At 66.7% G+C, this 53179-nt stretch carries 49 protein-coding genes, 1 tRNA gene and 1 rRNA gene (1 of these 51 running past the window's edge); 38 read left to right on the top strand and 13 right to left on the bottom strand.

The genetic code is table 11. The annotated features are described in order from the left end of the window. Window positions 1-3: 3 nt before the first annotated feature. The 11 genes from rrf (at window position 4) to LOC60_RS15755 (ending at window position 11578) form a co-directional block, all read left to right on the top strand. Window positions 4-120, top strand: a 5S ribosomal RNA gene (rrf, locus tag LOC60_RS15805). A gap of 355 nt (window positions 121-475) precedes the next feature. After that, a complete protein-coding gene (locus tag LOC60_RS15800) occupies window positions 476-2488 on the top strand; it encodes a hypothetical protein (RefSeq protein ID WP_230026639.1) in 2013 nt (670 codons plus the stop codon). Beyond that, window positions 2481-3479: an HAD-IIA family hydrolase gene (locus LOC60_RS15795; protein WP_230026638.1), complete on the top strand. Its 999-nt coding sequence runs from the start codon at window positions 2481-2483 to the stop codon at window positions 3477-3479. Before LOC60_RS15800 ends, LOC60_RS15795 begins: the two co-directional genes overlap by 8 nt. Before the next feature lie 63 nt (window positions 3480-3542). Continuing rightward, window positions 3543-3782 (top strand): hypothetical protein, encoded by a 240-nt coding sequence (locus tag LOC60_RS15790; protein ID WP_230026637.1) that lies wholly within the window; start codon window positions 3543-3545, stop codon window positions 3780-3782. A gap of 2 nt (window positions 3783-3784) precedes the next feature. Continuing rightward, the gene (locus LOC60_RS15785; protein WP_230026636.1) at window positions 3785-4633 is read left to right on the top strand and encodes a TlyA family RNA methyltransferase; all 849 of its coding nucleotides are present in this window, start codon (window positions 3785-3787) and stop codon (window positions 4631-4633) included. A 55-nt stretch (window positions 4634-4688) separates the two neighbouring features. Beyond that, window positions 4689-5762: an NAD kinase gene (locus LOC60_RS15780; RefSeq protein WP_230026635.1), complete on the top strand. Its 1074-nt coding sequence runs from the start codon at window positions 4689-4691 to the stop codon at window positions 5760-5762. Further along, window positions 5759-7480, top strand: coding sequence for a DNA repair protein RecN (gene recN, locus LOC60_RS15775; RefSeq protein ID WP_230026634.1), 1722 nt, complete (start codon window positions 5759-5761; stop codon window positions 7478-7480). The genes LOC60_RS15780 and recN overlap by 4 nt, the downstream gene beginning before the upstream one ends. 46 nt (window positions 7481-7526) lie before the next feature. Continuing rightward, window positions 7527-9221, top strand: coding sequence for a CTP synthase (locus LOC60_RS15770; RefSeq protein ID WP_331460845.1), 1695 nt, complete (start codon window positions 7527-7529; stop codon window positions 9219-9221). Between the two features lie 2 nt (window positions 9222-9223). Continuing rightward, window positions 9224-9886 carry an NUDIX domain-containing protein gene (locus LOC60_RS15765; RefSeq protein ID WP_230026631.1) on the top strand — a complete coding sequence of 221 codons (663 nt, stop codon included), beginning with the start codon at window positions 9224-9226 and terminating at the stop codon, window positions 9884-9886. 247 nt (window positions 9887-10133) lie between these two features. Then, window positions 10134-11096, top strand: coding sequence for a site-specific tyrosine recombinase XerD (gene xerD / locus LOC60_RS15760; RefSeq protein ID WP_230026648.1), 963 nt, complete (start codon window positions 10134-10136; stop codon window positions 11094-11096). Continuing rightward, the gene (locus LOC60_RS15755; RefSeq protein WP_230026630.1) at window positions 11096-11578 is read left to right on the top strand and encodes an 8-oxo-dGTP diphosphatase; all 483 of its coding nucleotides are present in this window, start codon (window positions 11096-11098) and stop codon (window positions 11576-11578) included. Before xerD ends, LOC60_RS15755 begins: the two co-directional genes overlap by 1 nt. 220 nt (window positions 11579-11798) lie before the next feature. On the opposite strand, the gene LOC60_RS15750 is transcribed toward LOC60_RS15755, so the two are convergent. The 4 genes from LOC60_RS15750 to LOC60_RS15735 are packed head-to-tail and all read right to left on the bottom strand — an operon-like array spanning window position 11799 to window position 16083. Next, complete coding sequence (locus LOC60_RS15750; RefSeq protein ID WP_230026629.1) at window positions 11799-12932, bottom strand: bifunctional 2-methylcitrate synthase/citrate synthase; 1134 nt, start codon at window positions 12930-12932, stop codon at window positions 11799-11801. A gap of 53 nt (window positions 12933-12985) precedes the next feature. Next, window positions 12986-13891 (bottom strand): methylisocitrate lyase, encoded by a 906-nt coding sequence (gene prpB, locus LOC60_RS15745; RefSeq protein WP_227933236.1) that lies wholly within the window; start codon window positions 13889-13891, stop codon window positions 12986-12988. Beyond that, window positions 13892-15409, bottom strand: a complete 1518-nt coding sequence (locus tag LOC60_RS15740; RefSeq protein WP_230026628.1) for an MmgE/PrpD family protein — start codon at window positions 15407-15409, stop codon at window positions 13892-13894. After that, the gene (locus LOC60_RS15735) at window positions 15406-16083 is read right to left on the bottom strand and encodes a GntR family transcriptional regulator (RefSeq protein ID WP_230026627.1); all 678 of its coding nucleotides are present in this window, start codon (window positions 16081-16083) and stop codon (window positions 15406-15408) included. The genes LOC60_RS15740 and LOC60_RS15735 overlap by 4 nt, the downstream gene beginning before the upstream one ends. A gap of 222 nt (window positions 16084-16305) precedes the next feature. Between LOC60_RS15735 and LOC60_RS15730 the strand changes: the two genes are divergently transcribed. Then, complete coding sequence (locus tag LOC60_RS15730) at window positions 16306-18159, top strand: hybrid sensor histidine kinase/response regulator transcription factor (RefSeq protein ID WP_230026625.1); 1854 nt, start codon at window positions 16306-16308, stop codon at window positions 18157-18159. Here the strand turns inward: LOC60_RS15730 and LOC60_RS15725 are convergent. Continuing rightward, window positions 18136-18555, bottom strand: coding sequence for a GlcG/HbpS family heme-binding protein (locus tag LOC60_RS15725; RefSeq protein WP_230026624.1), 420 nt, complete (start codon window positions 18553-18555; stop codon window positions 18136-18138). The genes LOC60_RS15730 and LOC60_RS15725 overlap by 24 nt on opposite strands. 182 nt (window positions 18556-18737) lie before the next feature. On the opposite strand from LOC60_RS15725, the gene LOC60_RS15720 reads away from it, so the two are divergent. The 5 genes from LOC60_RS15720 to LOC60_RS15700 all read left to right on the top strand — a co-directional run bounded on the left by LOC60_RS15720 (window position 18738) and on the right by LOC60_RS15700 (window position 24078). Next, the gene (locus LOC60_RS15720) at window positions 18738-19601 is read left to right on the top strand and encodes a class II fructose-bisphosphate aldolase (protein WP_230026623.1); all 864 of its coding nucleotides are present in this window, start codon (window positions 18738-18740) and stop codon (window positions 19599-19601) included. A gap of 2 nt (window positions 19602-19603) precedes the next feature. Continuing rightward, window positions 19604-20401: an HAD-IA family hydrolase gene (locus LOC60_RS15715; protein ID WP_230026622.1), complete on the top strand. Its 798-nt coding sequence runs from the start codon at window positions 19604-19606 to the stop codon at window positions 20399-20401. After that, window positions 20398-21030: a dihydroxyacetone kinase subunit DhaL gene (gene dhaL / locus LOC60_RS15710; protein ID WP_230026621.1), complete on the top strand. Its 633-nt coding sequence runs from the start codon at window positions 20398-20400 to the stop codon at window positions 21028-21030. The genes LOC60_RS15715 and dhaL overlap by 4 nt, the downstream gene beginning before the upstream one ends. A 56-nt stretch (window positions 21031-21086) precedes the next feature. Further along, the gene (gene dhaK / locus LOC60_RS15705) at window positions 21087-22082 is read left to right on the top strand and encodes a dihydroxyacetone kinase subunit DhaK (RefSeq protein WP_230026619.1); all 996 of its coding nucleotides are present in this window, start codon (window positions 21087-21089) and stop codon (window positions 22080-22082) included. Window positions 22083-22167: 85 nt separating this feature from the next. Then, window positions 22168-24078 (top strand): AMP-binding protein, encoded by a 1911-nt coding sequence (locus tag LOC60_RS15700; RefSeq protein ID WP_230026618.1) that lies wholly within the window; start codon window positions 22168-22170, stop codon window positions 24076-24078. A gap of 15 nt (window positions 24079-24093) precedes the next feature. Here the strand turns inward: LOC60_RS15700 and LOC60_RS15695 are convergent, their stop codons facing one another. Both LOC60_RS15695 and LOC60_RS15690 read right to left on the bottom strand, forming a co-directional pair. Next, window positions 24094-24819 (bottom strand): response regulator, encoded by a 726-nt coding sequence (locus LOC60_RS15695; RefSeq protein ID WP_230026617.1) that lies wholly within the window; start codon window positions 24817-24819, stop codon window positions 24094-24096. Continuing rightward, on the bottom strand, window positions 24816-26438 hold the full coding sequence (locus LOC60_RS15690; protein ID WP_230026616.1) for an ATP-binding protein: 1623 nt from the start codon (window positions 26436-26438) through the stop codon (window positions 24816-24818). The genes LOC60_RS15695 and LOC60_RS15690 overlap by 4 nt, the downstream gene beginning before the upstream one ends. 132 nt (window positions 26439-26570) lie before the next feature. Between LOC60_RS15690 and LOC60_RS15685 the strand changes: the two genes are divergently transcribed. The 9 genes from LOC60_RS15685 (at window position 26571) to LOC60_RS15645 (ending at window position 35773) form a co-directional block, all read left to right on the top strand. Continuing rightward, window positions 26571-27998, top strand: coding sequence for a cation:dicarboxylate symporter family transporter (locus LOC60_RS15685; protein ID WP_230026614.1), 1428 nt, complete (start codon window positions 26571-26573; stop codon window positions 27996-27998). A 291-nt stretch (window positions 27999-28289) separates the two neighbouring features. Continuing rightward, entirely contained in the window at window positions 28290-29177 is an 888-nt protein-coding gene (locus tag LOC60_RS15680) for a ParA family protein (RefSeq protein WP_230026613.1), read from the top strand. A 4-nt stretch (window positions 29178-29181) separates the two neighbouring features. After that, window positions 29182-30072, top strand: a complete 891-nt coding sequence (locus tag LOC60_RS15675; RefSeq protein ID WP_230026612.1) for a segregation and condensation protein A — start codon at window positions 29182-29184, stop codon at window positions 30070-30072. Then, window positions 30069-30704: an SMC-Scp complex subunit ScpB gene (gene scpB / locus LOC60_RS15670; protein ID WP_230026611.1), complete on the top strand. Its 636-nt coding sequence runs from the start codon at window positions 30069-30071 to the stop codon at window positions 30702-30704. The genes LOC60_RS15675 and scpB overlap by 4 nt, the downstream gene beginning before the upstream one ends. A 24-nt stretch (window positions 30705-30728) precedes the next feature. Next, window positions 30729-31967, top strand: a complete 1239-nt coding sequence (locus LOC60_RS15665; protein ID WP_230026610.1) for a pseudouridine synthase — start codon at window positions 30729-30731, stop codon at window positions 31965-31967. A 3-nt stretch (window positions 31968-31970) separates the two neighbouring features. Next, window positions 31971-33080: a prephenate dehydrogenase gene (locus LOC60_RS15660; RefSeq protein WP_230026609.1), complete on the top strand. Its 1110-nt coding sequence runs from the start codon at window positions 31971-31973 to the stop codon at window positions 33078-33080. Continuing rightward, on the top strand, window positions 33077-33778 hold the full coding sequence (gene cmk / locus LOC60_RS15655) for a (d)CMP kinase (protein ID WP_230026607.1): 702 nt from the start codon (window positions 33077-33079) through the stop codon (window positions 33776-33778). The genes LOC60_RS15660 and cmk overlap by 4 nt, the downstream gene beginning before the upstream one ends. Window positions 33779-33948: 170 nt before the next feature. Continuing rightward, window positions 33949-35508, top strand: a complete 1560-nt coding sequence (der, locus tag LOC60_RS15650; protein WP_230026606.1) for a ribosome biogenesis GTPase Der — start codon at window positions 33949-33951, stop codon at window positions 35506-35508. 191 nt (window positions 35509-35699) lie between these two features. Beyond that, a tRNA-Pro gene (locus tag LOC60_RS15645) sits at window positions 35700-35773 on the top strand. A gap of 106 nt (window positions 35774-35879) precedes the next feature. On the opposite strand, the gene LOC60_RS15640 is transcribed toward LOC60_RS15645, so the two are convergent. Both LOC60_RS15640 and LOC60_RS15635 read right to left on the bottom strand, forming a co-directional pair. Then, window positions 35880-36521 (bottom strand): hypothetical protein, encoded by a 642-nt coding sequence (locus tag LOC60_RS15640; RefSeq protein ID WP_230026605.1) that lies wholly within the window; start codon window positions 36519-36521, stop codon window positions 35880-35882. A 5-nt stretch (window positions 36522-36526) separates the two neighbouring features. Further along, window positions 36527-37111, bottom strand: a complete 585-nt coding sequence (locus tag LOC60_RS15635) for a small multidrug efflux protein (protein ID WP_230026604.1) — start codon at window positions 37109-37111, stop codon at window positions 36527-36529. A gap of 276 nt (window positions 37112-37387) precedes the next feature. Here LOC60_RS15635 and LOC60_RS15630 point away from each other — a divergent pair, with 276 nt between their 5' ends. Continuing rightward, the gene (locus LOC60_RS15630; protein WP_230026603.1) at window positions 37388-40117 is read left to right on the top strand and encodes an AAA family ATPase; all 2730 of its coding nucleotides are present in this window, start codon (window positions 37388-37390) and stop codon (window positions 40115-40117) included. Between the two features lie 86 nt (window positions 40118-40203). On the opposite strand, the gene LOC60_RS15625 is transcribed toward LOC60_RS15630, so the two are convergent. Beyond that, on the bottom strand, window positions 40204-40416 hold the full coding sequence (locus tag LOC60_RS15625) for a lipase family protein (RefSeq protein ID WP_230026601.1): 213 nt from the start codon (window positions 40414-40416) through the stop codon (window positions 40204-40206). A gap of 150 nt (window positions 40417-40566) precedes the next feature. Continuing rightward, window positions 40567-41253, bottom strand: a complete 687-nt coding sequence (locus tag LOC60_RS15620; protein WP_230026599.1) for an Ltp family lipoprotein — start codon at window positions 41251-41253, stop codon at window positions 40567-40569. Window positions 41254-41533: 280 nt separating this feature from the next. Between LOC60_RS15620 and LOC60_RS15615 the strand changes: the two genes are divergently transcribed. Further along, window positions 41534-42511: a PQQ-dependent sugar dehydrogenase gene (locus tag LOC60_RS15615; RefSeq protein WP_230026597.1), complete on the top strand. Its 978-nt coding sequence runs from the start codon at window positions 41534-41536 to the stop codon at window positions 42509-42511. On the opposite strand, the gene LOC60_RS15610 is transcribed toward LOC60_RS15615, so the two are convergent. Beyond that, window positions 42508-43086, bottom strand: a complete 579-nt coding sequence (locus LOC60_RS15610; protein ID WP_230026595.1) for a GNAT family N-acetyltransferase — start codon at window positions 43084-43086, stop codon at window positions 42508-42510. The two genes, LOC60_RS15615 and LOC60_RS15610, sit on opposite strands and share 4 nt — an antisense overlap. A 215-nt stretch (window positions 43087-43301) precedes the next feature. Here LOC60_RS15610 and LOC60_RS15605 point away from each other — a divergent pair, with 215 nt between their 5' ends. From LOC60_RS15605 to LOC60_RS15560, 9 genes are all read left to right on the top strand, one after another. Next, window positions 43302-43694 carry a VOC family protein gene (locus tag LOC60_RS15605; RefSeq protein ID WP_230026593.1) on the top strand — a complete coding sequence of 131 codons (393 nt, stop codon included), beginning with the start codon at window positions 43302-43304 and terminating at the stop codon, window positions 43692-43694. A 325-nt stretch (window positions 43695-44019) separates the two neighbouring features. Continuing rightward, entirely contained in the window at window positions 44020-44463 is a 444-nt protein-coding gene (locus tag LOC60_RS15600; RefSeq protein ID WP_230026591.1) for an MSCRAMM family adhesin SdrC, read from the top strand. A gap of 43 nt (window positions 44464-44506) precedes the next feature. After that, window positions 44507-44683 (top strand): LPXTG cell wall anchor domain-containing protein, encoded by a 177-nt coding sequence (locus LOC60_RS15595; RefSeq protein WP_230026589.1) that lies wholly within the window; start codon window positions 44507-44509, stop codon window positions 44681-44683. Window positions 44684-44805: 122 nt separating this feature from the next. Beyond that, window positions 44806-45168: an rRNA adenine N-6-methyltransferase family protein gene (locus tag LOC60_RS15590; RefSeq protein WP_230026588.1), complete on the top strand. Its 363-nt coding sequence runs from the start codon at window positions 44806-44808 to the stop codon at window positions 45166-45168. Between the two features lie 673 nt (window positions 45169-45841). Beyond that, on the top strand, window positions 45842-47110 hold the full coding sequence (locus LOC60_RS15580; RefSeq protein WP_230026586.1) for a collagen-binding domain-containing protein: 1269 nt from the start codon (window positions 45842-45844) through the stop codon (window positions 47108-47110). 249 nt (window positions 47111-47359) lie between these two features. Further along, entirely contained in the window at window positions 47360-47830 is a 471-nt protein-coding gene (locus LOC60_RS15575) for an FHA domain-containing protein (RefSeq protein WP_230026584.1), read from the top strand. Between the two features lie 37 nt (window positions 47831-47867). Next, the gene (gene ftsR / locus LOC60_RS15570) at window positions 47868-48617 is read left to right on the top strand and encodes a transcriptional regulator FtsR (protein ID WP_230026582.1); all 750 of its coding nucleotides are present in this window, start codon (window positions 47868-47870) and stop codon (window positions 48615-48617) included. A 1-nt stretch (window position 48618) separates the two neighbouring features. Beyond that, window positions 48619-49113 (top strand): bifunctional nuclease family protein, encoded by a 495-nt coding sequence (locus tag LOC60_RS15565; RefSeq protein ID WP_230026580.1) that lies wholly within the window; start codon window positions 48619-48621, stop codon window positions 49111-49113. 191 nt (window positions 49114-49304) lie between these two features. Beyond that, a complete protein-coding gene (locus LOC60_RS15560) occupies window positions 49305-49892 on the top strand; it encodes a MerR family transcriptional regulator (RefSeq protein ID WP_331460844.1) in 588 nt (195 codons plus the stop codon). A 79-nt stretch (window positions 49893-49971) separates the two neighbouring features. Here LOC60_RS15560 and LOC60_RS15555 read toward each other — a convergent pair whose 3' ends face one another. Further along, window positions 49972-50814, bottom strand: a complete 843-nt coding sequence (locus LOC60_RS15555; protein ID WP_230026578.1) for a ParA family protein — start codon at window positions 50812-50814, stop codon at window positions 49972-49974. Window positions 50815-51071: 257 nt separating this feature from the next. On the opposite strand from LOC60_RS15555, the gene LOC60_RS15550 reads away from it, so the two are divergent. After that, window positions 51072-53179, top strand: partial view of a pyruvate carboxylase gene (locus LOC60_RS15550; RefSeq protein ID WP_230026576.1) — the 5' portion only. 1291 nt of this gene lie beyond the right edge of the window; 2108 of the gene's 3399 nt are visible here — the first part of the coding sequence; the start codon lies at window positions 51072-51074; the stop codon falls past the right edge of the window.

Here is a 53179-nt window from a genome sequence, read left to right as displayed (position 1 = left end):
GGTTACGGCGGTCATAGCGTGGGGGAAACGCCCGGTCCCATTCCGAACCCGGAAGCTAAGACCCACAGCGCCGATGGTACTGCATCCGGGAGGATGTGGGAGAGTAGGTCACCGCCGGACAATATTTGAATAATCAGGGGGAGCCCGTACCAGTGTTGGTACGGGCTTCACTTGTTTAACGCCCGCAGCCGGACCTGTGTTTGCCCCGCCAACGGACGTCAAACACAGGTACCGGACACCGGCGTCGTGCTGTATGGCCTGCGGCCGGGACAATCCAGTTCTTCCTGGTGTCGAGGCTCACCCTCAATACAGGCAGGACAGGGCCTGTGGAATCGGCGCCAGGCGGGGCACTGCACTAGAATTACCCTGAGGCGTGACCGCCTCCCCTATCTTTTACATCTTCATTACAGGTACATAGTGACGAGCGACTGCAGTAATTCCGTTGGTCGGCTCACGACGAGAGGAACTCAGCAGCATGTCAGAGCAAAATAACAGGGATCAGCGAGGCAGCGACGCCCGCAGCAGTAGTTCGTCAGACCGCCGCGATGACCGCGGACGCCCCGCCACGAATGACCGCAACGCGCCCAAGCGCTTCGAAGACCGTAAGCCGTCCTTCGGCGGCCGGCCCGCCCGCGACGGCGAACGCAAGTCCTTTGGCGATCGTGGGGCATCTTCGGACCGCAAGCCGTATTCGAAGGACCGTAAGCCGTCCTTTGGTGACCGTCCCGCGCGCAGCGACGACGATCGCCGGCCCGCCCGCGATGGAGAGCGGAAGCCCTTCTCGGAGCGCAGCGGTGAGCGGAAGCCCTTCGGCGACCGCGGGGACCGTAAGCCGTCCTTCGGCGGGGATGACCGCCGTCCTGCACGCAATAGCGAAGGCAGGCCCCCCGCCAGCAGCCGTTCCGAACGGGATGACCGCGCCAGCCGGGGGAGCGATGATCGTCGTCCGCCGCGTGATGGTGAGCGTAAGCCTTTCTCGCGTGATTCCCGTCCGCCGCGCGACAACCGTCCGCCGCGTGACGGCGAGCGTAAGCCGTTTGGTGACCGTGGCGATCGTAAACCTTCGTTCGGTGGCGATGATCGTCGTCCCGCACGTGATGGTGAGCGTAAGCCTTTCTCGCGTGATTCCCGTCCGCCGCGCGACGGCGACCGGAAGCCGTCGTTCTCGCGTGATGATCGTCCGCAGCGTGACAGCCGTCCGCCGCGTGACGGTGAGCGTAAGTCCTTTGGTGACCGCGGCGATCGTAAACCTTCGTTCGGTGGCGATGATCGTCGTCCGCCGCGTGATGGTGAGCGTAAGCCTTTCTCGCGTGATTCCCGTCCGCCGCGTGACGGCGAGCGTAAGCCGTTCGGTGACCGTGGCGACCGCAAGCCGTCGTTCTCGCGTGATGACCGGCCGCAGCGCGACAGCCGCCCGCCCCGCGGCGACCGGCCCGCATACGGCTCGGACCGCCCGTCCTCACGCGGTGACGACGCCCCGGCCGCTGCTCGTCCCCGCAACGCCAAGGATCTGCGCAGCGCCAACCGCCCCGACCGCGAGCGTTCTCCTGAAATCGACGAGGACGTCACAGGTCAGGAGCTGGACAAGGTCACCCGCGCCCAGCTGCGCAACCTCGAGGAAGTCAACAGCGAGTGGGTTGCCAAGCACCTGGTGATGGCCGGACGCCTGATCGACGACGAGCCTGAGCTGGCATTCCAGCATGCCCTGGCTGCCAGCCGCCGCGGCGGACGCATGGCAGTGGTCCGCGAGGCTGTCGGCCTGACGGCTTACGCCGCCGAGCACTTCGGCGAAGCGCTGCGCGAGTTCCGCACCTACCGTCGGATCAGCGGCTCCAATGCCTACCTGCCGATGATGGCCGACTGCGAACGCGGTCTCGGACACCCGGAAAAGGCACTGGACATGGCCCGGTCCGAGGACGCCAAGGACCTGGACACCGCCGGCCAGGTGGATCTGGCTATCGTCGTCTCGGGTGCCCGAATGGACATGGGCCAGTTTGATGCCGCAGTTGCAGCACTGGAAATCCCGCAGCTGGACCGCAACCGGGCCTTCTCCTACAGCCCGCGCCTTTTCCGTGCCTACGCCGACGCGCTGGAAGTTGCCGGCCGCAGCGAGGAAGCGCAGAAGTGGCAGAAGCAGGCCCTGCGCGCTGACGAAGCCCTGGGCTTCGGCGACTTTGCAGAGCCGGAAATCTTCGACCTCGTGCCTGAGGAAGAAGAGCGTCCCAAGCGTCGCCCCGAGGCCCGTGAGGACCGCTCCGGCGCGTACTTCGCACCCGCCGAAGAGGCTCCGAAGGATAACCTCGACCCGGCGGACGACGTCGACGCGCTGCCCACGGACGAGCAGGAAGGCCTGCTCACCGAGGACAGCGACGTAAATGACGACGGCGAGGCCGTGGAGGTCGTAGTGTCTGACTTCAATTACGACGACGACGAGGAAACCCCTCGTGAAGACGCCGACGAGACGGAGCAGCAGCGCACTGATGGCTAATCCTTCACTGGTCTCCGGTTACGACGCGGTCTTTTCCGACCTGGACGGCGTCGTCTACGCCGGACCGCACGCTATTCCGGGGGCCGTGGAGGCCCTCGGCAGGCTTGCCGAAGTCTCGGTCCAGCTTGCCTACGTCACGAACAACGCATCGCGCTCTTCGGAAACCGTTGCCGCCCACCTGCGTGAACTCGGAGCCCCCGCAACGGCGGAAAATGTCTTCGGGTCCGCGCAGGCTGGTGCGGAGCTCCTGGCAACCAAAGTGGCACCGGGGGCCAAGGTCCTGGTGACCGGCAGTGCAACCCTGGCTGCCGCCGTCGACGCTGTGGGGCTGGTGCGCGTTGCCTCGGCCGATGACGCGCCCGACGCCGTCATCCAGGGCTTCGATCCTTCCCTGGGCTGGGCAGACCTGGCAGAGGCGGCCTTCGCCGTCGGGCGTGGAGCTGTGTGGGTGGCTACAAACACCGATCTGTCCATCCCGCAGGCCCGCGGCATCGCGCCCGGCAACGGAACGCTCGTGGCCGCCGTCGGCGCCGCTACGGGGCGGGTTCCCTTCGTTGCCGGCAAGCCCGAGGCGCCGCTGTTTACGACGGCGGCACGCCATCTGGACGCCACCCGTCCCCTCGTGGTGGGGGACCGGCTGGACACGGACATCCTGGGCGGCACCAATGCCGGCTTTGATACCGCGCTGGTGCTTACCGGCGTCGATACCCCGCTGACGGCACTTGCCGCACGGACTCCGGAGCGGCCGGTGTACCTCATCGAGAACCTCGAGGCACTTTTTGAGCCGTATCCACTGCCCGTGTTTGACGAAGGGCAGTACACCTGCGGTGCCGCCGTCGCACGGGTGGAGGACACCACCGTCCTGATTGCGGGCGATTCCTCCGACCTGAACAGCTGGCGCGCTGCCTGCGCCGCCTGGTGGGCCGCCCGGCCGGACGTCCAATCAGCCGAGGCTCCCGAGATTCGCTGGACTGTCACCGCCCACGGCTAGGCTTCCACCAGGAGCCCTACCCACCATCAATGCATCCAGCATGCAACCGCAGGAGGAAGACCGATGCCTGAATTCCAGCAGCCGGCACCATGGCCGCAGACACCGGTCGCGACCGACGACGCCGCCGTTGATTCGCTCCTCGACGCGCTCACCCCGCTGGCAACTGCGCCGGCGGCCGCACACGCGGCGGTCTACACCGAGCTGCATGACGCGCTGCTCACTGAACTGAACACGGAACCTGCTGCTGCACCTTCACCGGCGGCACCCCCGGTGCCCGGGAACCGTACCGGGACAGCGGGCTAGGCATGCCTCGACTCGACCAGGAACTGGTTACCCGGGGGCTCGCACGCTCACGCACCCAGGCCGCCAAGCTGATTGCCTCAGGGCGGGTGCTGCGTGCAGGGAAGCCGGCGGGCAAGCCGTCTGCACCGGTGGATGCCGGCGAAGTTCTTGAAGTGCTCGACGACGGACTGCCGGACTATGTCAGCCGCGCCGGACACAAGCTGGCCGGTGCCCTTGCTGCTTTCCCGGCCGTTCAGCCGCAGGGGCTGCGCTGCCTCGATGCAGGGGCCTCCACCGGCGGGTTCACCGATGTCCTGCTGCGCTCCGGCGCCGCCCACGTGGCCGCCGTCGATGTCGGCCACGGCCAGCTGGTGGAAGTGCTGCGGCAGGATCCGCGGGTGAGTGTCTACGAGGGCATGAACGTCCGCTATCTGGACCCGGAGGACATTGGGGGAACAGTCGACCTGACTGTCGCGGATCTATCCTTCATATCCCTGACAATGGTGGTGGCCCCGTTGGCGGCTGCCACCCGCCCCGGCGGAAGCCTGCTGCTGATGGTGAAACCCCAGTTCGAGGTGGGCCGTGAGAGGCTGGATCGAACGGGAGTAGTCACCGACCCGCTCCAGCACCGTTCGGCGGTCACTTCAGTGGCGGCCGCAGCCATCGGGGCAGGACTGACGGTCGGAGGCATTGCCCCGAGTCCGCTTCCCGGACAGAACGGCAACGTGGAGTTCTTTATGTGGCTGCAGGTGCCCGAAGCCGCTGCCGCCGCGGGCGGCACAGCGGCTGCTGCCGCCGCAGTCAAGCTCGTTGACGCGGCGTTTGACGGGTTTGCCGGGTTTGCGGCACCGAACCCGGCCGTAGAAGACTGACGGGTGGGCATGCCGCAGGCATTCCACCCGTAAGACGAAGAGGATGAAGACGCAGATGAGCAGACGGATACTGGTCCTGGCCCACACCGGACGGCGGGCCGCCATGACCGCTGCCCAGGAAGCCTGCACCCAGCTTCATTCATCCGGGCTGATTCCGGTGATGCGGCGGAGCGACCTCGAAGATATCCAGGCCGAATACGGAGTGCTCACGGCCCCCACCGAAATCCTCGACGAAGACGTTGCCCTGGACAACGTGGACCTGGGGATGGTGCTTGGCGGCGACGGAACCATCCTGCGGGCAGCGGAACTGGTGCGCGGAACCAACGTCCCGCTGCTTGGCGTCAATCTGGGGCACGTGGGCTTCCTGGCCGAAAGCGAACGCGCCGACCTCGCCCAGACGGTGCACTGGGTCGTCGAGCGTGCCTACACCGTTGAAGAACGCATGACCATTGACGTTAAGGTCTGGCACGGCGGCGAGCTCCTGGCCCGTACATGGGCCCTGAACGAGGCAGCCGTGGAAAAGGCCGACCGCCAGCGGATGCTCGAAGTGGTTATTGAAGTGGATGCCCGCCCGATCAGCTCCTTCGGATGCGACGGCGTTGTGCTGGCCACGCCCACCGGTTCGACCGCCTACGCGTTCTCGGCCGGCGGCCCGGTGGTCTGGCCCGAAGTTGAAGCACTGCTGCTGGCACCCATCAGCGCCCACGCCCTGTTTGCCAAGCCGTTGGTGGTTTCGCCGACGTCGGTTTTGGCAGTGGAGATCCTGACCCGCACGGATGCTTCCGGCGTGCTCTGGTGCGACGGCCGGCGCAGCATCGACCTTCCGCCGGGATCCCGCGTGGAGGTGACCCGGTCCAGGACACCGGTCCGGCTGGCACGCACGCATCTCACCCCGTTCTCCGAGCGGCTGGTCCGTAAGTTCCAGCTGCCCACCCACGGCTGGCGCGGCCCGGCGCCGGTTCCCGCCACCGGGACCCAGCTCAGCCCTGCATCGGACCCAGCGGCCCGGCGCGGAAACCCCGTGGGCAGCGGTGCGGAAAACGCCGGTGCAGGAAAAGACGGCGCAGCAAGTGACAGCCCGGATGCCAGGGACCCAGCAGTTTCGGACAGCGGAGGCTTTGTCGAATGATCGAGGAAATCCGGATCAGGGACCTCGGCGTTATTACCGACGCCACCCTGGACTTAGGCCCTGGCTTCACCGTGGTGACCGGTGAGACCGGCGCGGGCAAGACCATGGTGATCACCGCCCTGGGTCTGCTCCTGGGTGCGCGTTCCGACGCCGGTGCAGTCCGCATCGGCGCCAAATCCGCCGTCGCCGAGGCGCTCGTGCATGTGGATCCGCGGAGCGCTGCAGCGGTCCGTGCGGGTGAGGCCGGTGCCGAGCTTGAAGAGTACGACGGCGCCGCCGAACTGACGCTGGTCCGTACCGTCAACGCCGACGGCCGCAGCCGTGCACATGTGGGCGGCCGCTCGGCACCCGTGGGGGTATTGGCGGAAGTGGGCGAGCACCTGGTGGTCGTCCACGGACAGACCGACCAGCTGCGCCTGAAGAGCGCGGCCGCCCAGCGGGAGGCACTGGACAAGTACGCCGGTGCCCCGCTGGCGGCCGAACTCGGCACCTACCGCGAGGACTACACCCGCTGGCGTGCCGCGGCCAAGGAACTCGCCGAGCTGCGGGACCAGGCGCGGGACCGGCTGCGGGAAGCCGAGTACCTGACGGCAGCACTTGAGGAAATCGAAGCGGTGGATCCGCAGCCGGGGGAAGACGATTCCCTCAAGGCCGAGGCCATGCGGCTGAGCAACCTCGAGGAACTGCGCACCGCGGCCGTGAGCGCCCACTCCGCGCTGATCGCGGACGACTTTGCCGACGGCGGCGACGCCACCTCGCTGGTGGACGCCGCCAAGCGGCAGCTGGAATCGGCGGGGGAGCACGATCCGGCCCTCGCCGCCTCCGCCCAGCGCCTGGCCGAAGTGGGGTACATCCTCGCGGACATCGCCACCGAGCTCGCCAGCTATGGAGCGTCCCTGGACTCCGAGGGACCCGAACGGCTGGCCGAAGTGGAATCCCGCCGGGCGGAACTGGCCGGCCTGGTCCGCAAGTACGCCCCCTCGATCGACGGGGTCCTGGAGTGGAGCGGCGAAAGCGCCAAACGGCTTGCCGAGCTCAGCTCCGATGACTCCCGGATCGAAGCCCTGGAAGCGGAGATCGGTACCCTTGCCGAACGCCTGGCGGCCCGCGGAGCGGCCCTGACCAAGCTGCGGACGGAAGCAGCAGCCGAACTCGCGCAGCGGGTCAGTGACGAACTCACGGCGCTGGCCATGAAGGACGCCAACCTGGTCATCGAGGTGGAACCCACGGGGGAGCCGGGGCCGCACGGTGCCGACAGTATTTCCTTCCTGCTCGCACCGCACCCCGGCGCACCGGCCCGGCCGCTGGGCAAGGGCGCCTCCGGCGGTGAGCTGTCCCGCGTGATGCTGGCAATCGAAGTGGTCCTGGCCGCGGTGGACCCGGTCCCCACGTTCATCTTCGATGAAGTGGACGCCGGCGTCGGCGGTAAGGCCGCCGTCGAAATCGGCCGCCGGCTGGCCATGCTGGCGAAGCATGTGCAGGTGATCGTGGTGACCCACCTGCCCCAGGTGGCAGCGTTCGCCGATCACCACATCCGCGTGATCAAAACCTCCACGGCCGCCGACGACGGCTCGGGCGTCACCGCCAGCGACGTCCGGGTGCTGGGCCAGGAGGAGCGGATCAAGGAACTCGCCCGGATGCTTGCCGGGCAGGAGGACTCGGCGTCGGCCCGTGCCCACGCCGAGGAACTGTTGGATTCGGCGGGACATCTTCAGTGAAGTCCCGAAGGAACCCAGACACAGGTCAAACCCGAAACGACAAAAGGTGATAGGCTCGAACTCCGTGGTGCAGCGATCAAATTCCAGGTTTCCCAAGTCGTCTTCTACGACCAAACACATCTTCGTCACCGGTGGCGTGGCGTCCTCACTCGGTAAGGGACTGACAGCGTCAAGTCTCGGCCATTTGTTGAGGTCGCGCGGCATAGCGGTGACCATGCAGAAGCTCGATCCGTATTTGAATGTGGATCCGGGCACAATGAACCCCTTCCAGCACGGCGAAGTCTTCGTGACCGATGACGGCGCCGAGACGGACCTCGACATCGGCCACTACGAGCGGTTCCTTGACGAGAGCCTCGACGGCTCCGCCAACGTAACCACCGGCCAGGTGTACTCGACGGTTATCGCCAAGGAACGCCGCGGCGAGTACCTCGGTGACACGGTCCAGGTCATTCCGCACATCACCGACGAGATCAAGCGCCGGATGCGCCTGCCCTCCGAGGCGAAGAAGACCCCCGACGTCATCATCACCGAAATCGGCGGCACGGTAGGCGACATCGAGTCCCAGCCGTTCCTCGAAGCGGCCCGCCAGGTCCGCCAGGACATCGGCCGCAGCAATGTCTTCTTCCTGCATGTTTCCCTCGTGCCGTACATCGGCCCGTCCCAGGAACTGAAGACCAAGCCGACCCAGCACTCCGTGGCTGCCCTGCGGTCCATCGGCATCCAGCCGGACGCCATTGTCATCCGCTCGGACCGCCCGGTGCCCGATGCCATGCGCAACAAGATCGGCCGCATGTGCGACGTCGATGTTGATGCCGTCATCGGCTGCCCGGATGCCCCGAGCATCTATGACATCCCCAAGACGCTCCACTCCCAGGGCCTGGACGCGTACATCGTCCAGCACCTGGACCTGAAGTTCAAGGACGTCAACTGGACCAAGTGGGACCGCCTGCTTGAATCCGTGCACAACCCGAAGCACCACGTGGACATTGCCCTCGTCGGCAAGTACGTGGATCTGCCGGATGCATACCTGTCCGTCACGGAAGCACTGCGTGCCGGCGGCTTCGCCAACAAGGCCAAGGTCAACATCCGCTGGGTTCCTTCGGATGACTGTGACACCCCCGAGGGTGCGGCAAAGGCCCTGGCCGGCGCGGACGCGATCTGCGTTCCCGGCGGCTTCGGCATCCGCGGCCTTGAGGGCAAGCTGGGTGCCCTGACCTACGCCCGGGAGAACAAGCTTCCGACGCTGGGCCTGTGCCTTGGCCTGCAGTGCATGGTCATCGAATATGCCCGCAACGTGGTGGGCCTGGAAGGCGCTTCCTCCTCCGAGTTCGAACCGGATACCCAGTACCCGGTGATCGCCACCATGGCGGAGCAGAAGGACATTGTCGCCGGCGGCGGCGACATGGGCGGCACCATGCGCCTGGGCCTGTGGGACGCCAAGCTGGAGCCGGAATCCGTGGTTGCCAGGACCTACGGCAAGACGGAGGTGGCCGAGCGCCACCGCCACCGCTACGAGGTCAACAACCAGTACCGCGACCAGATTGCCGACGCCGGCCTGGTGTTCTCCGGAACCACCACCGACGGCGGCCTGGTGGAGTTCGTCGAGCTTCCCGCCGACGTCCACCCGTACTACGTCTCCACGCAGGCACACCCGGAGCTCAGCTCCCGTCCGACGCGGCCGCACCCGCTGTTCGCCGGACTCATCAAGGCTGCCCTGGCCCACCAGAGCGGCAGGGCCTAGCCATGGCACAGGGGTTCGCTGACGCACAAAGCCCGCGCCCGCTGCTGGAATCGGAAACGGTGTACAGCGGTCCGGTGTGGGACGTGGTCAAGGAGAAATTCCTCCTGACCGACGACGGCGAACCCCTGGTCCGTGACTACATTGCCCACCCCGGCGCCGTGGCCATTTTGGCGATGAACGACGCCGGGCAGGTGCTGCTGATCAACCAGTACCGGCATCCGGTCCGGATGACCCTGTGGGAAATCCCGGCCGGACTGCTGGACGTGGACGGCGAAGACTTCCAAGTCGGTGCTGCCCGCGAGCTGGCTGAGGAAGCGGACCTGCAGGCCGCCGAGTGGCAGGTCCTGACTGACCTGTTCCTCTCGCCGGGATCCTCCCGGGAAGCCCTGCGGATCTACCTTGCCCGCGGCATCTCCGAGGTTCCCGAGGACCAGCGGCACACCCGGACCCATGAGGAAGCCGAAATCACCACGGCCTGGGTGGACCTGGATGCGGCCGTGCAGGCGGCGCTGCAGGGACGCATGCACAGCCCCTCCGCGGTGGCCGCCGTCCTGGCCGCCGCCGTCGCCCGCGGCAACGGGTACCGCGACCTGCGGCCCGCCGATGCCCCGTGGCCGGAGCACCATTCCCAGCACCCCTCCTGGGCCAACGGCCCGGTTCGCTAGGAACCGAATGTCCGGCGCCGACGCTGATGCGAGTTTCCCGAACAACGACACCATTGCCATAAACCTGCACGGCTCCCTGAACCCCACCCTTAAGCTGGACCTGGAATCCGAAGAGGCCCGCCGGCTGCGCGACGCAGACCTGGCCGAGCTGGACCGGACCGGTTCGCTGCAGCCGCCGCAGGCCTCAACGCCTGCACCCAAAACGGCGTCCAAGCCCGCAGCCCCGGCGCGCTCCCGTGCCGCGACCATGGTCTCGGCGGCGGACGAACTGCGTTCCACCCCGGCCGGCCGGGCCATCGGCAGCTACCTGCAGCACATGGCAGTGGAACGCGGCCTGGCCGTCAACACCATGGATGCCTACCGCCGGGACCTGCTGCGCTATGCACGTTTCCTGGATGCCAGGGGAGTGGAGGACATTTCCCGCATCACCCGGCACGACGTGACGGCGTTTGCCCAGTCGATTTCCGAAGGGTCCGACGGTGCCTCGGCCCTGAGCGTGCGTTCGGCGGCGAGGACCATTGTCGCGGTTCGCGGACTGCACCGCTTCTGGGCGCTGGAAGGCATGACCGCCGCCGATCCGGCGTCGGACGTACACCCGCCCATGCCGGGCAAGCGCCTGCCCAAGGCCATCAGCGTCAATGAGGTCACCCGCATCCTCGAAGCGGTGTCCCTCGATACGCCTTCCGGGCTGCGGGACCGTGCGCTGCTCGAGTTCCTGTACTCCACCGGTGCGCGTATCAGCGAGGCCGTGGGCCTGGATGTGGATGACCTGTCCCTGGAACGCATTCCGGCCAAGGGCCCGGACGTGGTGCGGCTGTTCGGCAAGGGTTCGAAGGAACGGTTGGTTCCGCTGGGCTCCTATGCCGCCCGTGCCCTGGACGAGTATCTCGTGCGCGGCCGTCCGGCTGCCTCGGCCAAGGGCAAGGGCACTCCGGCCCTGTTCCTGAATGCCCGGGGCGGACGGCTCTCGCGGCAGAGCGCCTGGACCATCCTGAAGAATGCCGCGGAGAAGGCGGACATCGGCCGGGATGTTTCCCCGCACACGCTGCGGCACTCGTTCGCCACGCACCTGCTTGAAGGCGGGGCGGATGTCAGGGTGGTGCAGGAGCTGCTGGGCCATGCCTCGGTGACCACCACCCAGGTCTACACACTGGTAACGGCCGAAACCCTGCGCGAGGTCTACGCCGCAGCCCACCCGCGGGCACTGTAGTGGAGTTCCGCGCCTCTGCGGTTGTCCTGTGCTTCCTGTTCCGGGAGACACCGGACGGCCGGCAGGTGCTGATGGGGTTGAAGAAGACCGGTTTCGGCCTTGGCCGGGTCGTCACCCTGGGCGGCCATATCGAACACGGAGAAACCCCCGAGCAGGCCGCGGTCCGCGAGGTGGAAGAGGAATCCGGCGTCGTCGTCCGTGAAGCGGATCTGCAGCGGGCCGGCACCATCGAGTGGATCTTCCCGGCAAAGCCCGGCCTGGACATGTCCACGGTACTGTTCCGTGCACACCACTGGGACGGCGAACCGGCGGAGTCTGGCGAGATCCTTCCGGCCTGGTATCCGGCCACGGAATTGCCTTACGCCAAGATGTGGCCCGATTCGGCCCTCTGGATGCCCCGCCTCCTAGCCGGCGACTTTTTCAACGCCGTCATCACCATCGCTGCCGACAACGTCAACGTCTCCAGCGTCGTCTTTTCCTAGCCAACGAATCGCCCGGCGCTAGAGGCAACGGGACCGGCATAGGCAGCCTCGGTACGTGCGGGGACCCCGATGAGGCGGCTGGAGAACCACAGGGGACCCCGGATAAGGCGGCTTTAATATTCCCTGCGAGCTCTGCGAGCGGGGAATTTCGTTGCCGCCGTTCCGGGGCCCCCGACGGGACGGACACGCCCCGGGGTCTAGGACCCCGGGAAAGCGAAACCTAAGGCAGGTGCCGCTCCTCGGCCCCGTTGTACTCACTCAGCGGCCGGATCAGCGAGTTGGCTTCGAGCTGCTCCATGATGTGCGCCGTCCACCCGGTGATCCGCGCGGCCACGAACAGCGGCGTGAACGTGAGCGTGTCAAAGCCCATCAGGTGGTAGACGGGTCCGGCCGGGTAGTCCAGGTTCGGCAGGATGTTCTTACGCTCACCCATGGCCGATTCCAGTGCCGTGTAGAGCTCGCCCATGTCCGGGCGGTCGTAGTACTTGACCATGTTGTCCAGGGCTGCCTTCATGGTCGGCACCCGGGAATCACCGTTCTTGTAGACGCGGTGGCCGAAGCCCATGATCTTCTTCTTTTCCGCCAGGGCCTCGTCCAGCCAGGCCGCAGCGTGGGCCGCGACGTCGCCGTCGGCCGCGCTCTCGGTGATCTCCGCGAAGGTGTGCATCACCGCTTCGTTGGCGCCGCCGTGCAGGGGGCCCTTCAGCGCGCCGATGGCACCGGTGACCGCCGAGTGCAGGTCCGACAGCGTGGAGGTGATGACGCGGGCAGTGAAGGTGGACGCGTTGAAGGAGTGCTCCGCGTACAGGATCATCGAGACGTTGAACGCCTCGACCACCTCGGGGGCGGCTTCCTCGCCGAAGGTCATCCAGAGGAAGTTCGCCGAGTAGTCCAGGTCGTCGCGCGGTTCCACGACGTCCTCGCCGCGGCGGCGGCGCTGGTCATAGGCGACGACGGCGGGCATAGCCGCGAAGAGGCTGACGGCCTTGTCCATGTTCGCCTGGACCGAGGAATCCCCGGCCTGTCCATGGGAGGCACCCAGGACGGATGCCGCGGTGCGGCAGACGTCCATCGGGTGGCAGGTCACGGGCAGCGCGTCAATGACGGCCTTCAGTTCGGGGGTGAGGGCACGCTGGGCGCGTTCCCCGTCAGTGAATTCGGCCAGCTGCTCCTCGGTGGGCAGCTCGCCGTTCCACAGCAGGTAGGCCACCTCTTCGAAACTGCACCGGGCGGCGAGTTCCTGGACGGGATAGCCGCGGTAAAGCAGGGAGTTGGTGTCCGGATTTACTTTGGAAACGCGGGTGGTGTCTACGAGTACCCCCGCCAGGCCCTTGTGGATCTGGGTATCTGTCATTGCTGCTGACTCCTTTGTCGTGCGGGAAAATCGTGCGGGAAAGGGGCCCGGCCTTAGCGGGTGCCCGGAACCTGGAAGTTGAAAACGGACGTGTCGAACTGGTTGTACGCCTCATAATCCACCAGTTCATACAAACGCGCACGTGTGAGCATGTTGGGAACATCGGCCTGCTGGGTGCCGTGCGCCTTGATGGTCTCCAGGGTGCGTTCGGCAGCACCCATGGCGCTGCGCAGCAGGGTCACCGGGTAGATCACCATGTTCACCCCTGCCGAGGCCAGCTCGTCGTAGGTAAACAGGTCGCTCTTGCCGAACTCGGTCATGTTGGCCAGGATCGGCACGTCGACGGCGGCACGGATGGCCGCGAACTCTTCCAGGGACTTCATCGCCTCGGGGAAGATCGCGTCTGCTCCGGCGTCGACCAGGGCCCGCGCGCGGTCCTGTGCCGCTTCCAGCCCGTCCACGGCGCGGATGTCGGTGCGGGCCATGATCAGGAAGTTCGGATCCCGGCGGGCATCGGCGGCGGCGCGGATGCGCTTGACCGCGGTGTCGGTGTCCACCACGTTCTTGCCGTCCAGGTGGCCGCAGCGCTTCGGGTTGAACTGGTCCTCGATGTGGCAGCCGGCCAGGCCGGCGTTTTCGAGCTCCTGGATGGTGCGGGCCACGTTCATCGGCTCGCCGAAACCGGTGTCCGCGTCCACGATGGCGGGCAGGTTGGTCATCCGGGCAATCTGTCCGGCGCGGGTGGCCACCTCGGTGAGCGTGGTCAGGCCGATGTCCGGCAGGCCCAGGTCATTGGCCAGGACCGCACCGGAGATGTAGACGCCGTCGAACCCTTTTTCCTCGATCAGGCGTGCCGAGAGCGGGTTGAAGGCACCCGGGAACTGCTGCAGGGTGCCGGAGGCCAGTCCTTCGCGGAAGGCGATCCGCTTGGCCTCGGGGGTTACGGAGGAGTACAGCATTTAGAAGAGTCCCTTCGGAGCGGCGGCGGGGGTGATGACGCCTTCGGCTGCGGTGATGTTCAGCTGGTCCAGCTGGCCGGCGGCCAGTTCGGGCAGGCGCTCGACGGTGGTGAGGAAACGGTCGATTTCCTCGGCCGTGACCAGGCCCTCGGCCAGGGTGCGGAACTTGTTGATGTACTGCTCGCGGGTGAACGGCTTGGCGCCGAGCGGGTGGGCATCGGCGACGGCGATTTCGTCGGTGATGACGGTGCCGTCGGTCAGCACGATGGTCACCTTGCCGCCGAAGGCCTTTTCGCTGATATCCAGCGAGTGGTAGCGGCGGGTCCATTCCGGATCCTCCACGGTGGTGACCTTGTGCCACAGCGCCACGGTGTCCGGCCGGCCGGCGCGTTCGGGGGAGTAGGAGTCCACATGGTGCCAGGCGCCGTCCTGCAGGGCAACGGTGAAGATGTACGGGATCGAGTGGTCCAGGGTCTCGCGCGAGGCGGTGGGATCGTACTTCTGCGGATCGTTGGCGCCGGAGCCGATCACGTAGTGGGTGTGGTGCGAGGTGGCGATCAGGACGCTTTCCACGTTGGCTGCTTCCGCAGCTTCTGGGTGCTCGGCGTGGATTTTGCGGGCAAGGTCGATCCAGGCCTGCGCCTGGTACTCGGCGGAGTGTTCCTTGGTATAGGTGTCCAGGATGGCGCGCTTGGCCTCGCCGTCCTCGGGCAGCGGCACTTCGTAGGCGGCGTCGGGGCCGTCCAGCAGCCAGGCAATCACGCCGTCTTCACCTTCGTAGATGGGGGTGGGGGAGGTCTGGCCGCGCATGGCCCGGTCCACGGCCTCGACGGCCATCTTGCCGGCGAACGCCGGGGCGTGTGCCTTCCAGGTGGAGATCTCGCCCTTGCGTGACTGGCGGGTGGCGGTAGTGGTGTGCAGGGCCTGGCCGACGGCCTGGAAGATGGTGTCGACGTCGAGCCCCAGCAGGGTGCCGATGCCGGCGGCGGCGGACGGGCCGAGGTGGGCCACGTGGTCGATCTTGTGCTTGTGCAGGCAGATGGCCTTGGCCAGGTTGACCTGGATTTCATAGCCGGTGGCGATGCCGCGGATCAGGTCCCGGCCCGAGGCTCCGGTGTGCTGCGCAACGGCGAGGACGGGCGGGATGTTGTCCCCGGGGTGGGAGTACTCGGCAGCGAGGAAGGTGTCGTGGTAGTCCAGTTCCCGCACGGCCACGCCGTTGGCCCAGGCGGCCCACTCGGGGGAGGTCTTGGCGAGCACGCCGAAGACGGAGGCGCCCTTGCCGTGGGCGGACGGGGAGAAGGACAGTGCCTGGGCGCGTGCGGCGACAATCGGCCCGCGGTTCAGGGAGGCAACGGCTACGGAGGCGTTGTCGATGATGCGGTTGATGACCATGTCCGTGACGTCGTCGGTGACCTCAACGGGATCGGCGGCAACCTTGGCGATCTTGTATGCCAGCTGGTCTTCGCGGGCCAGTTTTTCGTCGCTGCGGTAGACGCGTACTTTGTTCAGGTTCAAGGGATTGTCCTTATCTCAGGGGTGGTGATCTCAGGGGTGGCGATCCGTGCGGATCGAAGGTGTTCAAGACTCTTGTGCAGGTGGACCGAGACGGAGGCGCTCGCCAGGTCCGGGTCCCCTGTTGCCACGGCTGCAGCGATGGTCGCGTGCTCGCTGGCGGTTTCCAGCAGCCGCTCGGGGTTGTCCTTGGCCAGGCGGCGCACCCGGGCAAGGTGCAGGCGGACGTTTCCCAGCGCCTGGGCGAGGTAGGAGTTCGCCGCCGCCGCGTCAATGGCGGCATCCAGTTCGGCCACCAGCTCGTAGTAGCCGCCGCGCTGCCGGTCCTCGGTCCCGATCATGCCGGCGGCCGAGCGGAAGCGGGACTTCAGTTCGTTGAAGACCGCAGCCTGTCCGCGGACCGCAGCCAGCGCCGCGCTTTTACATTCCAGGGCCTGCCTCAGCTCAAAGAGCTCGGCCACGGTTTCCAGGGAAATGCCGGTGACGACGACGCCGCGTCCGCTGTGCGGGGCGGCCAGACCGTCGGCGGTCAGCCGGCTCAGCGCTTCGCGAAGAGGAGTGCGGGAAATCCCCAGGCGTGCGGACTGCTCCACTTCGCCCAGGACGGTGCCCGGCGGGAGCCGCCACTCCACAATGTCCTGCCGCAGGGCGGCGTACGCGCGGTCACTTGCCCGCATGCTGCGCCTCCTTGATATCTGCGTCACGTTCTCCACAGTGTATACACGAGAACGCGAAACGGGGTAGCCGAGGTCACATTTCACGGGGCTTGCTCGAGGTTGTGTATACATTTACCCGCGGGCACGACGGCCGTGCTCCACCTACCAGGTGTCAGGCTTTTAGCAACGGGCTAGTCTAAAGGCCCGAGCGCAGCGTTGCGCCGCAGGAGACAGGTGCCGTCCATGCAGCAGCTTCCCACGCCCAGCATCACCCGGAACCACCAAAACCATGCCCCGCTCTCGGAACTCGACCGCATCACCGAACTCGCCGGCGACCTCGCCGGGCAGTTCGAACTGGTGCCGCTCCTCGAACGCGTACTCGGGCACGCCGTCGCCCTCCTCGGCTGCGAGAGCGGATCCATCTCCATCGTGCACGAAACCGAGGGGTACTACCGCAAGGAAGTGGACCAGGGAGTCGGATGCCACCAGGGCCAGACGTTTCCACTGACGGAAGGCCTAACCGGGCAGATCGTCGAGGCGCGGGGGACGGTCATCCTCGACTGCTACGCGTCGGTGCCCGCGGGCCACATCGACCCTGACGATCCGAGGTGGCGGAGCGCTGTCATCGGTGTGCCGATTGCCTGGGACGGCGCCATCATCGGTACCTTCGCCATCTTCAGCAACGGGCCCGGCCGCGTCTTCACCGCGGAAGACGCCTCGCTCGTGGAACTCTTTGCCAACCACGCCGCCATCGCCATCATGAACAGCAGGCTTCATCAGGCCGCTGCGGCGAAAGAGCGTGAGGCCGCGATCGCCGGTGAGCGGGAACGGGCAGTGCAGGAAGTCCACGAAACCATCGGCCGGTCGCTGAGCTCGCTCCTGCTCCACCTCGACCGTGCGGACAAGGCTACGCCGGGCGGCTCGCCCTCTATTCAACACATCGACTCCGCCCGTGTGCTCGCCCACGAGGCGCTCTTCGAGGCCCGACGCACGGTGCTTGGCCTTGCTCCCCCCAGCCTTGCCGGGAGCACGATCGAGGAAGCTGTTCGGCGGGAACTCGACACGGTGAGTGCCGTCTATCCCCTCGACGTCTCGCTCCTTGTCACCGGAGAGCAGCACGACTTGGCGCCCGTGGTGGCGCACCAGCTCTTCATGGTGATCCAGGAAGCCATGGCCAATGTCGTCGCCCACTCCCGGGCCACCACCTGCCGGATCGGGATCTTCTACGACGAAGCAGGCCTGACCGTTGTCGTCGAGGACAACGGGCGCGGATTCGAGCGCCGGACCATTCAGGGCGACATCGGAAGCACGCAGGGCAGCCGGCTCGGCCTGCATGGCATAGCGGCCCGCGCACACTATCTGCGGGGAGAACTCCACGTGGACTCGACACCGGGCTGGGGTACCAGCATCCGCGTGCAGGTGCCGTATTCCTCCAACGGCGATGCGTCCCGGGAACGCTGGAAGGTTCTCGTGGCGTGTGCCCAGCCGCTCATCCGGGCCGGACTCGTCCGGCTGCTCGAAGCGTCAGAGCCGTCCGTACAGGTCCTCGGCGAACCCGCCACGCTGGAGGACCTCACCGAATCCGTGTCGCTGCTCCAACCGGACATGATTGTCCTCGATGACCTTCTACTCAGCCAATATGCGCAGGCACGATCGATGCGTGCTGACACGGTCGAGCGGCCCGTCGTCGTTGTTCTCGATCACCCGACCGATGAGCAGCTGACGCTTTCGGCGGCGTCGGGCGCGCGGGGTTTCATCTCGTTGTCCTCGACTCCCGCGGAGGTGGCGCGCGTCGTCGTCGCGGCCGCCCGCGGGGACGCCCTGCTGGACGGGGCGGTCTTCAGCCGCCTCGCGGAGGGCCGCGGCGCCTCTGCCCCCGCAATGAATGCCTCCCGCCTGACCGCCCGGGAACTGGAGGTGCGGGACCTGCTGGCCGAGGGCCTGGCCGACAAGCAGATCGCCACGCGCCTCGGGATCTCGGTGAAGACGGTGGAGAAGCATGTGGGCGCGATGCTTCGGAAGACCGGTGCCCGCAACCGCACCATGCTGGTGACCGGAACAGCGGAACCGGCCTCAATAGGCGGCCGCACCCGCTGAGGCGACCTCCTGGTCCTGCTCAATGGTGCCGGTGGAGACGCCGATGGCGCCCATGATGCTGCCGTCGCGCACCAGCGGGATGCCGCCCGGGAAAACGGCGAGCCGGCCGCCGTGCGCGTCGCTCAACCCGAAGATGGGACCGTCCGGCCGGGTGACGCCCTGCAGGTCGCCGGTTTCGCACTGGAATGCGATGGCCGTGTAGGCCTTGTTGATCGAGATGGTGATACTGCCGATGTTGGCGCCGTCCATGCGGACGTGTGCCTTGAGGTTCCCGCCGGCGTCGACCACGGCGATGTCCATTGGCTGGCCGATTGCCGTCGCCTTCGCTGCGGCGGCGTCGATCACGCGGCGGGCTTCCTCGGAGGTGATGGTCTCGAGCACTGATCCCTGTGGCATGGGTGTCCTTCGTCGTTGAAGTGGAAGACGTGGTGGCCGGAGCCGCCGCGCCCCACATAACCACCGATGCCGTGCGCTGGCGAGGTGGTGATTACCCCCACACGGAGGGAGGGGGAATTACCCATTCCGGCGCGGAGGCAGCGCGCCTAGCGTGGGCAGAAGCCAAGCCAGGAGGAAGCGCTGTGGGCGTTGTACCGCTGAAGGACACTGTTGATCCGGCGTTCCGGGAGCGCTACGGCGTGCCCGCGATCAACATCTTCAATGACCTGACCATGGAGGGCGTGCTCGCAGGAGCCGTGGAGGCGAACTCGCCGGTGATCCTGCAGACCTCGGTCAAGACCGTGCGCAGCATCGGGTCCCGGGTCCTCTTCGACATGTGGCAGTCGATGACGCGCGGCATCGAGGTGCCCGTCACCCTGCATCTGGACCACTGCCCGGACCGCGCGGTGGTCACGGAATGCCTCAAGGCCGGCTGGAATTCGGTGCTCTTCGATGCCTCCAACCTCCCCGTCGAGGAGAACCAGCGCCAGACCGTCGAGGTCGTCGCCGAGGCCCGCAGCTACGGGGCACAGGTGGAAGGCGAGATCGAGGCGATCACCGGAGTCGAGGACGACCACGGGTCCGACGACGTCTCCAAGCAGCAGAGCCTCGACGTGGCACTCGCCTTCATCGACGCCACCGGGATAGATGTCTTCGCCCCCTCGATCGGCAACGCCCACGGCAGCTACAAGGCGGCACCCGTACTCGACGCCGAACGCGTCACGCAGATCGTCGAGGCGCGCAATGTGCCCATCGCCCTGCACGGCGGCAGCGGCCTCAGCGCCGAGCAGTTCGCGGACCTCATCGCCCGCGGCTGCGCGAAGGTCAACATCTCCACCGCGCTCAAGGAGACCTACATGCAGTCCAGCCTGGCCTTCCTTAAGCAGGCCGAACAGAACAGCAAGTGGGATCCGCCGTCGCTCTTTCGGCACACCCGGGCCGACGTCGTCTCGATGGTCACGGACCTGTGCACGCAGTTCGGCAGCGCGGGCAAGGGCGGCCGCTGACCATGCCCGCCCTCATCTTCGACTGCGACGGCGTGCTCGCCGACACCGAACAGTACGGGCACCTGCCCGCCTTCAACCAGACCTTCACCGACTTCCATGTTCCCGTGCAGTGGTCGGTTCAGGAGTACGCCGAGAAGGTGAAGATCGGCGGGGGTAAGGAGCGGATGCGCAGCATCCTCACACCGTCGCTTGCCGAGTCGCTGGGCCTGCGGGACGACGACGCCGTCGACAGGGCGATTCTCTCCTGGCATCGGCGGAAGACCGAGGTCTACAAGGGGCTGGTGGAGAGCGGCGTTATGCCCGCACGGCCCGGCATCGCCCGGATCGTACAGGAAGCACACGACGCCGGGTGGATGCTCGCGGTCGCCTCCACCTCCGCGGAACCCGCTGTTCGCGCCGTCCTGGCGCACGCCGTCGGGGACGACCTCGCGGCGCACTTCTCCGTGTTCGCCGGGGACGTGGTGTCGGCGAAGAAGCCTGCGCCGGACATTTATCTCCTCGCGCTAAGGGAACTCGGCGTCGAACCGCAGGACGCGGTCGTCGTTGAGGACAGCGCGAACGGGCTGCGTGCCGCCGTCGGAGCCGGACTTCGTACCGTCGTGACGGTCAGCGGTTTCACCCGCGGGGAGGACTTCGCGGGCGCAGCACTCGTGGTCTCCTCGCTTGGCGATCCCGACGGAGAACAGGCCGAAGCGCTCGCAGACCCGCATGGCGTCCGTCCTTCCGGCGTTGTCACCCTCGCCGCACTGCAGGAGTTGCTTGACCTCCCCGCCGCAACGCACGAAACGGAGACACCATGAGCAGCACCGACCTGGCCGACGTCGAATTCGTTGTCCGCTCCCTGGCCCAGACCGCCGTCGACAAGGAGGAGGCGTTCGGTGACCTTGACGCCGTGGTGGGAGACGGTGACCTGGGGTATTCCCTCGCCCGCGGCTTCGAGAAGGTCCTGGCGGATTGGGACTCGTTCAAGCGCGACGACGTCTCTACCTTCCTGCAGCAGATAGCACTCGCCATCTCCAGCAGGATCGGTGGTACCTCGGGTCCGTTGTGGGGCACGGCGTTCCTGCGGGCGTCCGCGGCGGCGAAGACGCTGGACACGATCGACGGCGCCGCCGTCGTCTCCATGCTGCGCGGAGCCACCGACGGCATCAAGGCACGCGGTAACGCCGACCTCGGTGACAAGACCCTGCTGGACGCCCTGATACCTGCAACCGATGAACTCGAGCGCCAACTCGCGGCGGGGGCGTCGCCGGTTCAGTGCCGGGCGGCTTTCGCCGCCAAGACCCGCGAGTGCGCTGATGCGACCTCGGCACTGGAAGCCAGGCGGGGACGGGCCAGCTATAGCGGAGCACGCAGCATCGGTTCCCCGGACGCCGGGGCGGCGGCGGTCGCCATCATCGTGGAACGCATGGTCGCCGACTGGCCCTGACTACTCTTCACCCGCATCAATTTGTCCCTGCCAACTCACAACGACGTGGAGCCCCCATGAAAAAGTTCGTCAACGATCCGCAGCAGTTCGTCCCGGATATGCTCGAGGGCCTCGCCCTCGCGAACCCGGACACCCTGAAATACGTGCCGGAATACAACCTGATCATGCGTGCCGACGGCCCGGACCGGAACAAGGTCTCCATCGTGCAGGGCTCGGGCTCAGGGCACGAGCCGGCCCACGTCATGATCGTCGGCAAGGGTATGCTCGACGCCGCCTGCCCGGGCGACGTGTTCGCAGCGCCGCCGCTCGATTACGTGTACGAGACCACCAAGCTCATGGCCTCGCCCAAGGGCGTGCTGCTGCTGGTGAACAATTACACGGGCGACAAGATGGTGTTCGACATGGCGCAGGAGATGTCTTCCGCCGAGGGCATCGAGGTCAAGACGCTCTTCATCAACGACGACGTCTCCGTCGAGGACTCCACGTACACGATCGGCCGACGCGGCGTCGCCGGTAATTTTTTCGTCATCAAGGCCGTGGCCGCCGCCGCCGAGCGCGGGGCGGACCTGGACGAAGTGATCCGCATCGGCGAGAAGGTCAATTCCGTGACGCGGACGATGGGGGTCGCCCTGACCGCCTGCACTCCGCCGGCGAAGGGGAGCCCGCTGTTCGAGCTCGGCGAGGACGAGATCGAGATGGGCGTCGGCATCCACGGCGAGCCGGGCCGGCGCAGGGCAAAGATGATGGGCGCCAACGAGATTGTCGAGGAGCTCCTCGGCCCGGTGGTACGGGACCTGCCCTTCCGCGACGGCGACCGCGTGGCGCTGATGGTCAACGGACTCGGCGGCACCCCGATCAGCGAGCTCTACCTGCTGTACGGGCAGGCGCACAAGCGTCTCGCGGAGCAGGGCATCAGCGTGGGCCGGAGCTACGTGGGGGAGTACTGCACGTCACTGGACATGGCCGGTGCGTCCATCACCCTGGTGAAGCTCGACGACGAGATCGAGTCGCTGCTAATGGACCCGGCGGAGATCCCCATCCGGGTCTTCTAGTTACGGCACCACCCGGACACGATTCCCCGACGCAGGCCCGTCCCCTAGTAGCATGACGCGTACTACGCCGGATCAAGGAGGATTCATGGGTGGACACGAGACATACGCACAGTCCTATGCGCGCAGCAGTTCCGATCCCGAGGGGTTCTGGCTTGCTGCCGCTTCATTGGTGGACTGGGACACGCCGCCGTCCCGCGCCCTGGAGGATGCCCGGGCACCGCTCTATTCCTGGTATCCGGGCGCGGAGCTGAACACCTCCTTCAACGCCCTGGACCGGCACGTGGCGGCCGGCCGCGGAGACACCGCGGCGCTGGTCTACGACTCGGCCATGCTCGGCACCAGCCGCACCTACACCTACAGCCAGCTCCTCGGCGAGGTGGAGCGCTTTGCAGGAGTACTGCGCGGGCTGGGGGTGGGCCCGGGGGACCGGGTGATCATCTACCTGCCGATGATTCCCGAAGCCGTGATTGCCATGCTGGCCACCGCCCGGCTCGGTGCGGTCCACTCAGTGGTCTTTGGCGGATTCGCCCCGCGCGAGCTCGCCGCTCGAATCGACGACGCCGGCCCCACCGTCATTGTCACCGCGAGCGGCGGACTCGAACCGAAGCGGGCCGTCGAATACCTGCCGGCCGTCGCCGAGGCACTGGAAACCGCTGCCCACCGGGTGGCCGCCGTCGTCGTGGCCGAACGGACCGGCTTCACCGCCACCCGCGAAGAGTTTGACGGCACGGGAGGGGCGGCCTGGCACGATTGGGACGCGCTCGCCGCAGATGCGGTGCCTGCCGGGCCGGTCTCCGTGGCCGCCACCGATCCGCTGTACATCCTTTACACCTCCGGCACCACGGGTTCACCCAAGGGCGTGGTGCGGGACAACGGCTCCCACGCCGTGGCGATGGCCTGGTCAATGGAGAACATCTACGGGGTAGGTCCGGGGCAGGTGATGTGGACGGCCTCGGACGTCGGCTGGGTGGTAGGCCACTCCTACATTGTGTATGGCCCGCTGATCGCCGGAGCCACCACCGTGCTCTATGAAGGCAAACCCGTGGGCACTCCGGATGCCGGAGCGTTCTGGCGGGTGGCGGCCGAGCACGGCGTTGATGTCCTCTTCACCGCTCCGACCGCACTGCGCGCCATCCGGAAGGCGGACCCGGACGCCGTCGAACCGGGCCGCTACGACCTCTCGCGGCTGCGGCACCTGTTTGCCGCCGGCGAGCGCCTGGACCCGGCCACGCTGGAGTGGGCGGGGGCCGCGCTCGGGGTGCCGGTGATTGACCACTGGTGGCAGACCGAAACCGGCTGGGCCATCTGCGCCAACCCCGTGGGCCTGGAGGAACTGCCGGTCAAGGCCGGTTCGCCCACCGTGCCGGTCCCGGGCTTCGCCGTACGGATACTGGGTCCGGACGGTAAGCAGCTGCCGCCGGGGACCGAAGGCAACATCGCCCTTGAACTGCCCCTGCCGCCGGGAACCCTGCGGACCCTGTGGGGGAGCGATGAGCGTTACCGTGCCGCCTATCTGGAGGCCTTCGACGGCTACTACGCCACGGGCGACTCTGGCTACGTGGACGAGGACGGCTACGTGTTCGTGATGGGCCGCACCGACGACGTCATCAACGTCTCCGGGCACCGGCTCTCCACCGGCGCCATGGAACAGGCAGTGGGCTCCCATCCGGCCGTCGCCGAGGCAGCCGTGATCGGCATTGCGGATCCGGTCAAGGGCCAGCGCCCGTCCGGCTATGTGGTGCTGAAGGCCGGTATGGAGATCGACGCCGCGGTGCTGCGGGCCGAGCTGGTGGAGCGGGTGCGCTCGCAGATCGGCCCGGTGGCGGACTTCAAGGACGTGTATGTGGTGGACGCGCTGCCCAAGACCCGGTCCGGGAAGGTGCTGCGCAAGACCATGCGCCAGATTGCCGACGGCGTTCCGCACACCGTGCCCTCGACCATCGAGGATCCCGGTGTGCTGGAGGCACTGACCTCGGTGCTGCGTCCGGTTCCCTGACGCCCGGGGCCGGCCCTACCAGCGCCAGCTGTACTCCAGTTCCGGCCGGCCCCGGCTGCCGTACCTGGGCGAGCGCAGTACCGACTGCTGGTCCGCCAGATGCTCCAGGTAGCGGCGCGTGGTGATCCGGGACATCGCCAGTGCCTCCGCCGCCTCACTGGCGGAGAGCGGCGCCCGGGCACCCTTGAGCAGATCCGCCACGGCCTCCAGCGTTTCCGCGGACAGTCCCTTGGGCAGTTGTCCTGCCACGGCAGGACGGAGGGCGGCAAAGGCGCTGTCCACCTCGCTCTGGGTAGTGGACGCCGCCTGCTCGGCCATGCGGCGCCGGTATTCGGCGTAGGCGGCAAGCTTGGCGCTGAACGCCGAAAACGTAAACGGCTTGATGAGGTACTGGACTATGCCGCCGGACATGGCACTGCGGACCACGGCCAGGTCCCGGACCGCGGTGACGGCGATAACGTCCACGGGCAGTCCGGCCCCGCGGATCCGGCGCAGCAGGTCCAGCCCGTGCAGGTCCGGCAGGTTCATGTCCAACAGCACCAGGCCGATCTCCGCTTCACTGCCGGACGGCGCAGACTCGGCGTCCTTGAGCGCCTCCAGTGCCTCGGCGCCCGTGCGGGCGATGCCGGCCAGCCGGAATCCCGGTACCCGGCGGACATATTCCGCGTGCGCCTCGGCGGGAATCTCCTCATCTTCGACCACCAGGACACCGACGTCGTCACCGGGGGAGTACCGCCTCACGGCGCTGCCTCAGTCAGGGGATCCGGAGCATGAGCCGAAGCCGGTACGGGCAGCTCCACGCTGAAGCAGGCACCGGGCCCGCCCAGCACCCGGATACTGCCGCCCAGGCGCGTCACGGCCTGGCGGACCAGTGCAAGCCCGATCCCGCGCCCGGCCAGCACCCGTCCCGCCTGCAGGTCCTTGGTGCTGAACCCCTGTTCGAAGATATGTTCGATTATTTGGGGGTCGACGCCGGGGCCGTCATCCTGCACTTCAATCAGTACGCCGCCGTCCCCGCTGCCCAGATGCAGGACCACGGAGGCGGCCGCGGCATCGAAGGCGTTGTCCAGCAGGTTGCCGATGATGGTGACCAGCTCCACTGGTTCCAGGCCGGCCCCGCCGAACCGGTCAGTCTCGGCCTCCACCTCGATCTCCAGGCTGATGCCGCGCTCGCGGGCCTGCGCCGCCTTACCCATGAGCAGGGCGGTGATGGCCGGTTCTTCCACCGCAGCGAGCACCTCGTCATTGAGGTGCTGGGACTGTTCCAGGTCCGCGGTGGCGAACCGCAGGGCTTCGTCGCTGCGGCCCAGCTCGATCAGGGAGGCAAGGGTGTGCACCCGGTTGGCATGCTCGTGGGCCTGGGCGCTCAGGGCGTCCGCGAGCGTGCGCATGGAGGCCAGCTCTCCGGTGAGGGATTCGACGTCGGTATGGTCCCGCAGCGTGGTGACCGTACCGAAACGACGCCCGTGCGGCCCCGCAGAAACCGCGGCGGATTGGTTGACCACCAGGATGCTCTCGCCGGTGAGGTGGATTTCCTCCCGGGCGTCCCGGCCCGAGCGCAGCAGGGACGCGAGCGGTCCGGGCAGGTCCGGCAGGTCCTGCCCGGAAGCCGCGGAACCTGCCGGCGGCAGGCCGAGCAGGACGGCGGCTTCGTCGTTGTAGAGCACCAGCTGCCCCCGGTCATTGAGCAGCAGCAGGCCCTCGCGGACCGAGTGCAGCGCGGAGTCGTAAAAGGCGTACATGTGCGTGAGCTCGGCGGGACCAAGCCCGTGGGTGGCCCGGCGCAGATAACGGCTGAGCAGGTAGGAACCCACGGCACCCACGCCCAGGGCGGCGGCGTCAACCGCAAACAGTTCCGGCAGCCGGGCGTCGCGGGCAATGCCCACCCGGTCCACCGTGATGCCGGCGGCGACGAGCGCGGTGACGTTGCCGGCGTCGTCGTACACCGGCGTGATCGCGCGGACCGAGGGGCCGAGCGTACCCGTGTAGGTCTCGGTGAAGCTCTCCCCGGCCAGGGCCGCGTCCACGGAACCGATGTAGGGCTTGCCGATCTGGTCCGGATTCCGGTGCGTGAACCGCGTCCGGTCGGTATCCATGATCGTGAGGAAATCCACGCCGACACGCTCCATCACCTCGCGGGCGTAGCCCTGCAGGGCGGCGGGGTCGGGGGAGTCGACGGCGGCGCGGACCTCGCTGCCGGCGGCGACGGTCCCGGCTACGGCCAGCATCCGTGAGCGGGTCTCCTCGTAGGTGTTCTCCTCCGCCTGCTGGTACAGACCCCAGGCGATCCCGCCCGAGACGCACAGGATGAAGCCGAGCTGGGCCAGGAACAACCGGCCGGCCAGGCTGCCTCGGTGCACTTTTCTTCCTTTGGTTGAGCTTCGTTATGCGGATGTAAGGGGTTGTATGGAGAACAATATGAACACAAGGGTGACTGTGATCACATCAGCACGGAAGATTGAATCCGACCAATTGCAACAAGGAGTACCGCCATGGCAGCTGCCGCCCATCCCTCCGGGGGCTCACCGAAGAGCCCCAAACGGGACAGAACACATTTCCTCTACATCGCCGTGATTGCGGCGGTTGTCCTCGGTGCCGTGCTCGGGCTCCTTGCCCCCGAGTTCGCGAAATCCCTGAAGCCCCTCGGGACCGGGTTCATCAACCTCATCAAGATGATGATCGCGCCGGTCATCTTCTGCACCATTGTCCTAGGCATCGGATCAATCGCCAAAGCAGCGACGGTCGGCAAAGTCGGCGGCCTGGCGCTGGGTTACTTCATCATCATGTCCACCTTCGCCCTCGCCATCGGGCTTGTGGTGGGCAACCTGATCCACCCGGGCGAAGGCCTGGATCTGGAGTCCTCGAGCGGTGCCGCCCCGGCCGCGCCCGAGGAAGGGGAAGGGATGACCGGCTTCCTGCTGAGCATCATCCCCACCACCCTGCTGGCCTCGCTTACCGGCGAGTCCATCCTGCAGACCCTGTTCGTTGCCCTGCTGGTCGGCTTTGCCCTGCAGAAGATGGGTGCCGCGGGCGCTCCGGTCCTCAAGGGGATCGGCTACATCCAGGCCCTCGTGTTCCGCATCCTCATGATGATCATGTGGCTGGCGCCCATCGGCGCCTTCGGTGCCATTTCCGCCGTCGTCGGCGAGACCGGCATCCAGGCCATCGTGAGCATGGCAACCCTGATGATTGCCTTCTACATCACCTGCATTCTCTTCATCGTCGTCATCCTGGGCGGCCTGCTCAAACTGGTCACCGGCTTCAGCATCTTCAAGCTGATGCGGTACCTGGGCCGTGAGTACCTGCTGATCTTCTCCACATCATCTTCCGAAGTCGCCCTGCCGCGCCTGATCGCAAAGATGGAGCACCTCGGCATCTCCAAGCCCGTGGTCGGCGTGACCGTGCCCACCGGCTACTCCTTCAACCTTGACGGCACCGCCATCTACCTGACGATGGCCGCCCTGTTTGTGGCCTCGGCCATGGGCAAGCCGCTGGAACTGGGCGAGCAGATCTCCCTGCTGGTCTTTATGATCGTTGCCTCCAAGGGTGCCGCCGGCGTCACCGGCGCGGGTCTGGCCACCCTGGCCGGCGGCCTGCAGTCACACCGCCCCGACCTGATCGAAGGCGTCGGCCTGATTGTCGGCATCGACCGCTTTATGTCCGAGGCACGCGCGCTGACCAACTTCACCGGCAACGCCGTCGCCACCGTGCTGATCGGCACCTGGACCAAGGAAATCGACAAGGAACAGGTCACCGCGGTCCTGGACCGCGAACGTCCCTTCGACGAGGCGAGCATGAACGTCGACGCCGGCACCGACGAACCGCACCAGACGGCGGAATCCGCCGAACTGGCCGCAACTGTTCCCGGCCCCGCAGGCAGCTCCGCGGTTCCCGGCACCGCCGGCAGTCCCCGGAACTAACCGCCTCGCACCAAGGTCCCGCACTGCAGAAACGGCAGGATCGGGCAGGACCACGGAACGCGCCCCGCCTCGGATAATTCCGGGGAGGGGCGCGTTCTCAGCGTTAAGCGGTCTGCCGCCGCTGGCACGCATGCACCTGCATGCCACGGTCCGGCTGAAAGGTTCGAGTTCAACTTGAGCGTCAAGGCTCGCCGGTCGTCGCGGCCCTGATTCGCCGGATGGCCGTGGCGCGGCTGTAACCTTGACAAGACAGCCCGCAGCAAAGCTAGATACGGAAGCGTGGATTTATACGTGAGCAGCGATCAGAGTTCATCAACTCTGCAGGACGCAACCGAAACGGCGATGGGCCCTACCGGACGCCCTCTGACGGTGTTCCCGGAGCCTCCCGTCCTCACCTCGCATGGTCCTGCCCGGATCATTGCGATGGTGAACCAGAAGGGCGGGGTCGGCAAGACCACCTCCACCATCAACCTCGGCGCCGCCCTCGCGGAAGCCGGACGCCGCGTACTGCTGGTGGACTTCGATCCGCAGGGTGCCCTGTCCGCCGGAATGGGTGCAAACCCGCATGAACTGGACCTCACGGTCTACAACGTGCTGATGGACCGGAAGGTGGATATCCGCGAGGCGATCCACGAAACCTCCGTCGAGAACATCCACCTGCTGCCGGCCAACATCGACCTTTCCGCAGCCGAGGTGCAGCTCGTAAACGAGGTGGCGCGCGAGCAGGTGCTCGAACGTGCCCTGCGCCGGGTCTCGGATGACTACGACGTCATCCTCATCGACTGCCAGCCGTCCCTGGGCCTGCTGACCGTCAACGCCCTGACCGCTGCACACGGCGTGATTATCCCGCTGATCTGCGAATTCTTTGCCCTGCGTGCGGTGGCCCTGCTGGTGGAGACCATCGAGAAGGTCCAGGACCGGCTCAACCCCGGCCTGCAGGTGGACGGTGTCCTGGCGACCATGTATGACGCCCGGACCCTGCACAGCCGCGAAGTCATTTCCCGCCTGGTGGAAGCCTTCGGGGACAAGGTCTTCGAAACGGTTATCAAGCGGACCATCAAGTTCGCCGACGCCACCGTTGCGGCCGAGCCGATCACCTCGTACGCCGGGAACCACCCGGGCGCCGACTCCTACCGCCGTCTCGCCAAGGAACTGATTGCCCGCGGCGGCGCACCCTAAGCCGGTGCCCCCGGTGCCGGTGCCGGCGGATGCAGTGCCGCGTGCCGGCTTCGCGGTCCGCCTGACGAACTTCACGGGGCCCTTCGATGTCCTGCTGGGACTGATTTCCAAGCACGAGCTGGACATCACCGAGATCGCCCTTGCAACCGTCACCGATGAGTTCCTGGGCTACATCCGGGAGCTCTTCGGCACCGGCCCCGAAGTGGCACTCGACGAGGCCAGCGAATTCCTGGTCATTGCCGCCACCCTCCTGGACCTCAAGGCCGCCCGGCTGCTTCCGGCCGGCGATGTTGATGACGAGGAAGACGTTGCCCTGCTCGAGGCGCGGGACCTGCTGTTCGCCCGGCTGCTGCAGTACAAGGCGTTCCGGGAAATGGCCGCCCTGATGGGGGAGCGGCTCACCGACGAAGCGCGGCGCTTCCCGAGGCAGGTCACCCTGGACCCGCACTTTGCCGCAATGCTCCCGGAACTGATCTGGCGCACCACTCCGCAGCAGTTGGCGGACCTCGCTGCCCGCGCCCTGCAGCCGCGTGACGAGCTGCCCCCGACCGTGGGGCTGGAACACCTGCACGCACCCAAGACCAGCGTCCGGGAGCAGGCACTGATCCTCGCCGAACGGCTCGCCCAGAACGGTGCGGCCACGTTCGCGGCCCTGGTGTCCGACGCCGACGGGCCGGTGGCGGTGGCCCGGTTCCTGGCGCTGCTGGAAATGTTCCGCGACGGAGCCGTCGGCTTTGAGCAGGAGACCCCGCTGGGGGAGCTGCTCATCACCTGGACCAGCGAAACGGATCCGGCAGCAGGGTTCGCCGCCGGGGTGGATGAATACGGCCGGGACCCCGGTGGCACCGACGGCGCAGCAGCTGACCACACAGACCTGGAAGGGGACCAGCCATGACGGCGGATTTTGGCGCCGGGAGGATTCCCGCGGAAAGCGACGGAGACGCTGCGGTATTGCCCGGCGGCGTGAAGGCTGCCGTGGAGGCAGTGCTGATGGTGGTGGATGAACCCGCGGCCCCCGCACTGCTGGCCTCGGTGATCGGAGTGCCGGAGACGGAAGTGCTCGCCGCCCTCACGGAACTGCAGCAGGAGTATGACGGTTATACTGGGGATGGACCCGAGGGCGCACCGCGTGGTTTTGAACTCCGCGACGTTGCAGGCGGATGGCGGATTTTTTCCCGCGCTGACTATGCGCCCGTTGTGTCGAAGTTTGTACTGGAAGGCCAGAGTGCCCGGCTGTCGCAGGCCGCACTGGAAACACTGGCGGTGATTGCCTATCGGCAGCCCGTCTCCCGGGCCCGGGTCTCCGCGATCCGGGGAGTAAACGTCGATTCGGTGGTCCGCACGCTGGTTCAGCGTGGATTGATCGTCGACGCCGGCACCGAACCGGAAACCGGTTCGCTGCTGTACGGGACAACGCCGTACTTTCTGGAACGGCTTGGTCTGGGCAGCCTCGACGAACTTCCGCAGATTGCACCGCACCTGCCCGGGCTGGAAAACCTGGCCGAATATGAAGACACTACTTATTAACCGCTACACCCAAAGGACTTACTCATGACACCAGCACCCCGTTCCGGATCCGGCCGCAATACCCCGCGCGGCGGCGGACGCAGTGCCGGTGGCCCCACCGGCGGCAAGGGAAGGGGCTCCAAGCCCTCCTCCAACCGCACCGGCGGCCCCCGCTCGGCATCGGGCCTGAAGCCCGGTGAAGACCGCGCCAACGGTTACCGGAGTGTCAGCCCCGAGGCCGCCCGTCCCGAAAAGTTCAAGTCCGACGCTGTGAAGGCATTTGGCTCCAGCACGGGCAAGCCCGCTCAGGCCGGTGCCGGCCGGACAGACGCACCTCGGTCCGGTGCACCCAAGACGGGCGGTTTCAAGTCCGGAGCCGGCAAGTTCGGCGGCTCCAAGACCGGTGCCGGCAAGTTCGGCGGCCCGCAGCAGGGCCAGCGCAAGAGCGGCGACCGTGCTTTCCGCGGTGAGCGCTTCGGCCAGAACCTGGGCCCCGTGCGCCGGTCAACCACCCGCCGTCCCGCGGCCCCGGTGATCTCCGAACAGCACAACCCCGGAGGCATCCGCCTGCAGAAGGTCATGGCCGGCGCCGGCGTTGCCTCCCGCCGCGTGTGCGAGGAAATGATCGCCGCAGGACGCGTTGAGGTCGACGGCGAGGTCGTCACCGAGCTCGGCGTCCGCGTCGACCCGGCAACGGTGGCCATCCACGTGGACGGCATGCGCCTGCAGCTGGATGAAACCCAGAAGTACTACGTCTTCAACAAACCGCGCGGCGTCATCTCCACCATGGAGGATCCCGAAGGCCGCCCCTGCATCAGCGACTACCTCAAGGCCACCAGCAAGAACGAGCGTTTGTTCCACGTTGGCCGGCTGGACAACGAAACCGAGGGCCTGCTGCTGCTGACCAATGACGGCGAGCTGACCAACCGGCTGACGCACCCCTCCTACGAAGTGCCCAAGACCTACCTCGTGCAGGTCCGCGGACCCATGAGCCAGGGCATCGGTGCGAAGATGCGTGAAGGCATTGAACTTGAAGACGGCTTCCAGAAGGTTGATTCCTTCAAACTGGTCGACTCCACCCCGGGACACCTCCTGGTCGAGGTAGTCCTGCACTCGGGCCGCAACCGCATTGTCCGCCGCCTGTTCGACGCCGTCGGACACCCGGTGGAACGCCTCGTACGCACCCAGATCGGCCCGATCCGCCTGGGCGACCAGCGCCAGGGCAGCATCCGCGTCCTGGGCCGCGGCGAAGTAGGACACCTGCTCGCCTCCGTAGGACTGTAGCCAATGGCCGCTGCCGCTGACGGGGGTACCCACCTGTCCGGATCCGTGCTGATTATCGGCACGGGTCTGCTGGGCACCAGCATCGGCCTCGGGCTCCGTGCCCGGGGTTTCGATGTGGTGCTCTCGGACCTGTCTCCCTCGACGGAGGCCGTGGCCCGCGACATCGGCGCCGGACGGCTGCTGAGCGCTGACCGTGAAGGCCTCGAGCCGGCACTCGTGGTCGTTGCCGCACCGCCGGACGTCACCGCTTCCCTGGTTGCTGCAGCGCTCAAGGACTGGCCGGCCGCCGTCGTCGTCGATATCGCCAGCGTCAAGTCCGCGGTCCTGGCGGACCTGCGCGGGTTCGACGCCGACCTCAGCCGCTACGTGGGCACCCACCCGATGGCAGGGCGGGAGAAATCCGGGCCGGTGGCTGCGCGGGCGGAACTGTTCAACGGGATGCCCTGGGTGATCTGCCCGCCGCAGGAAGCAGCACCGGAAGCAGTGCGCCGTGCCGAGGCCCTCGCATTCGACCTCGGTGCAGTGGTGTCCCGGATGTCCGCCGAGGAACACGACGCGTCCGTGGCGCTGACCTCGCACCTGCCGCAGGTCATGGCCTCGCTGGTGGCGAGCCGGCTGCAGGAAACCCCTTCGCAGTCCCTTGCGCTGGCCGGGAACGGCCTGCGGGACGTGACCCGGATTGCCGCCAGCGATCCGAATCTCTGGGTGCAGATCCTGAGCGGAAACGCGGGTCGGCTGGTGCCGATCCTGCACGGAGTCCGCGAGGACCTGAACCGGCTGATCCGCACGCTTGAGGACCCGGTCGCTGACGGTGCACGCCTGGACATGGCGCAGCTGATCGCCGAAGGAAACGCCGGGCAGGCCCGCATTCCGGGCAAGCACGGCGGACCGGCACAGACCTTTGTGTCCTTCACCGTGCTGGTGGATGACACGCCCGGCCAGATCGCCCGGCTGCTCACCGAAATCGGTGAGATCGGGGTGAACCTGGAAGACCTGCGGTTGGAGCACGCCTCCGGCCGGCAGGTGGGACGGGCGGAAATCTCCGTCCTCCCCGGCCGGGTGAATGACCTTGTTTCTGAATTAAGCGCCCGCGGGTGGAAGGTAGTGCAGTGAGTTCTAACGTGGATCCGGCCCAGTTCCGGCAGGGCAAGCCGCTGGTTGTGGCCATCGACGGGCCGTCCGGCTCGGGCAAGTCCAGCATCAGCCGGGAAGTAGCCCGCCGCCTGCATGCCGCGTACCTCGACACCGGTGCCATGTACCGGGCAGTCACGCTCTCCTGCATGGAGGCCGGCATTGACCTGGCGGATTCCGTGGCTGTTGAGGCTGCCGCGGAGAACGCCGACATCGCCCTGAGCCTGTCTCCGGACGAGGAATGGGTACGGGTCTCAGGCCGGGATGTCACCGCCGCCATCCGCGAACCCGTCGTGTCCTCTTCAGTCAGCGCCGTCGCCACGACACTGGGCGCCCGTGCGGAACTGGTTCGCCGCCAGCAGCAGCTGATTCGGGAATCAGGCCTGCGGATCGTCGCCGAAGGCAGGGACATCACCACCGTGGTGGCCCCGCACGCCGAGGTGCGGATCCTGCTCACCGCCAGCGAGGAGGCCCGGCTGCGCCGCCGCGGAATCCAGCTCGGCGGCACGCAGACAGCTGCGGCCCTGAAGGAACAGGTCCTCGTCCGCGATGCGAAGGACTCCACCGTGGTGGATTTCCAGCAGGCCGCTGACGGCGTCGTCACCGTCGATTCTTCCGATCTCGATTTCGAAGAGACGGTCTCAGCCGTACTCGACGTGGTTTTCAGCAGCACCCACTAGCTCCCTTGCCGGAGGACCCGGCACCAACTACGGGCACCCGCCCGTGTTTCAATGGGAGGAGGAGTTCCGACGGAAACGCCGCTGAAATCCTCCCTCACACTTACCGGGCTGAACGTCCGGCGACGGCCTGTACGCAGTGCTGCAGACCTCAACGGAAAGAAAGCAATTCAATGAACGGAAAACCTCTCAACGACGACACCGCCGGTGACGGGACCACGGACGAGTACATCCCGTCCGGAGTAGACTCCATCGACGAGCGCCTGGAGGCAATGGACGACGACGAGGCTGATGTCCGCGCCCGTTCCCTCCGCGCCGGCCTCGACGACTATGAACTTGACGAAGAAGACGCCGCGCTGCTCGCCGGCGGCTTCGAAGAGTACGACGAAGACGCACCGCTGCGCCAGGATCCGGTGGTCGCCATTGTGGGCCGCCCGAACGTGGGCAAGTCCACCCTGGTGAACCGTATCCTCGGCCGCCGCGAGGCAGTCGTTGAGGATACTCCCGGCGTGACCCGTGACCGGGTGTCCTACCCTGCGACCTGGAACGGCGTGAACTTCACCCTGGTGGACACCGGCGGCTGGGAACACGACGCCCGCGGTATCCACCGCCGGGTTGCCGACCAGGCCGAGATCGCCGTCGACCACGCCGACGCCGTCATGCTGGTTGTCGACGCGACCGTCGGCATCACCGCAACGGATGAAGCCGTGGTGCGGATGCTGCGCGGCAAGGGCAAGCCCGTCGTCGTCGTCGCCAACAAGGTGGACGACATCCAGAATGAAGCCGACGCCTCCGCCCTCTGGGGCCTGGGCTTCGGTGAGCCGTACCCGGTTTCGGCCCTGCACGGCCGCGGCACGGGCGACATGCTCGACGCCGTCCTGGATGTGCTGCCGGAGTATTCCGCGTACGGCGGACTGGACCGCTCCGGCGGCCCGCGCCGTATCGCCCTGATCGGCCGCCCGAACGTGGGCAAGTCCTCGCTGCTGAACAAGCTGGCCGGTTCTGAACGCGTAGTGGTTGACGACACTGCCGGCACCACCCGTGACCCGGTGGATGAAATGATCGAGCTCGGCGGCCGCACCTGGCGCTTCGTCGACACCGCGGGTATCCGCCGCCGCCAGCACATGGCCCAGGGCGCCGACTTCTACGCCTCGCTGCGTACCCAGGCTGCCCTCGAAAAGGCCGAGGTCGCCGTTGTGCTCCTGGCGGTGGACGAGGTCCTCAGCGAACAGGATGTCCGCATCCTGCAGCTGGCCATTGAATCCGGCCGCGCGCTGGTCCTCGCCTTCAACAAGTGGGACCTGCTCGACGACGAACGCCGCCGCTACCTCAAGACCGAGATCGAGCGGGACCTGGCCCACGTTGAATGGGCTCCGCACGTCAACATCTCCGCCAAGACCGGCTGGCACAAGGACCGTCTGGTTCCGGCACTGGATACCGCCCTGGAGAACTGGGACAAGCGCATCCCCACCGGAAAGCTCAACGCGTTCCTGGGCGAGCTTGTGGCGGCCCACCCGCACCCCGTGCGCGGCGGCAAGCAGCCCCGTATCCTCTTCGGTACGCAGGCTTCCTCGCGTCCGCCGAAGTTCGTGCTGTTCACCACCGGCTTCCTGGATCCCGGCTACCGCCGCTTCATCACCCGCCGGCTGCGTGAAACCTTCGGCTTCGAGGGAACGCCCATCGAGGTCAGCATGCGCGTCCGCGAGAAGCGCGGCAAGACCAGCAAGCGCTAAGTCTTTGGCGTAAAACCCCGGTCCCGGTCCCTTTTGGGGGAGCGGGCCCGGGGTTTTACGCGTTTGCGGGTAATGGCTGGGGTTCCCTCGACCTGCCGGGCCCGGGCGCGTGAGCCCCAATGCGGCGGAACGGCCGGTTGTGGTGTAAGGTATTTGAGGTGGTTCAGCCGGGAGGGATTCCGGAAGAACTGCGGGTTGTGGCGCAGCTTGGTAGCGCACTTGACTGGGGGTCAAGGGGTCGCAGGTTCAAATCCTGTCAACCCGACGGTAAGCCTGATGAAACGCAAGTTTCGTCAGGCTTTTGTCGTTAACGAGGGCGCCGGGCTGAGGCGCTCGAGGCTCGAGGCGGCCGCAGAGCCCGGCCGTATTCCCTAATCACCACCCTCGAGGAACCCGCCGTCGAGGACCCAGTTGTAGCGCAGCCGGAGTGCCCGCTCGGTGCTTGCTGCCAGCGTTGCCAGCAGCAGCACTGAGTTCGCCGGTGCCGGAAGCTGGAACGGGCTGGAGAACGTGCCGATGCTCTCCGCGATGGGCGGGACCTGCATGATCTGCTCGACGATCTGCGGAACGCCGAGCACAAGCGCGACCACGAGTACGCTGGCCGATACGATGCCAACGGCACGGCTCAGCGCCGGATTGGTCCGTTCCAGTCGGGCGCGCAGCCCTTCGGCCGAGGCAGGATCAGGTAGAAGCTGCCGCTCGGACCCGTCGGGCGTCACATAGTGGCACCGCCTGAGCCCGAAGATGCTGACCTCGACCTCGATGGCGCCACCCGGCACTGCGAACACTGCCGGGGGCTCTGAGCCGGCCTGGTGGACCCCGTTGCGGTAGAGCTGCGCGCGCACTTCGCCGTCCGAATCACCCCCGGGCCGGACGTCTACGGACCAGATCTCCGGTGCACCGTCCTCGCCGGTGAGCTGCAGATGAAAGAGGGAACGCGAGAAGAGCTGCCACCATCGATAGCGCGGAAGCGTATGGCCGTCCCCGGGTTCCAGCGTCTCTTTGGGTGTCACTTGACTCAGACCCCGACGACGAAAGTGAGGGCGGCCCAGAACGACACTGTGGCCACTGTCGTCCATATGATGATCGCTACACCTTGCCAGAGCAGCACCCAGCCACGGGAGGTCCCGCTGGCGATGAGGATCACGGATGTGAACTGGGTCGGGATCGCGAGGGGACCGAGGATGCTTGCGCCGGGGACGCCGAAGCGGACGAGCCACTTCATGAAGCGCTGGCGCCCCTTTGATACGGGCTTGGCCGGCGCCGTCTCCTCGAACGCAGCGGACCCCTGGTAACCCGGGGAGGCCGGGACACGCTCGGCGCTGCGAGTAGCCGCGACGCGGCCCCTGTTGTGGTTGGTGACCGCGGTGCGGGTCCGGGACGTGAAGAGCACCACGAGGACCACGCTCAGGAAATTGCCGACTGCGGCGGCGATACCGGCAACGATAGGGTGGAGGCCGCCGAGAATGCCGATCACGGAGGCCCCTTCGGTCTCGATGAACGGGACCGCCCCGGCGAGCATCACGATGAAGGGCCGGATGATCTCGGGCACTTGGGCCGCCAGATCCTGGAAGTTAATGATCAGTTCCTGAATGGGGTTCATGGTTCGGCGCTTCTTTCTTGGGTCTTATGCGGGTCGTGGATTCGTGCGGTTCTCGAAACTGTCCCCAGCAGAAACCGTGTTCCCAGGTCTGGGTTGGGTCGGAGCTTCGCCTGCATCGGAGTCTTCAGATTCGCACCGGCGGCGGCGCCTTCGCGTCGGCGGATACCCCTGCCTTTCCGCCGGTTTCCACCTAGCCGCTTGGCCCGGAGCGACTTCGATTGCGTAGGCGAACATTGCCTAATAAGGTGCCGTCATGCTCTGAAGGGAGCGACACTGATGGACTTCCTGAGCCGGTCCGCGGAGCGCGCGACGGTCGACAACCTCCTCTCGCAGGCACGGGCCGGGCTGAGCGGGGCAGTCATCGTGCGAGGGGAAGCGGGTATCGGAAAGACGGCGCTGCTCGAGTACGCCCGCGGCAGGGCTGATGCCTCGGGGTTCCGAGTAGTGTCCTCGGTCGGGGTGGAGTGCGAAACGCAGTTCGCTTTTGCGGGCCTGCATCAGTTGTGCGCACCCCTGCTGGACCGCATGGGTGCCCTGCCCGAGCCGCAGCAGGCCGCTCTGGGCGTGGCGTTCGGGCAGCGAAGCGGTGCAGCGCCGGATCGGTTCCTGATCGGACTGGCCACCCTCAACCTGCTGGCCGAGACCGCTGAGGAAGGGCCCCTTCTGTGCGTCGTTGACGATGCGCAGTGGCTGGACGAGGCGTCGGCTCAGGTCCTCACCTTTGTGGCACGCCGGGTCGCCGCGGAGCCGATGGCGCTGGTGTTCGCGCTGCGGGATCCCACCGAGCGCGATGTGCGCGGGTTCGACGGCATACCCGTCGTACGCTTGGGCGGGATCGACGAGGCCGACGCACGGGAGCTGCTGGCAGCAGCCGACTACGTACCCCTGGACGACGGGATGCGCGAGCACGTCGTCGCGGAGGCGCACGGGAACCCTCTCGCGCTGCTGGAGCTGGCCCGAAGCGCGCCGGTGGCATGGGTGGCCGGCGGGTTCGAGCCGGTGCCGGGCATCACGCACCGCATCGAGGACACCTTTCGGCGCCGCGCGGACAGCCTTCCGGCACCTACTCGACTATTGCTGCTGGTTGCCGCGGCCGATCCTACCGGCGAGGTGGCGCTGCTGTGGCGCGCGGCCGCGCACCTGGGGATCGGCGGCGAGTCTGCCGCGCCTGCAGAGGCCGCCGGACTCCTGGAGATTGATACACGGGTGAGGTTCCGCCATCCGCTGGTGCGTTCAGCTGTGCTTCGATCCGCCGCCCCGCTGGAGCGTCGCCGTGCACACGACGCGCTGGCCGCTGCCATCGATCCGGACGTCGACCCCGACCGCCGCGCCTGGCACCGGGCCCAGGCCGTGCTGGGCACCGACGAGGACGCCGCCGCTGAGCTGGTGCGCTCAGCAGGCCGGGCGCGCGCCCGCGGCGGGCTGGCCGCCGCGGCGGCGTTCATGGGGCATGCGGCCAGACTGACCCCTGACCCTGCCACCCGCGCGAGCCGGGCGCTGGAGGCCGCGCAGGACAAGCACGAGGCTGGTGCAGACGCCTCGGAGCTGCTGACGGTCGCTTCGGCCGGGCCGCTCGACACCCTGCAGCAGGCTCGCCTCGAGCTGTTGCGCGCCCGGATCGTGTTCCACCTCGCGCGCGACGCCGACGGGCAGAGGATGCTGCTGGAAGCCGCTAAGAGCCTGGCCCCGCTGGACCCGGTGCTGTCCCGTGAGACGTATCTGCGCGCGCTCGAAGCGGCGATCGTCACCGGTGACTTCCGCCGCGGCCGCGGCATACCGGAAGTGACCGAAGCCGCCCTGGCGGCGCCCGCCGCGACGGGGTCTCCGCGGCCTGCGGATCTGCTGCTCGACGGACTTGTGACGACCTTCACGCAGGGGTATTCGGCCGGTGTGCCGGGGCTGCGGCGGGCGCTGGCGGCCTTCGGAGGCCAGGAGCAGGATGTTGATGCGCTGAGCGTCGCCGACACCTGCCGCTGGGGGTGGCTCGCCAGCCGAACCGCAATGTCGGTGTTCGACGACGAGATGCTCCACGCGGTGTCCATCCGTCATGTCCGTCTGACCCGTGAGACCGGCGCGCTTGCCGCACTCCCGGACGCACTTCTGGGCCAATCCGTCATACAAGTGCTCTCGGGTGAGTTCGACCGCGCCGCCGAGCACGCAGCGATCGCAGCCGCGACCGAGGCTGTGCCCTTGCTGCACGCGCAGCTCCTCCTGTCTGCCTGGCGCGGCCGTCCAGACGAGACCGCCGGGATGCGCGCGAGCATTGTCCGCAAGGCTGCCGGACAGGCGCACAGCACCGAGGATGCCCTGACACAGTACGCCATGGCGGTGCTGCATAACGGTCTGGGCGACTACTCCGCAGCTCATGCCGCGGCGGCACGGGCCATCGACGCCGAAGCGGTGAGGTTCAACAACCTGGCCCACTCTGAACTCGTCGAAGCGGCGTGCCGTTTCGGCCGGCCGGAGAGTGCGGCCGATGCGCTGGAGCAACTCACTTCACGCGCCCTCGCCAGCGGTACGCCGTGGGGGCTCGGTCTGGCGGCGCGTGCACGGGCTTTGACCTCTACGGGGACAGCCGCTGAGGAACACTTCCGCGAGGCGATCGAGCAACTCAACCGCTGCCGGATAACCACCCATCTCGCCCGAACGCACCTCGTCTACGGCGAGTGGCTCCGCCGCGAGGGCCGCCGCCAGGACGCCCGCGAACAGCTCCGCACCGCGCACGGGATGCTGTTGGACATGGGCGCCGAGGCGTTCGCCGCCCGCGCCGCCCGCGAACTTCGCGCCACCGGCGAGCACCCCCGCAAGCGAAGCGCCCAGCCGGCCGACTCCCTCACCGCCCACGAGATGCACATCGCCCGACTGGTGGCCACCGGTGCAACCTCCCGCGAAGTCGCCACGGAACTCTTTCTCAGCCCACGGACGATTGATGCCCACCTCCGCAATATTTTCCGCAAAATGGGCGTCACCTCGCGCCGTCAGCTCCGCGAGCTGTCCCTTACGTAGGGATTGTTGCCGGCGACTAGCCCGCGGGTGTGGCGACGTCGCCGGCGACCGGCCCCATGCGCCCCTCGAACTGGTGCCCGCCCGACTCATGGCGACGGACCAGTGCCTGCGGCAGCCGGGGCGGGCCCCCAGAAAGGCATGGCCAGAAGGGCGAGCCCCAGCGGTGCAGAGCCCGGAAAATCATCGGCGAGGTGCAGCAGGGCCATCGATGCGCCGAAGGAATGCCCGACGATCACCAGCTCAGGTCCAAGGGCGTCCCGGTGCCGTTCGATTTCCCTGCGCCTGGTAGCGGCTGACATGTCCTCATCAGGGAAGCGGGGCGCGGCCGGGGAGTATCAATCGCTTCCGGCCAGTTTCGGCCGCCTGTCAGGCCAGGGTCAAGGTGCCCGGCAAAGAGAAGAACCGTCCCGCACCTGTTGGCGGGACGGTTCTTAGCAGTTCGGGCCGGGTTACTGGTTCAGATTCTGGACAGCGTAGTCAGCCTCGGCAGGCGTGAACTGCTCTCCGTATTCGGAAACCAGCTGGTCATAAATGGCGCTCGGCGACATAGCCATGTCCTCCTGGTAATCCTTCGCCTTGGCCAATGCGTTCGCATTCCAATCGGCTTCGACATTATCAACCGCATACTGGGCGGCCTCCGGTGAGAACTGACCTCCGTACTCAGAGGTCAACTGGTCATACAGCCCCAGCTTGGACATGTGCATCTTGTTCGCATAAGTATCTGCCTGGCGGAGCGCGGACTTGAAATCAGCCGGAACGCCGCTTTCAGCCGGTGCTGCTGGCTGCTGATCGATCGGAGCAGACTCTGCTTCTGGCTGCTGATCGATCGGAGCAGACTCTGCTTCTGGCTGCTGATCGATCGGAGCAGGTTCCGCTTCTGTCTGCCCGCCGGCCAGGTTTTCCTGTCCCGCGGCTTGGTCAACGCCGGATATGTCCTGGGACTCCACCTGGGTTTCTACGGACGGGGATTGGGTCGACTCGGTGTCGGACCCACCGTCGATTGCGGATCCGGCGGCCAGGACAAGGATGATGCCTGCAATCCACGGCCACTTCCTGCGTTTTTTCCCGGGCGCTTCGGTGACTGCGCTGAGCGTCGGGTCTTGGTTGCGTAGGGATTGCTTGGTTGCTGATGGCATAGCCAACGTCTCTCCTTTCCAGTAAAAAAGGGGCAATCAATTCTAGGCACCTCTCTGGGACACACAAAATGCTGCTTTGGAGCCCGTTGTCCCAGCCAGCCAACAACGCCCATCATGGACTTGGGACTTCCTGCCGGATTCTGCCCGGTGTCCGCTTCAGCACCCACTCTGTACGAGGCTAGGGGGGCAAATGCCGCGAAAACGCCCGGTGGTGTGGTTTTTGGCAATCGTCATTCCCGCACTCGTTAGTTGCTCCGGCAGCGGGGAGGCGGAGACCGAAGTGTCCAGCCCCATATCACCGTCGGAAACCAACGTCCGGGAAGTCCTCGCCACCGGCCTCGACGTACCCTGGTCCATTGCGTTCCACGAGGGCATCCCGCTGGTCAGTGAACGGGATTCCGCGCGGATCCTGGAGCTCGACGCCAACGGCAACACCCGCGAAATAGGCACTATCGAGGACGCCGGTGGCAGGGGAGAGGGCGGGCTTCTCGGCATCGCCGTCCGAGACGGGTATCTGTATACCTACTTCACCGCGGACGGCGGGAACCGGATCGAACGCCGCAGCATCACCGGTGACCCCGGGTCATTGGCGCTGGACGAAGCGGAGACTATCCTCGACGGAATCCCCGCCGGCCCCGTCCACAACGGTGGCCGCCTTGCCTTCGGGCCGGACGGAATGCTGTACGCCACGACGGGCGACGCCGGCAGCCGGGACAATGCCCAGGACCGCGAGTCGCTCGCCGGCAAGATCCTGCGGATGACACCGGACGGCACCGCGCCGGAGGACAACCCGTTCCCGGGAGCACTCGTGTACAGCTACGGGCACCGCAACCCGCAGGGCATCGCCTGGGACAGCAACGGCGTCCTCTACGCGAGCGAGTTCGGGCAGAACACCTGGGATGAACTGAACGTCATCGAGGCCGGCGGGAACTATGGCTGGCCCCAGGTCGAGGGCATCGCCGGGGAGGAAGGCTTCATCGACCCGGTGCAGCAGTGGACGCCCGGGGAAGCCAGCCCGAGCGGCATCGCCGTGGCGGGCGGATCCCTGTACATCGCCAACCTGCGCGGGGAACGGCTGCGGGCGGTCCCGTTCGATGACCTGGGGGCCTCCACCGAGTTCCTGGCCGGGGAGTACGGCCGGCTGCGCGACGTCGTCATCGCTCCGGACGGCAGCGTGTGGATCCTGACGAACAACACCGACGGCCGCGGCCGTCCGGGGCAGGATGACGACCGGATTCTCCGTCTGGAAACGGATTAGGCGAGGCTTCTCCGCATCAGCCACCGGGTCTTCCCGCCGGATTTCGATGCAGTCTCCACCACGCGTTCGAAGCCGGCTGCCTCGAACAGCGCAGTAGTGCCGACGTACGCGAGCGAGGAACTGATCCTGCCGCCGGCGGCGTCGACCGGGTAGGCCTCCAGTGCCGGAGCACCCGCGGAACGGGCATAGTCGACGGCGCCGTCGAGCAGGTGCCGGGCCAGTCCCTGCCGGCGGAACTGCGGCCGGATAACCAGGCAGACCACGCTCCACACCGGCACGTCGTCGACGGTGGGGATGGTCCGTGAGGACCGCAGCCGGTGGTGGCTGGCACGAGGGCTCGCCGAACACCAGCCCGCGGCCTCACCGTCCACATAGGCGACGACGCCGGGCGGGGTGCCCTCCTCCGCATACCGGCGCAGCCTGCCCTGCTGGTCGGGACCGGCGAGGGCACGGAAGTCGGACGTCGGGAGGCGGTAACTGAGGCACCAGCAGGCCTGGCCGTCGGGGTTCTTCGGCGCCAGGACTGCGGCGACGTCGTCGAACCGGTCCGCGGTGGCAGGGTGGACCTCGATCATTTCGCGGCTCCTAAGGCTGAGGATGCTCGTGACGCTTACGGCTCGATTCCCTCGTACCGTAACCTGCCGGTTCAGGCAACGGAAGCGGGTCACGCAGAGGACCGAGCGGCCGGCATCCGCGCCGCGGAAAGTGAGGCCAGCATAAGCAATCCGGGGAGGGGGAGCCGCAGCTCCGTGAAGAATGCCGCCTGAGCAAGCCCGGGAAAGGACCAGCCATGCCTGCCAAAGTAACCTCCTTCGCCGTCTCCCTGAACGTTCCCGCGCCGGAAGCCTCCGCCGCCTTCCTCATCCGGCATCTCGGGTACGCCGTAGACATGGAAAACGACGGATTTGTCTCACTTCGGCATCCGGGCGGGGGATCAAACCTCATTTTCCTCCGCACGGGCCTCGCGACGTTTCAGCCGCCGGAGGTCGCCGGACGCGCCCGGGATGGGGTGCTGCTGGTGCACGTTGTCGAGGATCTCGACCAAGTCCACCAACAGTTCCTGGCCGACGGCGTGGACGTCGTCACGGGCCCGGAAACGGAGTCCTGGGGTGAGCGGTTTGCGCAGTACCGCGATCCGAACGGCCTGATTGTTCAACTAGTCCAGTGGATGACCGATGAATGAGCTCCGCGGCATCCACGACTCCTACACGATCGGCTGCGGCCACCGGTGCTGATGGGATCACTGGGGCCAAGGTTAAAAAGATGCCCCTATTACGCTTGAAAAGACCAAATCACGGTGCAAGCCTCTGGCGCATGCAGACTAAACGTTTCCCTCGCGCCCTTGTCACCCCTTCAATCTGCGGCCTGGCAGCCGCGTTCGCCCTCACAGGCTCCCTGGCCACTGCCCCCACAGCTGCCGCACTCGAACCGGCCGCTTCGGGTCGGGCCAACGCTGCCTCCACCTTGGAATCCGGAGTACTCCTGGCGGTTTCCGATCCGACGCCGACGTGTCGGATGACCCCCACCCCGACCCCAACCTCAACGCCTACATCCACGCCGACCTCGACCCCAACCTCAACGCCTACATCCACGCCGACCTCGACCCCGACCGCAACGCCAACCGCAACGCCAACCCCGACATCCACCCCGAGCTCGACGCCAACGAAGACGCCGAAGCCGTCGCCGACGTATACGAAGACTCCGAAGCCGTCGCCGACGTATACGAAGACTCCGAAGCCGTCGCCGACCTGGACGCACACGAAGACTCCGAAGCCGTCGCCGACCTGGACGCATACGAAGACTCCGAAGCCGTCGCCGACCTGGACGCATACGAAGACTCCGAAGCCGTCGCCGACCTGGACGCATACGAAGACTCCGAAGCCGTCGGACAGCCCGACCTCGACGCCGACGGAGACGTACAGCCCGGCCCCGATCCCAACGGAGACTCATAGCGGGGTAACCACGGTCCAGAGCGGGGTAACCATGGTCCAGGTAGTGTCCATCACTCCGCCGTGCATGAGGACCGGCGGCACGCCCAATGCTGTGACCCCCGGTTTGTCCGACACCGGTGCAACCGGCACCTCTCTCGCCCTGCTGGGCGCCGGAGGCCTTCTTATAGCCGGTGCGGCCGGCGTGTACGTCACGCGGCGCCGCGGCGCCAGGGAATCGTAGGAGAATCCTCGCCCTGTCGGGGAAGAACCCCGACGGCGAACGGCAGCCGGCCCCGTCCAGGGACCGGCTGCCGTTCTTCCGTGGTACATGCGGTTCCCTGTGGAACCCTCAAGCCTGTCGCCGTGTCCTCCTCTTTTTGCCGGCAGGAGCTCGGCCAGAATTTCCTGATCCACCGGCCCACCATCCCTCTGGTCCTGAACCTCGTCCGCTCGTCGGCGAGCGGCAGCATCCTGGAACTCGGTGCCGGAAACGGCGCCCTGACCCGTCCGCTTGCTGCCCTCGGACGCGACCTGCTGGCCATCGGCCTGGATCCCGGCTGCGTGCGGCGGCTGCAACGGAGGTTACCCGGCGTGCAGGTGCAGCACTCCGATGCCCTGGCCGTTCCGTATGACCGGCCGGAGGTCGTGGGGAACATCCCCTTTCACCTCACCACGCCCTTCGCCGACTCCTCGGAACGGGTGCCTGGACCTATGCGCTGCTGCTGACACAGTGGGAGGTTGCGCGTAAACGGGCTGGTGTTGGCGGCGGAACCCTCCTAACAGTCCGCCCGGAACACCCGTGTCCAAGGGTAGGGCACAGACGTCGCGCTGTTCCGCAATCAGGAGCGACCGCAGGTAGGTCCGCCGCCGTCGCTCCTGATCGGGACCTATTCTGTCGGGAGCGCTGGTCCTGGCGGCCAGGACCAGCGCCCGCGCCCCAATCGCCAGCGTCGGATCAGTGGCCGGTGCGTAATTAGGGGATCGAGTGGAGGGATTTTCCAGGACATGTCCGCGCATGGTCCACCGGCACCGTTTACCCTCGGCATCCGTGGCAGTGACAGTAGTGGGATATGGAAGTCCAGTGGCTTCCTTTACGGGCAGTGCATCCGTATCTGCACCCAGCCGAGCCGTAGTGCCGGTCCCGTTGCGCAGGACGCCGACGGCGGCGGGGCATCCCACGCCCGTGTCTCCTCTATGCCCAGGCTCATTGTTTCTCGAGGTGATTCGCACCAGTACCGGAGTTTACGATTGTCCTGTCCAAACCCGCTGTGCCAGTATCCCCGGCATGATAACGAGGCGATTCGCAACAGTCGGAGCCATATCAGTCTGCTTGTTATCGGGCGGGCTCATACTGGGCGGGTCCATAACGGCGTCCGCGCAGATAGCCGGAATCAATCCGGTGACCATCGATGCCGCAAATCCCGCCAATTCAGGGTTTCTCGTGGTGGTCGAGGGCGATACGACGCTCAACGCCGACGAGTCGGAGGGATCCATAGCAACCGGAGGAAACCTCGCCTTCAACACGCCCTATAACGTGGGCGTCGCGGGGCCGCTGCAGACTCCAACGCCGCCCGGGGACCCGGCACCGGTGGCCCTTTGGGTGGGAGATGGAATTGTCTGGCCGGAGACTGGAGACATAATCAGTGTGCAGCAGGGAACAACCAAGGTGGCCAACACGGCGACCTACACGGCATACGACACCGATATCAACGGCGCAGCCGTGAACTACCGGTTGGTTGAGCCCGGGCAGCCCTACGAAGCGACGCCCAACATAACAGGCACCCTCCAGCAGACGCCCGCTTCGGTAGCTGCCGTCGAAGGCATTATTGATCTCGGAAATGCCTTCGCCTCGTACCGCACCCTGACACAGGAGATGGGTGCCTGCTCGGACACCTTAGTGCTTCGGGATGCGGCGGGTACGCCGATCCAGCGGCCCGTCACACAGGGCACCACGGCGTATATCACCCTCGATGAAGGCGTGACCAACGTTTTGAACATTACCGCGGATGAGTTTGCTGACCTCGCCGGTATCACGTTCACGAACCTCCCCTCGGCGCAGACACCGTTACTGGTGAACATCACAGGGCCAACGTTCTTCGGAACCACGCCGAACCTTGCCGGTATCAGCCGGGCCCAGGCCCCATACATGCTCTGGAACTTCCCCGATGCCACCAGTGTGGTGGCCACGGGTGGAGCTGCAATACAGGGAACCATCTACGCCCCCAATGCAGACCTTGAGTGGGGGACAACGCAGAACATCGAAGGGAACGTCATTGCCGCTTCCTTCACCCACGGCCAGCTAGGCCCGCGGATAGGCACACGGGAGGTCCATAACGAAGCCTTCGCCACCACTTTGAACTGCGAAGCCGAGCCCACCCCGACGCCGACGCCAACTCCGACGCCCACCCCCACCCCGACGCCCACCCCGACGCCCACCCCGACGCCGACGCCAACCCCGACGCCTACCGGTACCTCTACGCCGGCTCCCTCGCTTCCCGGTCCGGACGCAGGCCCGACGTTTAATCCTCCTGCCGGTGCATTCGGCGGGAGGAGCCGCGGCGAGTTGGCCGACACGGGAGCCGACAGTACGCCACTGGGCTGGCTCGCCGGCGTACTCCTCGCAGCCGGAACGGTCATTCTGCTTCTATCCCGGCGGCACCGCGCCTAGTCTGCCGCCGTGTAAGTGGCCCCGTCGGCATCCGCTTAAGGGCGGTTCAGGTTGACGGGCCAGGGGGCGTCCGCCCCGCATACCCTGTTGTTCGGCGCGCCCATGTCGAACGTAGTACTCGTAAACCAGTGCCGTACCGGCCCGGTTACGGGTAGGCTGAGACAGCAGGTAAGGCAGAAACAGTCATCGGAACCGGATCAGCCAGATAAATTTGGCTGATCAGTTTTCTTTTTGGGGAGGAAATTGCACATGGCGGGCGAGCAGTACAGCGCCGAACGAGCGGGCAACCGACCGGCGCCCAGCGCGGAAGACACCACATCCATCAGTCTTCCACCGATGTCCGACTCCACGTCGGTGGAGCCGAAGCTGACCCCGGACGAGCGGGCTGCCGTCGCGGCGCTGCCCGCACGGTCAGCCCTGCTGATCGCCCACAGCGGCCCGAACGCCGGTGCACGCTTTTTGCTGGACCAGGACGTCACTACCGCCGGCCGGCATCCCAATGCCGACGTTTTCCTGGATGACGTCACCGTTTCGCGCAAGCATGTTGAGTTCCGCCGCACCCCCGAGGGATTCCGCGTGGTGGACTCCATGAGCCTGAACGGCACTTACGTGAACCATGACCGCGTGGACAGCGTGTTGCTGCGCACCGGCAGCGAAGTGCAGATCGGTAAATTCCGCCTCACTTTCTACGCCGCCCGCCCCGCATCTGCCGGACACTAGGCTCAGGCCCCGGCGTAGGGCAGATAAGGTAGTAGACATGTCAGCATCACAGTCCGTCAGGCGCACCACCGGACCGGAACGGCTGCGCGGCAGGGTGCTGAATATCGGCGAGGTCCTGAGCGAGCTAAGCGCCGATTTCCCCGCCATCAGTGCGTCCAAGATCCGTTTCCTCGAGGAAAAAGGGTTGGTGACGCCGCAGCGTACGGCCGCCGGTTACCGCAAGTACAGTACTGCCGACGTCGAACGCCTCCGTTTTGTCCTCGCACTGCAGCGCGACCAGTACCTGCCCCTGAAGGTCATCAAGGACTACCTGGACGCGATCGACCGCGGAGAGCGGCCTGAGTCCCTCCCCGGCGGTATGTCCCTGTCCCCGCGGGTCGTTTCGGACCAGCTGGCCGGAGAGCTTTCGGCACGCGTCCACGCCCGGACCCTGACGTTCAACGAACTCGTGCAGGAATCCGGAGCCAGCACCGAACTGGTGCACAGCCTGGCCAGCTACGGACTGATCAGCAGCGCCGATGAAACCTATGACGAGCATGCGCTGAAGGTTGCCAGGGCCTGCGTGCAGCTCGAGGCGCACGGCATCGAACCGCGTCACCTGCGTCCCTTCCGTGCCGCCGCCGACCGCGAACTCGGACTGGTCGAACGCGTGGTTGCCCCTGTTGCGTCCCGGCGCGACGTAGCTTCGAAGGCCCGTGCAGCTGAGACCGCCCGCGAGATCAGCGATCTGTGCCTGAGCCTGCACAGCGCCTTGGTGCACGGACAAATCGCACGGATGGAGGGCTGAGATGCAGGAAGTCGAAGTTGTTGGCGTGCGGATAGAGCTCCCGTCCAATCAGCCGCTGGTCCTGCTCAAGGAAATCAACGGTGAACGGCACCTGCCTATCTGGATCGGCGCCCCGGAAGCCAGTGCAATTGCCTTCGTGCAGCAGGGGATTGTCCCTCCGCGTCCCATGACGCACGACCTCCTGGTGAACCTGATCCATGCACTGAAGCGGGAAGTCACCCTCGTCCGGCTGATCTCCGTCGAAGACACCGTGTTCCACGCGGAAATCGTCTTCGAGGACGGAACAGCTGTGAATTCCCGTGCCTCCGACGCCATTGCCGTTGCCCTGCGGATTCCGTGCCCTATCTACTGCGCGGATGAGGTCCTCAACGAGGCCGGCGTCCGGATTGCAGACGCCGACCCCGACAACGAGGAAGAGCAGGACAACGCGGAGCAGGAGATGCGTCAGTTCCGGGAGTTCCTGGCCGACGTCGAGCCCGAAGACTTCGAGCGCTGACCGTCATTTACGCAGGTGCCTCCGACACGCCTGCGAAAAAGTACCCGGCATCTTTGACCTTGGTGCCCGACGGTTCTAACGTCGAAGAATAGAGTTCCCATTGCACCGGGGGAGTTCTCGGGGCACACTGAAGAAGCCCTGACAGCTCCGGCCCGTGCCGACCCCCAGGGAACCGTTACTAGGAGGCACACGTGAGTCCGAAAGGCGATGCCGGCGAACACGCCGTGGCACCGGGGAGCATCCCTTCCCACAGCGCCCAGGGCTTGCTGTTCACCGAGGATCTGCCGCTTCTCGACGAAGACGCAGGTTACCGTGGCCCCACTGCCTGCAAGGCTGCAGGGATAACTTACCGTCAGCTGGATTACTGGGCACGCACCGGGCTGGTGGAACCCGCCGTACGCGGTGCGGCCGGTTCCGGCACGCAGCGCCTCTATGGCTTCCGGGACATCCTGGTACTAAAGGTCGTCAAGCGTCTGCTGGACACCGGTGTATCGCTCCAGCAGATCCGCACCGCCGTTGAGCACCTGCGGGAACGCGGCGTCGAGGACCTGGCGCAGATCACCCTGATGAGCGACGGTGCCAGTGTCTACGAGTGCACTTCCGCCGACGAGGTCATCGACCTGGTGCAGGGCGGCCAGGGAGTCTTCGGCATCGCCGTCGGCCGGGTATGGCGAGAGGTTGAGGGAAGTCTTGCGCAGTTGCCCAGTGAGCACGTCAACGAGCAGGACTTTCCGGGGGATGAACTGAGCCAGCGTCGCGTCGCCCGCAAAATCAGCTAGTGCACGCTTCAAAAGGAAGGGCATCCCCGCGGGGATGCCCTTCCTTTTATCTGTCCGGCTGCCCGGCTGCCGACCGGGGTTATGCCACCGGCCGCCGCATCACGCGGTTACGCACGCTGCCGGAATCGGTCAGGTTCTTCATCAGGGCATCAAAGGTTCCGGCGGCCTGCTTGGCGGATTCGCCGGGCCAGTGGTGCACCGAGTGGGCGGCGCCCTGGATCTGCTGCCAGTTCGCCTGCTCCGCAATGGTGGGACTCAGCAGGAGTTCGCCGAACATCTGCCTCATTTCGGCAAGCCGGAAGACGTGCTCGTTGGAGCTGGGGCGCACCCGGTTGGCGATGATGCCTGCAGGTGCCAGATTGGGGGCGAATTCTTCGCGGAAGAGCTCGAGGGCGCGCATGGTCCGTTCGGTGCCGGCCACCGAGAACAGTCCGGGCTCGGCAACCAGCAGCACGCGGTTGCTGGCGGTCCAGGCCATGCGGGTAAGGCCGTTCAGTGACGGCGGGCAGTCGATGAGGACCAGTCCGTACCCGGAGACCCGCGACAGCAGGTTGGTCAGGCGCCGAAGATCGCGTTTGCCCAGATCCGGACGGTCGTAGATGCCGGAGTAGGCCGATCCCATGGCTACATCAAGTACGGGTTTCCTGCCGCCGGAATCCTTGGCAAGGCGGCGGGCGTTAGCCACCCAGCCGCTGGGAACCACGTGATCCGAAATCTGCGCGCGGCGGGCGGTCCGGAGCATCTCGCCGATTCCGAGCTGGTTGCCTGCGCTTACGCCCAGGCCGGTGGTGGCATCGGCATGCGGGTCCAGGTCCACGACGAGCGTCGGAATGCCTGCGGCCAGCGCGGCGGATGCCAGACCCAGGGTGACGGAGGTCTTGCCGACGCCGCCCTTCAGGCTGCTGATGCTCACTACTTGCACTTGTTGACCAAAACCTAACGTGTCTAGGGATCACTGGACGCTGCAGACTCATTCTATGTGACGCACACCCGTTACCTTGGCAGCGGGCTTTTGCAGGGGTGGCGATTAGACTGGTGCAAGTGTGATGTCCAACACGACCCCGCCGGGGTCCGCCCCCGGCGGGGTCCCGGTACGGCTTGGGGCTTGCCTCTTCTGCCGTGGGTAAATAATGGCGGTATCTGTCCGGGTGCCCCATCCGCAATTGATCCAGGAGACCCATGTTCTCGAAGATTTTGGTAGCGAACCGGGGCGAGATCGCCATTCGCGCCTTCCGCGCCGCCTATGAACTAGGCGCCAAGACCGTGGCCGTCTTTCCCCATGAGGACCGGAATTCCATCCACCGTCAGAAGGCCGACGAGGCCTACCTGATCGGGGAAGAGGGACATCCGGTCCGGGCGTATCTGGACGTGGACGAGATTATCCGGGTAGCCAAGGAATCCGGCTGTGACGCCATCTACCCCGGTTACGGATTCCTTTCCGAAAACGCGAACCTGGCGCGGGCTGCGGCCGACGCCGGCATCGCCTTCGTGGGTCCAGCGGCGGACATCCTTGAACTGGCCGGCCACAAGGTCCACGCCCTGAACGCGGCCCGGAAGGCAGGCATCCCGGTACTGCGCTCCACCGAGCCGAGCGCCGACGTCGAAAAGCTGCTCAGCGAGGCGGAGGACATTGGCTTCCCCATCTTCGTCAAGGCCGTTGCCGGCGGCGGCGGCCGCGGCATGCGGCGGGTCGACACCGCGGACAAGCTGCCCGAAGCGCTGCAGGCGGCCATGCGGGAGGCCGAAACGGCGTTTGGTGATGCCACCGTGTTCCTGGAACAGGCGGTTCTGCGTCCGCGGCACATCGAGGTGCAGATCCTGGCTGACGCCGAAGGCAACATCGTGCACCTGTTCGAACGGGACTGCTCGCTGCAGCGCCGCCACCAGAAGGTAGTGGAAATAGCGCCGGCGCCCAACCTGGACGAGAACATCCGCCAGGCCCTGTACCGGGACGCGGTGAAGTTTGCGAAAGCCCTGAACTACGTCAACGCGGGAACCGTGGAGTTCCTCGTGGACACGGTCGGCGAACGCGCCGGCCAGCACGTCTTCATTGAGATGAACCCCCGTGTCCAGGTGGAACACACCGTCACCGAGGAGATCACCGACGTCGACATTGTCCAGTCCCAGCTGCGGATCGCAGCCGGAGAGACCCTGGCGGACCTGGGCCTGCAGCAGGATGAACTGCAGATCCGCGGCGCCGCCCTCCAGTGCCGCATCACCACCGAGGACCCGGCGAACGGCTTCCGGCCCGACGTCGGGCGGATCACCGCCTACCGTTCCGCCGGCGGCGCGGGCGTCCGGCTCGACGGCGGCACCGTGTACGCAGGTGCCGAAATCAGTCCGCACTTTGACTCTCTGCTCGTCAAGCTGACCTGCCGCGGGCGGACGTATCCGATAGCAGTCAACCGTGCCCGCCGGGCGCTGGCCGAGTTCCGCATCCGCGGCGTCGCCACCAATATTTCCTTCCTGCAGGCCGTCCTTGACGATCCGGACTTCGTTGCCGGCGACGTAGCCACCTCGTTTATCGAGGAGCGCCCCGAGCTGCTCAATGCCCGCGGCTCCGCTGACCGCGGTACGAAGCTGCTCAACTGGCTGGCCGATGTCACCGTCAATAAGCCCTACGGCGATCCCGTCGCGCACATTGACCCGGCCGAGAAGCTTCCCGCCGGCCTTCCCGAAGTCGCGCCGGGCTCGCGGCAGCGGCTGCTGGAACTCGGCCCGGAGGGCTTCGCCGCCGACCTGCGGCAGCGCACCGAACTGGCCGTCACCGACACGACCTTCCGCGACGCCCACCAGTCCCTGCTGGCTACCCGGGTCCGGACCAGGGACCTAACCGCAGCCGCACCGGCGGTGGCAGCACTGACGCCGGAACTGCTCTCCGTGGAGGCCTGGGGCGGTGCCACCTACGACGTCGCCCTGCGATTCCTGGGCGAAGACCCGTGGGAGCGGCTCGCCGCCCTCCGGCACCAGCTGCCCAATGTCTGCATTCAGATGCTGCTCCGCGGACGGAACACCGTGGGCTACACGCCGTACCCCACCGAAGTCACCGAGGCCTTTGTGGAGGAAGCCGCGTCCACCGGCGTCGATATCTTCCGCATCTTCGACGCGCTGAACGATGTTTCGCAGATGGAGCCGGCCATCCGGGCCGTCCGCAGGACGGGCACCGCCGTGGCTGAAGTGGCCCTCTGTTACACCGGCGACATGCTCAATCCGAAAGAGGATCTCTACACGCTGGACTACTACCTGGAGCTGGCGCAGAAGATGGTGGACGCCGGAGCCCACATCCT

Origin of the sequence: Arthrobacter sp. zg-Y769 (assembly GCF_020907405.1) — a bacterium.
GTDB lineage: Bacteria > Actinomycetota > Actinomycetes > Actinomycetales > Micrococcaceae > Arthrobacter_B.
This window is presented reverse-complemented; position numbering and strand designations above follow the sequence as displayed.

Bases quoted from the DNA above. Each gene is read 5' to 3' on its own strand.
- der (WP_230026606.1), top strand. From the start codon at position 33,949: ATGAACGGAAAACCTCTCAACGACGACACCGCCGGTGACGGGACCACG.
- LOC60_RS15620 (WP_230026599.1), bottom strand. From the start codon at position 41,253: ATGCCATCAGCAACCAAGCAATCCCTACGCAACCAAGACCCGACGCTC.
- LOC60_RS15725 (WP_230026624.1), bottom strand. From the start codon at position 18,555: ATGCCACAGGGATCAGTGCTCGAGACCATCACCTCCGAGGAAGCCCGC.
- LOC60_RS15750 (WP_230026629.1), bottom strand. From the start codon at position 12,932: ATGACAGATACCCAGATCCACAAGGGCCTGGCGGGGGTACTCGTAGAC.
- LOC60_RS15685 (WP_230026614.1), top strand. From the start codon at position 26,571: ATGGCAGCTGCCGCCCATCCCTCCGGGGGCTCACCGAAGAGCCCCAAA.
- LOC60_RS15780 (WP_230026635.1), top strand. From the start codon at position 4,689: ATGAGCAGACGGATACTGGTCCTGGCCCACACCGGACGGCGGGCCGCC.
- LOC60_RS15665 (WP_230026610.1), top strand. From the start codon at position 30,729: ATGACACCAGCACCCCGTTCCGGATCCGGCCGCAATACCCCGCGCGGC.
- LOC60_RS15715 (WP_230026622.1), top strand. From the start codon at position 19,604: ATGCCCGCCCTCATCTTCGACTGCGACGGCGTGCTCGCCGACACCGAA.
- LOC60_RS15605 (WP_230026593.1), top strand. From the start codon at position 43,302: ATGCCTGCCAAAGTAACCTCCTTCGCCGTCTCCCTGAACGTTCCCGCG.
- LOC60_RS15625 (WP_230026601.1), bottom strand. From the start codon at position 40,416: ATGTCAGCCGCTACCAGGCGCAGGGAAATCGAACGGCACCGGGACGCC.
- LOC60_RS15790 (WP_230026637.1), top strand. From the start codon at position 3,543: ATGCCTGAATTCCAGCAGCCGGCACCATGGCCGCAGACACCGGTCGCG.
- LOC60_RS15610 (WP_230026595.1), bottom strand. From the start codon at position 43,086: ATGATCGAGGTCCACCCTGCCACCGCGGACCGGTTCGACGACGTCGCC.
- LOC60_RS15795 (WP_230026638.1), top strand. From the start codon at position 2,481: ATGGCTAATCCTTCACTGGTCTCCGGTTACGACGCGGTCTTTTCCGAC.
- LOC60_RS15765 (WP_230026631.1), top strand. From the start codon at position 9,224: ATGGCACAGGGGTTCGCTGACGCACAAAGCCCGCGCCCGCTGCTGGAA.
- LOC60_RS15730 (WP_230026625.1), top strand. From the start codon at position 16,306: ATGCAGCAGCTTCCCACGCCCAGCATCACCCGGAACCACCAAAACCAT.
- dhaL (WP_230026621.1), top strand. From the start codon at position 20,398: ATGAGCAGCACCGACCTGGCCGACGTCGAATTCGTTGTCCGCTCCCTG.
- scpB (WP_230026611.1), top strand. From the start codon at position 30,069: ATGACGGCGGATTTTGGCGCCGGGAGGATTCCCGCGGAAAGCGACGGA.
- LOC60_RS15630 (WP_230026603.1), top strand. From the start codon at position 37,388: ATGGACTTCCTGAGCCGGTCCGCGGAGCGCGCGACGGTCGACAACCTC.
- xerD (WP_230026648.1), top strand. From the start codon at position 10,134: ATGGTCTCGGCGGCGGACGAACTGCGTTCCACCCCGGCCGGCCGGGCC.
- LOC60_RS15735 (WP_230026627.1), bottom strand. From the start codon at position 16,083: ATGCGGGCAAGTGACCGCGCGTACGCCGCCCTGCGGCAGGACATTGTG.
- prpB (WP_227933236.1), bottom strand. From the start codon at position 13,891: ATGCTGTACTCCTCCGTAACCCCCGAGGCCAAGCGGATCGCCTTCCGC.
- LOC60_RS15575 (WP_230026584.1), top strand. From the start codon at position 47,360: ATGGCGGGCGAGCAGTACAGCGCCGAACGAGCGGGCAACCGACCGGCG.
- LOC60_RS15565 (WP_230026580.1), top strand. From the start codon at position 48,619: ATGCAGGAAGTCGAAGTTGTTGGCGTGCGGATAGAGCTCCCGTCCAAT.
- LOC60_RS15700 (WP_230026618.1), top strand. From the start codon at position 22,168: ATGGGTGGACACGAGACATACGCACAGTCCTATGCGCGCAGCAGTTCC.
- ftsR (WP_230026582.1), top strand. From the start codon at position 47,868: ATGTCAGCATCACAGTCCGTCAGGCGCACCACCGGACCGGAACGGCTG.
- LOC60_RS15660 (WP_230026609.1), top strand. From the start codon at position 31,971: ATGGCCGCTGCCGCTGACGGGGGTACCCACCTGTCCGGATCCGTGCTG.
- dhaK (WP_230026619.1), top strand. From the start codon at position 21,087: ATGAAAAAGTTCGTCAACGATCCGCAGCAGTTCGTCCCGGATATGCTC.
- LOC60_RS15635 (WP_230026604.1), bottom strand. From the start codon at position 37,111: ATGAACCCCATTCAGGAACTGATCATTAACTTCCAGGATCTGGCGGCC.
- LOC60_RS15800 (WP_230026639.1), top strand. From the start codon at position 476: ATGTCAGAGCAAAATAACAGGGATCAGCGAGGCAGCGACGCCCGCAGC.
- LOC60_RS15785 (WP_230026636.1), top strand. From the start codon at position 3,785: ATGCCTCGACTCGACCAGGAACTGGTTACCCGGGGGCTCGCACGCTCA.
- recN (WP_230026634.1), top strand. From the start codon at position 5,759: ATGATCGAGGAAATCCGGATCAGGGACCTCGGCGTTATTACCGACGCC.